Here is a 57,671-nt window from a genome sequence, read left to right as displayed (position 1 = left end):
GGTGCGCAGGAACGAAGAGCGGAGCGACTACGACGAGCACGCGGAACGGGGCCGGCGCCTGGACATCCTGCAACGCGCCGAGAACGAGTTCGACCCCATCCGCTTCGACACCGAAGCCGCGCGCATCTACGGCCGGGTCTGCGCAGCCGTGATCGGGGCTGGACGCAAGCCACGACGCCGGGTCGCCGGGTCGCCGGGTCGCCGGGTCGCCGGGTCGCCGAACTCATGATCGCCGCCATCGCCGTCACCGAAGAACTCCCCCTCTTCACCACCAACCCCGGCGACTACAAGGGCCTCGACGGCCTCCTCACCGTCGTACCCGTCACCCGACCCACCGTCCTCCATGATCGGTAAGCCACGGCCATCGCGCCGTTCCCGCACCAGGCAGAGCGGTACAGGCCGATCGCGGCCCACCGACGCAGGACCGCGGTACAAGTGCACCGCTCCCCCACTACTTCACGCGGCGCCCCAGGGGCAGTCACGGATCACCGCGGATGTCTCCTGCTCAGCAGCAGGCTCAGAGCGCCGGTTCGATTCCCGTCATCCGCTCCGTAAAGAAAGAGCCCCGGGTCAATGGCCTGGGGCTTTGTTGTTGCGTAGACCATTTCGCGAGCCGCGTGCCATGGGCGTGTCGCAAGGCGAGGAAAACGGCTGCGGAGAAGCGCTGTTGGGGGGGCTTTTCCACGCCGCCCGATGTCTTTGGGCGGATCGACCTCGTCGCTACTGGTCTGCCGCGACGTGCGGCGGATTGCCGGCCGCCAACCGTTCCAAGAGGACACCGGAGCCGTCATCCGCCATAGCTTCGTGAAGATTCCGGCGGCACGAAGACGGGACGGGCCCGCGGCCCGCGGCATACGCGGACGACCGGAACATCCGCGCGCGGACCGAAACCGGGCCGTACGCGAGGGTGGATGCCCCGGCGGGCGGCGTGGGCCGCGGGCCGGGGCATCCACGGGCACGGTGGCCGCTGTCACGGTCAGACGTACGCGACGGGCCGGGACTGCTCGGCCGAGACGGCCGAGCCGTCCCGCTTCGCACGGCCGAGCAGCAGCTGCCCGCGGACCACGATGGTGCCCAGCCGGACCACGACCTCACCGAACGCCATCAGGATGAGCGCCACCACCCACGCCTGACCGCTGGTGATGTCGTGCGCCGCCGAGAAGTGGGCGACGTGGACCGCGCCGGAAGGGTGCGAGGACCACACGGCGAACCCGAGCCGGAACCCCATGCTGACCACCCACAAGGCGGCCGCACCCACCGAAGCACGAATCCGCACGTGACCGTCGGCCAGCCGGACACGGGTGAGCAGACCGCCGAGAAGACCGAAGACGACACCCACGCCGGCGAACACACCCGCCAGTAGCAGGTCGTTCCCCGCCGTGGGGATGTGGTGCAGGTAGGTGGACGCCGCCCAGCCGATGATGCCCAGCGGCAACAGCACGGTCCGCACCGTCAGCCGCTCCTCCCGCATCTGCCGGAAGACGATCAGAACCAGAACGATGTCGATGACCCAGTCAGTGGTTGTCATGGCACCGAGCATCCGCTCCGACGGCCCCCGCGCCCTCAACCCACGGGTGGAACCCCGGGTGGACATCGCCTCTCCACCCCCTGCCACCCCTCGACACGGGCAGCGGCCACAACCGGCCGATCCGGGCGGCACATGGCAGCCTCCGCGGGGCTCCGACCCGGGTGCGTCCGCGGACACACCTTCACGCGCGCACCGCGCCGGAATGGGCCGCGATCAATGGTCGAGGACGTGGTTTTCCACAACCTCCACCATTCACGACCAGTATCTCCACCGACTCTCGGCGGCCTATCACGAAAGATGGTGAATTCTGCGGCGGACCTGTTCCCGAAAGGCCGCACACCCCGATCTGGCAAAACTAATTATGCAACTTTGTTGAAGGGTTGACCGGCCCACTCGCCGCCCGTACAAGTTGGTCTTGACCAATCTGCTCGACGGTCAGGACCGGACCACTCCGCAAGAGCGCCTCTCACTCCTGGAGGATTCCATGCGAGTCGGAAGACAGCTTCTACGCATTGCACTCATCACCGGCTCGGCACTCGGGCTGACTGTCGGCGGCACGGCCTTCGCGGTGGCCGCGGCGCCCTTGGCCCAGGCACCCGCCGCGCAGGCAGCCGCCGCACAGGCACCCGCCGCGCAGGCAGCCACCACCTGCGCCGCGGCGTGGAGTTCCGGCACCGCCTACACCGCCGGCCAGCAGGTGAGCGAGAACGGGGCCAATTACACCGCCAATTACTGGACCCAGGGCAATGACCCGGCGACCAGCAACGGCGGAAGCGGCAGCGGACAACCGTGGACGTCCAACGGCGCGTGTACCGGCGGATCGTCAGGAGGCGGGGGAGGTACCGGCCCCGGAACCGGATCGGGTTCGGTCAGCGGGCTGCTCTTCAGCCCGTACAAGGACGTCACCATCAACATGAACTGGAACACCTACCAGATGCAGTCGGCCGTGACCGGGTCCGACCTGCCGGTGGTGGGCTCCGGCAGCCTGGTGTCGCAGTACCTTCCGAAGCTGCCCGCGCTCACGGTCGCGTTCGCCACCGGCGCGTGCGGCAGCGAGAACTGGGGCGGTGTCTCGGGCGCCGACTGGGCCGCCGAGAACGTGCCGCAACTCCAGTCCGCCAACCTGGACTACGTCCTGTCCACCGGCGGTGCGGGCGGAACCTTCACGTGCGACTCGACGGCGGGCATGGAGTCGTTCATCGCCCGCTACGCCGGCCCGAACCTGGTCGGCGTCGACTTCGACATCGAAAGCGGCCAGAGCGCGTCGGACATCCAGAACCTGGTCGCCGCGGCGGCCGGAGCGCAGGCGCAGTACCCGAACCTCCAGTTCTCGTTCACCCTCGCCACGCTGGGCGCGTCCGACGGCAGCTACAGCGGCGTGAACTCGCTCGGCGACGAGGTCGTCAAGGCGGTGCTCGGCTCCAGCCTGCAGAAGTACGTCATCAACCTGATGACCATGGACTACGGCAACGCGTCCAGCAGCGTGTGTGTCGTCTCCTCCGGCAGCTGCGAGATGGCGCAGTCGGCGATCCAGGCGGTGCAGAACCTCGAGCACACCTACGGGGTCCCGGCGAGCAAGATCGCCGTCACCCCGATGATCGGCATGAACGACGCCACCAGCGAGATCTTCACCCCCGCGGACGCGGACACGCTGTCGTCGTACGTGGTCAGCAACGGCCTGGCCGGGCTGCACTACTGGTCACTGGACCGGGACACGCCCTGTTCGGACACGTACGCGTCTCCCACCTGCAACTCCGTCTCCAGCACGACACCGCTCGAGTACACCGACAAGTTCCTGAGCGACCTCGGGGACTGACGAAGGACCCCGGACGGGCCGCGCACGGACCACCGTGCGCGGCCCGCCTGCTTCCGGGGCGCGGGCGACCCCCGTGATTCCCCGGCACGGAGCGGGGACCTGTTGGGGCTCGTGCGCACGGTCGGACGGCACTGTGCCCCGCTGCCGGTGGCAGCGGGGCACAGGTTCCGGTGGTGCTCCGGGGCCGGATGTCCCCCCTCCGGGCGTCCTGCCCCGGAGCGTCCGGTCAGGCCGTCTGTACGGGGGCGGCCTGACCGGAGGTCACTTCAGGGCGGCGAGTGCGGTGTCCACTCCGGCCAGGGGGGAGCCGAGGCCGGTGACGGTGTCGTACCCGGGGCCCGCGGTGCACTCGGTGCCGCACAGGCCGTTGGAGCCCGAGGTGACGTCGTTGAGCTTGGGGCCCAGGGCGTACACGTCGGTGTGGGCGGTGTCACCGTGCGGGCCGGCGGCGGCCAGCGGTGCCTTGCCGGCCTGGGCCCGGAGCTGGTCGGCCGCGCTGATCAGGGCGGCCCAGGACGGGGCGGACAGGCTGGTACCCCCGACCTCCATCCACACGGGGCTCTTTCCGGCGGAGGTGTAGACGGCCACGCCGGTGTTGGGGTCGGCGACGAAGCTGACGTCCGGGGTGGCACGGAACTTCGAGCTCTGCACGCCCTTCTGGTAGGCGGGGCGCTTCTCGAAGTAGCTCAGGCCGCCACCGGTCGAGGACCAGGCGGTCTCGCCCAACGTGGTCCCGGAGGCGTCCAGTCGGAGGCTGGTGCCGCCGATGGCGAGCGCGTTCGGGTTGGTGCTGGAGTAGCCGGCCGGGTAGCCGGCGTCACCGGTGGACTGCACGCAGACCGAGTCGGCGAGGGCGCAGTGGCCGTCGTAGAAGGACTCCTCGGAGAACTCCGGCATGCCCCAGCTGTTGCTGACGGCGGCCGGGTGCAGCGAGGCGGCCTTGTCCACGCCCTGGTAGAGGCCGGCGGCGGAGGCGTCGGCCGCCTCGACCAGCACGATCTTCGCGTGCGGGGCGACGGAGTGCGCCCACTCGATGTCGAGGGCCTCCTCCTCGTTCCAGTTGGCGTCGACGGGAGGCTTGGTGCCGTCGGCGTAGACCTGCTGGAAGTCGAAGCAGTCCGTGCCGGCCGGGACGCTGTCGCAGGTCTGCGGCAGGCCGAAGTGGTCGGCGAAGTGGTTCAGGTCGTCCTTCGCGGTCGGGTAGTCGTAGGCGTCGACGATGGCGACGGTCTGGCCGGTGCCGTCCCCGGTCAGGCCCAGGCGGGCCTGGATCTGCTGCGGGGTGTAGCCGCGGGTGGGCTGGTCGGTGTCGTCGGCGGTGGCCGCGACGGTCGACTTGATCTTCACCTGCGGGGCGATGGTGCCCGTGGTCGGCAGGGTCGCGCCGGTGAACGGCGCGAGGGTCGAGGCGCCGGTGCTCCGCTCGCCCTTCTGCTTCGCGGCCAGGTCCTTCGCGGCCTGGCCCTCGGGGGCCTGGTCGCTTCGCGGCTGGACGGAACGGGTGGCGGCGGTCGCCGGCTGCGGGGTGTCGGTGACCTGCTGGACCGTCACGCCGTGCGGGTAGTTGTCCACCGCGACCATGTTGGCGCCGTACCCGCCGGTGTTCTCGTTGAGGTCGAAGGCGGCGTCGTCGTACGGCAGGCCGACGATGTCGGTGGCCTTGCCGCCGGTCAGGTCCACCGCGACGGCGGTGCCGGCGTAGAGCGAGAAGGCCTCACTGGTGCTGGTGAGGTATTCGTCGGTCCTCGAGAACGGCTGGTCGTACTGCTCCAGTCCGCCGACGGCACCGACGAAGGTCTCCTTGCCGCCGGTGGTGGTGGCGAAGATGCCCTGCTGGTTGTTGGGGAGCGTGCCGATGTTGAACGGGTCGCCGCCGTCCGCGGGGTAGACGGTCATCTGGAAGGCGTGCAACTCGATCAGGCCGTACTTCTGCGAGGCGGCGAAGCCCTGGAAGGTGTTGGCGCCTACGGTGTCGTGCTCGGCGAGCACCTTGCCCGTGGCTCCGTCCACGAACTGCGTGCGGTGCTCGCCGGTCGAGGGCTGGTCGCCGCCGAAGGCGAAGGCGACTCCGTCGCTGCCGGCGCCGGGGATCGCCGTACTGGCGAAGGCGCCGGCCTGCTGCTCGATCCAGGCGGCGGAGGCGACGTCGGCGTTGCTGGGCTGCTCGCTCCACATCTGCGTACCGGTGGTGGCGTTCAGGGCGACGCCGGTCGGGGCGGGGTCGGTGGCGCCGGTGGTCAGGTTGGTTCGGGCGCCGCCGTATTCCAGGAACAGCCGGCCCTGGCCGTCGGTGACGGGCGTGGAGTAGAAGACCTGCTTGCTGCCGACGCCGGCCGGGCGGTAGTCCCACATCCGGGAACCGTCCGCGGTGTAGGCGGCCACGTCGCTCGCACCGGTGGCGACGATCTCGCCCTTGGTGACGGCCAGGCCGTACTGGAAGGCGCCGGTGGTGACGTCGGCACCGACCTTGCCGGTGGCCGGGTCGAGCACGGCGAAGCCGTGGGAGGTGGCGGCGAGCACGCGCGGCGCGGTCCTGCCGTGCTTGTCGACGACGTTCGCGACCTGGATCTGGTGGACGGCCGCGCTGACGGCGGAGTGCCACAGGACGGTCGGGGCGGTGTTCTTCAACGAGCGGCCGTCCAGGGCGAAGACGCCGTGGCTCTGGCCGCCGACTATCAGGTCCTTCACCCCGTCGCCGTTGACGTCGACGGACGCGGCCGAGTAGTTCTCGCTGAACAGCGGCAGGTCGGTGGCCTTGCCGTTGCTCTTCTTCAGCGTCCAGGCGTTGAGGTCCAGGCCGACGCTGAGCAGGCCGCCCTGGTAGGGGGTGACCTGGTCGCCGGTCACGTCGCCGTCGCGGCGCCATGCCAGGGAGCCGTTGCGCGCGTCCAGGGCGAGCAGTTGGGTGTTGTAGACGCCCTCCGGCTCGGTGGCGCTGTCGGCAACGTTGTCGGCGACCGCGGCGTAGACCTGGCCGTGGCCGGACGGGTCGTACGTCAGTGACAGCGTGGGCGCGTTGGGGTTGCCGACGGTGCTGCTGGTCTGGTGGGTCCAGACGGTGTCGCCGTTGCCGTCCCAGCCGGAGATCGTGCTCTGCCCGTCGGACAGGTCGGCGTTGATGCCGAGTTCCGCCACCGCGTAGCGCGCCTGCTTGCCGTGCGCCTGGCCGTTGACGACGAAGTCCTCGGGGATGGTGTTCTCCCGCGAGGCCAGCACGGTCCGCGCGCCGGTCTGCGCGTCGACCGCCGTCAGGTCCCAACGCACCGCGTCATAGGGGTCGTTCTGCTCGGCGACCAGCACCCGGTCAGAACCCGGGTCCTGCTGGAGGATACGGGGGTAGCCGGGGGTCTTGGTGTCGACCAGGGCCTTGCCGGCGGCGGTGCTCAGGACCAGGACGTGGCCGGCGGCCGGCCGGGGGCTGCCGAGGCCGAAGGGCGTGTCCGTCCAACCGACCGTGATCCGGCCGTCGTTGAGCGGTTCGACGTCCGTCCATTCGGCCCACGGCGCGCCGGTGCTGTACGTCCATGCCTTCTTGGCGGTGACGTCGCCGCTCTTCTTCGCCGTGAAGGAGTAGGCGAGCAGCGAGCTGCGGCTGTCGCCCTGGGTGGCCACCGGGTCGTCGCCCCAGTCGGGGCCCGTGGTGTCGGCGACGACCAGCTTGCCGTCCTGTACCAGGAGCGAGCCGACGTAGCCCGGCAGGAGCTGGTGCCACAGCATCCGGCCGGTCCGGCCGTCGAGCACGTTGACGAACGTGCCGGACGGCAGGTCGGAGCCGGGCGAGGTGAACGGCCGTGACGGGTACTGGCCCACGGAGTAGGCGACCGCGATGTCCGCCACGCCGTCACCGTTGAAGTCCGCCTGGGCGAAGGGGTGCCGGCCGGAGGACCCCGGCGAGTAGGGGTTGTAGCCCTCGGACATCACCGCGTTGAACACCTGGGGCTGGTAGGCGTTGACCGGCTTCACCTGCCAGTCGTCGTACAGCGAGCTGGTGCTCTTCTGCCAGACGGGGTCGCCCTGGGCGTCGTACCGGGTGATGGAGCCGCCGGAGGACAGGGCGACCCAGTCCTGGGTGCCCTGGAGCGCCAGCGTGGAGACGGAGCCGCGCGCGCTCTCCCACGTCGTGGACTGGTCGATGCCCGTCGTGGAGGGCGCGGCCGAGGTCGAGGGTGCTGACGTGGAGGGCGTCGACGTGGAGGGTGCTGACGTCGAGGGGGCGGCGGTCGTCCCGGTGGACGACGCGTCACCCGAAGCCGCCGCGGCGACGAACCCGGAGGTGCCGTCGGCGCGTTGGATGTACTTCGCGCTGAGCTTCGCCAGCTGCTTGGCGTTCAAACGCACGGGCTTGGGTGCGACCGGGGCGGCGTGTGCCGCCGGTGCGGACAGCAGCGCTGTGGCTACCGCCAGGACAGCGGCTGTCGCGCCGCCGCGTAGGGCTTGGCCTGCGGGTCTCATCGAGATCCGTCACTCCTTTGTCACCGCGAGAGGGGGTGGCTGTACCTTTCCAGCCATCAGCCGGTGGTGGGAGCGATCCGGGTGGCCTGCTGTGGCCGTTGGCCGCACAAGGCCAGATGCCGGCCGGGCTTTTCCGGGCAATGGGAAGAAAGGGGTCGCGATGTTGGAGCCGGTCGGGCTGGACGAGGTCACCGAGCGGGCCTACGGGGTGCTGCTGCACGAGGAGCAGCTCACCGCGGGTCATCTGGCCGGCATCCTCGATCTGGCACCGGCGCGTGCCCGCCAGGTGCTCGACGGCCTGGTGACGGCCGGGCTCGCCCAGTACCACCAAGGGCGGCCGGCACGCTACCGGCCGGTCGACCCCCGCACCGGACTGACCGGGCTGATCCGCTCGCGCCAGCGCGAACTGGAGCGGGTCGCCGCCTCGGTGGAGGCGTACGCCGCCGACTACCACGAACGCAACCTGCGCTCCGACCCGAGGCTCCTCGTGGAGGTCATCGAGGGACCCAACGAGGTCACCCGGCGGGTCGAACTCCTCGTCACCAGCGCGGAGCACGAGATCCTCGCCTTCGACGCGCCGCCCTACGTCTCCTCGAACGGCACCACGTCCCCGTCCGAACGGGACGCGCTCGCGCGCGGCGTGAGCGTACGGGCCGCCTACGCCACCGAAGTGCTCGCGATTCCCGCACGGGCGGAGACGCTGCGCGAGATGGTCCGGCTCGGCGAGCAGGCGCGGGTACTGCCCCGCGTACCGACCAAGTTGATCGTGGTGGACCGGCGCGAGGCGATCCTGCCCCTCACCGGCTCCGACGAGGGGCGGCGCACCACCGCGGCGTACGTCCGCCGCTCCGGACTCAGCGACGCGCTGGTGGAACTCTTCGAAGCGCACTGGGCCATGGCCACCCCTGTCTTCGCCGCCACCGAGCCGCCCGGGCCGACCGACCCGGCCGACCCGGCCGACCCGGCCGATCCGGAGATCTCCCCCGAGGACCGTGCGCTGCTGCAGTTGCTGAACGCCGGCTTGAAGGACGAGGCGATCGCCCGCCAACTCGACCTCAGCCAGCGCACCTTCCGGCGCCGGGTGGCCCATCTGATCCACCGGCTCGGCGCCACCAGCCGCTTCCAGGCCGGCACCCAGGCGATGCGCCGCGGCTGGCTGTGACCCGACCCGACCCGACCCGCCCCGGGCAGGCTCAGGCGGCGGCGGCGAGGTCGGGATCGGGTCAGGGCCGGGCGAAGAACGCGCGCATGGCGGTGTGCAACCGGTCCTGGACGGCCTGGTGGTCGGGGTGGTCGGGCCAGTGGCCGAACGGCATGACGTGCAACTCCTTGGGTCCTGCCAGGCAGTTGAAGACCGCGAACTGGCCGGGTGGCGGCACCGCCGGGTCCAGGAGCGCCGCGGCGACGTGCACCGGGATGCGCAGGCGGCGGGCGGCCGTGGCCGCGTCGAAGTAGCCGAGGACCTCCAGCACCGACGGGTCCGCCAGCCATCGCTCACGGACCTGCGCGCCGCTGCCCCGGCACTCCAGGCCGACCCGCAGGGGATGGTCGCCGAAGCTGGGCACGGTCAACTGCCCGGTGGCGAAACGCTCGTCCCACGGCAGCGCGAGCGCGCCGATGCCGCCGCCGAAGCTGGAGCCCTGGAAGTCCGTCCGCAGGCCGCGGAGGGCCGGGACCAGGTCGTGCAGCGCGGTCACCGCGCACCACACGTCGGCGGCGCACCCGCCGTGCACGTAGGTCTCGCGCGACGCGATGCCGTGCAGGACGTGCGGGGAGGTGACGGCGGGCGATGAGCTGAGCGCGGGCAGCCCCCGCAGGCACGGCTGGAGGGATGCCACGCCGTCCATCGGCAGCCGGGGGTCCGGCGCCGCCCGCCCGCCGTAGCCATGGGCGATCACCGCGCCGCGGCACGGCTCGCCCGTCGCGGGCACGGTGAGCCAGCCGCCCAGCCGCACCCCGCCGAGGCTGGTGTAGCTGACGCGGTACGCCTCCACGGCGGCGGCGCCGGCCTGGTGCCCTTCGAGCGCGGCTTCCTGCCACCCGTCGGGCAGCCGTTCCTCGATCCGCGCGTCGACCCGGACGTCCCGGGCCCGCCGGTACAGGTCGCGCCAGAACGCGTCGAAGTCGTCCGGCTCGTGCGCGGGGCCGGGAACGGCGCGGAGTGCGGCGAGGTCGTGGCCGTAGGTCGGGTCGAAGGGGAACGGGGCTGTGTGGGGTGGTGCGTCAGGGCGCGCCATGAACTCTCCTCGCGGTGGGGTCGGTTGACTGCCGCCGGGGGCGCGCGCCCCCGGACGGGGGCGCACACCCCCGGCCGCCGGCCGTCGCTCCTCGGCGGGCGACCGTCACCAGTTGGTGAACGCGCCGTCCGGGTTGCGCAGATGGGGGCGTTCGGCCGCGGTCGCGGTGTACCGGCGGGCGGCTTCGCGGTCGAGGGTGACGCCGATGCCGGGGAGGGCGGTGGAAAGGACGCGGCCGGGCCGGATGGTGGGGCGGGTGGCGAAGAGTGCGGCGATGGCCGGTTCGGGGTCGGTCTGGTGCTCCTGGATCGCGATGTTCGAGCAGGCCAGGTTGAGTTGGAGGGAGGAGGCGGCGGTGACCGGGCCGAGGGGGTTGTGGGTGGCGAGCTTGATGTGGTGGGCCTCCGCCATCGCCGCGATCTTCTTCGCCTCGGTGAGCCCCGCGGCGACCCCGACGTCCACGCGGGCGTAGTCGATCAGGTCCTCCTCGATCAGGGTCCTGAACTCCCATTTGGAGCCGTACTGTTCGCCCGCGGCCAGCGGAACTCCGGTGCGGGAGCGCAGCATCCGGTAGCTGTCGGGGTTCTCGCAGCGCAGCGGGTCCTCGACGAAGTACGGGCGGGCCGCCTCGATTTCGCGGCACAGCGTCACCGCCTCGGGCGGGTCGAGCCGGGTGTGCACGTCCAGGATCAGTTCGGTGTCGTCGCCGAGCGCGTCCCGCACCTGGTGGAAGAGGCTGACCGTGTCCCGCAGGCAGCGCCGGGCGTCCAGGATGTCGCCCGGGTCGTGCGGCGCGGAGAAGCGCAGATGGCCCCATCCCTCGGCGACCAGTGCGCGGCAGCGGTCCAGGAACCGCTCGCGGTCGTGGTAGTCGTCGCCGACGTGCACATACGCGGGGACGTAGTCCCGTACGGCGCCGCCGAGGAGTTCGTGCACCGGCACGCCCAGCGCCTTGCCGCGGATGTCCCACAGCGCGACGTCCACGGCCGCGATGGCGGCGCCGAGTATCCGGTCGGCCGGGAAGAAGCCCCGCCGGAACATGACCTGCCACAGACGCTCGATCCGCCGCGGGTCCTCGCCGACGATCAGCTCCGCGAGATGTTCCAGCCCGCCGGCCACCGCCTTCTGCCGGGATCTGATGCCGACCTCGCCCAGGCCGTGGATGCCCTCGTCGGTGTCGACCACGACCAGCATCATGCTGTCGCCGTGGTCGGGGAGGGTCAGCACTTCCAGGCCGGTGATCTTCATCCCGCTCCTCCGTGAGACTGCTATGAAAACGTTCCCGCAACACCATCAGGCGTGCTGAGAACGCATCATCCGCAATGACCGTGCCGTTCCGCAAGGCCCTACCGCCCTCAGGATTTTCCTTGTGGAAACACTCTTGACACCTCCGGGAACGTTCGCAAAGATCCACGGCATCCGGCAGCAGCGAGGCTCCGGGCGGCGATGATGCGAGGAGGCGGTCCGTGGCAACCACGATCCGGGAGGTGGCCAGTGCCGCGGGCGTCTCGGTCTCGACGGTCTCCCGCGCGTTCACGGCACCGGAGCAGGTCCAGCAGAAGACCCGGCAGCGCATTCTGGAGGCGGCGACCAAGCTCGGTTACGCGCCGAACCCGGCGGCGCGCAGTCTGCGCGGCGGCGGCACCGGCACGCTCGGGCTGATCATCCCCGACATCGCCAACCCGTTCTTCCCGCCGATCGTCAAGGCGATGCAGGCCCGCGCCCGCCGGCTCGGCTACACCGTGCTGGTCACCGACAGCGACGAGCGCGAGGCGGACGAGCTGGAGGCGATCGCCGCCGTCTCCAAGCGGGTGGACGGCCTGGTGCTGTGGGCCTCCACGCTCACCGAGGACCGGCTGCGCGAACTGGCCGACCAGATGCCACTGGTGGTCGTCAACCGCCATGTGCCCGGCATCCCCGAGGTGCGGATCTCGCTGTCGGCCGGCATCGCGCAGGCGGTGGAGCACCTGCGCGCGTACGGCCACCGGCGCTGCGTGTTCATCAACGCCTCACGGGACGAGCTGAGCCGCGGCAAGTCGATCCACGAGTCGTTCGAGGCGCAGGACATCTCCTTCGTCGAACTCGGCCCGTACGAGCCGCGGTTCGAGACCGGAGTGCTGGCGGCCACGCTGGTCGCCGCGCACGGGGCGACGGCGGTCCTCGCGCACAACGACCTGGTCGGCCTCGGCGTGCTGCACCAGATGGCGAGCCTGGGCGTCAGCGTGCCCGGCGACGTCAGCGTCATCGGCATCGACGACACCCTGCTCGCGTCGGTCTCCACCCCCAGCCTCACCACCATCAGGATCGATCCGGAGGAGGTCGCCACCCGGGCGGCGGACCTGCTCCTGGAGACGATCGCGGGCCACGCCGACCGCCGTACGGGCGGTGCCGGCAACGCCGAGGACACCCCCTTCGCGGAGATCGGCTCCCGGCTGGTCCCCCGCGCGTCCACCGGGCCCGCGCCCACGCGCTGACCCCCGCGTCCACCCGCCGTCCTCGCGGGGGCCCCACCGCCCCGCCGTACCAGCCGCCGACCCCCCGCGGCGCTCCCGCCGTTCACGCCGCCGACCCTCGCGCCGGCCCCGCCGTACAACCCGGTGGCCGCCTCCGAGACCCCCTGCGCGGCAAGGCACCCCGCCCCGACCTCACCCTGCCCTCCGTGGAGACGAAATGTCCAGACAATACCGTAATGCGGCCCTGCTCGGCAGTACCGCCATAGCCATGACCGTGACTCTCACGGCCTGTTCCGCGCTCACCCCGAGCAAGTCCGGCGGCGGCAGCGGCGGCGACGTCATCCTCCGCGTCCAGGGCATGCCCCCCGCCACCGACAAGGCCGAGCTGAAGCTCTTCAAGCAGCAGGTCGCCGACTTCGAGAAGGCCAATCCGGGCATCAAGGTCAAGGGCTCCACGACGGTCTTCGACCCGCTGACCTTCTCCGCCAAGCTGGCCGGCGGCAACGTCGAGGACGTCATCAAGGTCCCGCTCACCGAGCCGCAGCGGCTGATCCAGCAGAAGCAGGTGCAGTCGATCAGCAGCCAGCTCCGGTCCTGGGGCCACTTCAAGGAGTTCAACCCGCAGGTCCTCAAGCCGCTGAGCGACAGCGCGGGCCAGGTCTACGGCGTCCCGCAGAATCCGTACGCCCAGGGTCTGGTCTACAACCGGGCGCTGTTCAAGGCGGCCGGGCTCGACCCCGACAAGCCGCCGACGACCTGGCAGGAAGTCCGGGCGGACGCCAAGGCGATCAGCGCCAAGACCGGCAAGGCCGGATTCGTCCAGGAGTCCAAGGACAGCCAGGGCGGCTGGCAACTGGCCATCCTCTCCTACGCGTTCGGCGGCGATCTCGAAGCGCAGCAGGGCGGGAAGTACACCGCCACCCTCACCGGCGAGGCGACGAAGAACGCGCTCGGCCTGCTCAAGGACATGCGCTGGAGCGACGACTCCCTCGGCCGGAATCTGCTGAACAACCAGAACGACGCCATCCGGCAGTTCGCGGCCGGCCAGGCGGGGATGTTCATCGGCAGCCCCGGCACCTTCCGGCTGGCCAAGACGCAGTTCGGCATGGAGCACACCGACGACTTCGCCGTCGCCTCGATGCCGCAGTCCGGCGGCAACGCCACCCTCACCGGCGGCGACATCTACATGGTGCCGAAGTCGGCCGACACCAAGCACGCGGCGGCCGCCGTCAAGTGGCTGATCTTCGCCTACGCCGAGCCGCAGTACAGCACGGCCACCGCCGTGAGCCAGGCCAAGTCGCTGGCCGCCGACCCCAAGTCCGCGGTGGGCGTACCGACGCTGCCGGTCTTCGACGCCGCGCGGCAGACCGCGATCAACGCGGCGATCAAGCCGTACGTCAACGTCAAGCTCGACAACTTCGCGCCGTACACGAAGGGCCTGGGCAAGCTCGAACTCAAGCCGGAGCCGCCGTACGAGGCGCAGACGCTCTACGCCGCGCTCGACCCGGTGGTGCAGGCGGTGCTCACCCAGCGCGACGCCGACATCGACGCGCTGCTCGCGAAGGCCGAGAAGGACGTCAACGCCAAGCTCGCCACTGACCAGTCGAACCAGAAGTAGCCGGTCATGAGCCTGCTCACGCACTCCCAGCGCGGCGCGAAGGCGCCCCACAACCCCGCCGAGGGGGCCGCGGGACGGCCGGCCCGACGGCGCGGCGGCACCGCCGCCCGCAGGCAGTTCACGGCCTGGCTGTTCCTGCTCCCCGCCGTGCTGGTCTTCGGACTGTTCGCCTGGTGGCCGATCGTCCGCAGCCTGCTGCTCAGCTTCCAGCGGACCAACCTCGTCGACCCCGCGGTCTGGGTCGGCTTCGACAACTTCCGTGCCGTCTTCGCCGATCCGCTGCTGTCCACCGCCGTCACCAACACGCTGTTCTTCGTGGGCCTCGGCCTGCTGATCGGCTTCCCGGCCCCGCTGATCCTGGCCGCGGTGATGTCGACGGTACGGCGCGGCGCGGGGGTGTACCGCTTCCTGGTCTACCTGCCGGTGGTCATCCCGCCGGTGGTGGCGATCCTGCTGTGGAAGTGGTTCTACGACCCGGGCAGCGGTCTGTTCAACACCGCGCTCGGCAAGGTCGGCCTCGGTCCGTACACCTGGCTGGAGTCCTCCGACACCGCGATGCTCTCGCTGGTCCTGGAGGCCACCTGGGCCGGGATGGGCGGCGCCGTGCTGATCTACCTGGCCGCGATGGTCGGCATCCCGGGCGAGCTGTACGAGGCCGCCGAGGTGGACGGGGCCGGCATCTGGCGCCGGATCTGGCACATCATGCTTCCCCAACTGCGTTCCGTGATCGGCCTGTTGCTGCTGGTGCAGCTCATCAACACCGTGCAGGTCTTCACCGAGCCGTACGTCTTCACCGGCGGCGGCCCGGACAACGCGACGCTGACCGTGCTGCTGCTGATCTTCCGCTACGCCTTCCAGGACGGCGCGTACGGGCAGGCCGCCGCGCTGTCCTTCCTGATGGTGCTCGCCCTGGGCCTGCTGTCCGCGGTCTATCTGCGGGCCACCCGCGGTTGGAGCAAGTCATGACCACCCCGCTGACCACCTTCGTCTCCGCCCACGACCGGCAACGGCCCGGTGTGCGCGCGGCCGTGCGCTCCATCCAGGTGCTGACGCTGCTGCTTCTGCTGCTCATCGGCATCGGGCCGCTGTACTGGATGCTCAAGGGCGCGGTCTCCCCGCCCACCGAACTCACCAACCACCCGCTGGCGTTGTGGCCCGACCGGCCGCGCCTCGGCAACTTCCGTACGGCGTACACCGATCTGAGCGTCGGCCGCTATCTGATGAACACCTTCCTGGTGGTCGGCGGATCATGGTTCGTGCAGCTCTTCGTCTCCGCCACGGCCGGCTTCGCGCTGTCGGTGCTGAAACCGCGCTTCGGCAAGGCCGTCTACGGCGCGATCCTCGCCACGATGTTCGTGCCGTACACGGTGAACATGGTCAGCCTCTTCATGACGGTCATCGACGTGCCGCTGCTGCACCTCAACCTCGGTGACACGTACTGGGCGATCTGGCTGCCGGCCGGCACCAACGGCTTCACGGTGCTGCTCGCCAAGCAGTTCTTCGACGCGCTGCCCAGGGAGCTCTTCGACGCGGCACGGGTCGACGGGGCGAACACCTGGCAGCTGCTGACGAGGATCGTGCTGCCGATGAGCAGGCCGGTGCTCGCCGTGATCAGCCTGCTGGCGGTCATGCACAGCTGGAAGGACTTCATCTGGCCGCTGGTCGCGCTCACCGATCCGGACAAGCAGCCGATCAGCGTCGCGCTCTCCCAACTCGCCACCCAGGCACCGCAGGACCAGCTCATCGCGGCCATGGTGCTCGCGGTCGCGCCACCGGTCCTGGTCTTCGCCGTCGGCCAGAAGTACATCGTCGCCGGGCTCGGCTTCACCGGCGTCAAGGGCTGAGCACACCCGGCCCCCCGGACCCCCGCCCGACCGCTTCATCCCCGCACCTTCTCTTCGGGACAAGAGAGAGGCACCTCCATGTCCGTCGCACGCCGCAGATTCCTCCAGGGCACGGCCGTCGCCACCGGCGCCGCGCTGCTTCCCGCGATCCCCGCGCACGCCGCCGACCCGGTCACCGTCACCGCCGACGGCATCACGCTCGCCGCTCAGAGCGACGGCAGCGTCCTCATCAGCGACGGATCGGCCGGTTCGGGCACCGACCGGGTCCTGATCAGCCACTTCATGTTCAAGGACAGCGTGCTCGGCCAGCAGCGCACCTACGGCGGGACGCCCGCCCTGATCACGCTGGCGGACGGCCGCCCCGCCGTCCGGATCACCTACACCATGGGCAGCGGCGCAGGCGGTGTCACCGTGCTCGGCACCTTCGACGTCAGCGCGCACAAGGCCCACATGTCCTGGGAGGTCAGCGGCTCGGACACGTTGACGCCCACCGGGTTCATGGTCGCCCGCACCGTGCAGTCGCCCAGCGCGCCCGAGTCCTACGAGGCGTTGACCGCGTGGACGAAGGACCCGCGCGGCGGCATCCCGTACGAGGTCAACGCGGGCTGCGCGTACGCCGAGACGTGGGCGGACACCAAGGGCTTCTTCTGCCTGGCCGCCAGCAACTCCGCCTACACCACCGCCACCTGGCTGCACACGCCCGGCGCCTCGACCGGTACGGGCGCCGCCACGACGACCGTGGATCTCGTCTTCGGCGACCTGCGGCCGCGCGGCGCCGGGGTGCTGGCGGCGGGCAGCCCGCTGGGCGTGGAGGTGTGGACCGACCAGCCGTTCAACCTCTACAAGAGCGCCGGGCAGACCATGACCCTCAAGGCGCAGGTGGCCAACGGCGGTTCGGCCGCGAAGCCGGTCACCCTGACCTGGTGGGCGCGGGACTTCGCCGGGAACCGGATCGCGGGCGGCACCGACTCCCGAACGCTCGCCGCGGGTGCCGGCTGGGACGCCTCCTTCCCGATCACCGCACCCGGCCAGGGCATCGTCTTCACCGAGGTGAGCGTCCAGAGCGGCAGCGACACGGCACTGGCCCGCACGAATCTCTCGGTGCTGCCCGACTTCGCCTACCAGGCGGGCAGCGAGTCGATGTTCGGCCTCGCCAACTACCCCTGGCTGCTCAAGCCGACCGAGGCCGATGTGCTCGGGCTGCTGAAGCTGATCGGTGTGCGGCGCATCCGGATCGCCTACGCGGGCGCGCCCGGCATCGACATCGCGACCCTCGACGCCAACGGCATCCACCACAACGTGGAGTTGAGCGGCATCCCGACCGGCGGCAGCGCGGACCAGATCGCCGCCTGGGCCGACACCAACACCGCGACGGCCATCGCCGCCGACGCCGAGTACTTCGAGGTCAGCAACGAGGTGAACGCCCCCTGGATGCAGGGCCGGGGCGCCGACGCCTACGTCAGTGACGGGCTGCGCCAGGTCACCGACCGGCTGACGGCGGCCGGGTCGACGATGAAGGTCATGAACGCGGGCCTCGGCGGCATGGACTACGTGTGGACCGCCAACTTCAAGGCCGCGGGCGGATGGGACCTCATCGACGCGTTCGCCTTCCACCCCGGCCGCGGCAACTTCACCGCCGACTACGCCCCCACGCCTGATCAGTGGGTGCTGGGCGACACCGGCACGTACTGGAACTTCCTCGGCGCACTGCGCAAGGCCAAGGAGGTCATCGCCGAGTACGGCACCAAGGAGTTGTGGATGTCCGAGGCGTACGCCCCGACCAAGCCGAACTCCTGGTGGAACGACACCTACCGGCACGCCGCGGAGAACGTGCTGCTCAGCCTGGCGCTCGCGAAGTCCGAGGGTGTGCGGGGCGTCAACTGGTACCAGTTGCACGACTCGACGGTGCACCATCCGCAGGAGGCGAACCCGGACGACGTCGAGTTCCACAGCGGCATGATGAACCGCGACACCAGCGCCAAGCCGACGCTGCTGGCGTACGCGACGGCCGCGCGCGTCCTGGACCAGGCGGAGTACGTCCGCCCGTTGGTCTTCGGCGACCCGGACGTCAAGGGCCTGCTGTTCACCAGCCCCGCCGGGCCGATCTCGATCCTGTGGACCCGCAAGGACGGCTACGTCCTCAACGCCGACCACGGCACCGACTCCTGGTGGGCCTCGCCCGAACCCTGGACCGACACCTGGACCACGAAGACGCAGGTCGTCGCCCACTCCGGAACCGTCGCCGGGACGGTGCGCGAGCTGAACTGCATCGGCCAGGAGAGCACGTTGACCGCGGCGGGCGGCAAGGTCACGCTCACCCTGGACGGCGCGCCCCGCGTCTACTACGGCCTCGCCGCCGACCCCGACTGGAAGTAAGCACGCCATGAGGAACGAAACCGTACGGCACGACATCACCGTCGTCGGCGGCGGCCTGGCCGGGGTCTGCGCGGCGATCGCCGCCGCCAGGCTGGGCCGGTCCGTCGCCCTGATCAACAACAGGCCCATGCTCGGCGGCAATTCGAGCAGCGAGGTCCGGGTGTGGGTGTGCGGCGCCACCGGGCACGGCAAGAACCACCACGCCCGCGAGGGCGGCGTCATGGGCGAACTGTTCGTGGAGAACCAGTTCCGCAACCCCGAGGGGAATCCGTACTACTGGGACACCGTGGTGCTCGACGCCGTGCGGGCCGAGCCCAACATCACGCTGCACCTCAACACCGACGTACGCGAGGTCGACGCCGAAGGGCCCGACGACGCGCGCCGGATCACCGCCGTGACCGGCTGGACGATGGGCTCGGAGCGGCTGATCCGCTTCGAGAGCGAGGTGTTCCTCGACTGCACCGGCGACGGCCTGATCGGCTACCTCGCCGGCGCCCGGCACCGCATCGGCCGCGAGGCCCGCGCGGAGTACGGGGAGCCGTGGGCGCCGGAGACCGCCGACGACATCACGCTCGGCTCGACGCTGCTGTTCTACACCAAGGACGCGGGGCGGCCGGTGAAGTACGTGCCGCCGGACTTCGCCAAGGACATCAGCACCACGTCCATCCCGCAGCGCCGCATCATCAAGGCGGGCGACAACGGCTGCGCGTACTGGTGGATCGAGTTCGGCGGCGAGCTGGACACCGTGCACGACAACGAGCAGATCCGCGACGAGCTGTGGTCGGTGATCTACGGCATCTGGGACCACATCAAGAACTCCGGGCAGTTCGACGCCGACACCATGACCCTGGAGTGGGTCGGCTCGCTGCCCGGCAAGCGCGAGTACCGGCGCTTCCTCGGCGACTACGTCCTGCACCAGGGCGACATCCTCGGCCAGACCGAGTTCGCCGACCGCGTCGCCTTCGGCGGCTGGTCCATCGACCTGCACCCGCCGCAGGGCATGTACTCGACGGCGGCCGGCGCCAAGCAGCGCTACGCGGACGGCGTTTACCACATCCCGTACCGCAGCCTGTACTCGGTGAACACCGCCAACCTGCTCTTTGCGGGGCGCGACATCTCCGCCAGCCATGTGGCGTTCGGCTCGACGCGGGTGATGGCGACCTGCGCGACGATCGGCCAGGCGGCGGGCACGGCGGCGGCGCTCTGCGCGGAGCGCGGGATCGCCCCGCGCGAGCTCGACGTGACCTTGCTGCAAAGGGCGTTGCTGCGCGAGGACGCCTCGGTGATCGGGCTCGCCTCCGACGACCCGGCCGACCTCGCCCTTCGCGCCACCGCCACGGCCTCGACCACCATGCGCGACCTGACCGTCGACACCCCTGACGAGACCTGGCCGCTGACCGCCGACGCGGGGATCGTCCTGCCGGTCGACCCGGCGCTGACCGGCCTCGAACTGCTGGTGGACGCCGAGCACGACACCGTACTGACCGTCGACCTGTACGACCCGGAACTCGGCCAGAACTACGTGCCGCGCCGCCTGGTCGCCACAGTGTCCCTCGACGTCGCGGCCGGGCACGGGCAGTGGGTCAAGACCGGCCTGGAGTGGGCGCCGGACACCCCGCGCAACGCCTTCGCGGTCGTACGCGCCGCCCCGGGTCTCGCCCTGCGCGTCGCCGACCGGCCGACGCCCGGCGTGCTGTGCTTCACCCGGGTGCCGCTGCGGCCGCAGGACGAGTCGCCGCAGCCGCTGCGGGAGTGGGCCGACACCGGGCTGCTGCGGCGCACCTTCTGCCTGCGGGCCGGGGAGACAGCCGCCTTCGCACCCGGCAGGGCGGTGGACGGATACGCCCGGCCGTACGCGGGCCCGCACATGTGGGTGTCGCAGCCGCTGGGCGAATCCCGCGAAGCCTGGCTGGAGTTGGCCTGGCCCGAGCCGGTCGAGCTGGGCCGGATCGACATCGTCGCCGATGACGACGTCAACGAGGACCTGATCAACCTGCACCACCACAGGACCCCGTTCGACACGATCCCGACGCTGCTGCGCGACTACCGGGTGGAGGTGCCGGACGGCCCGGACTCCTGGCGGGTGCTGGCGCGGGTGACGGACAACCGGCGCCGCCGCAGGACGCTGGTCCTGGACGAGCCGGTCACCACCTCGGCGGTACGGATCGTGGCCGAGTCGACCAACGGGGCCGCGTCGGCGCACATCGTCGCCGTACGGGCCTACGCGTAAGGGGGGTTGGCGGTGACCGCCGAGATCCGGGTCAGAAGAGTGCTGGTCACCGGGGCCGCCGGGCGGATCGGGCGGGCGGTGCTCGCGCTGCTCGCGGCGCGCGGCATCGAGGCGAACGCGCTGGTCCTGGATGATCCGGGCGACCTCGGCGGTCTCGGCGACCTTGGCCGTCCCGGCGGTCTCGGCGGTCTCGGTGCGCGGCTGGTGGTGACCGGTGACGCGGCCGACCCCGCGACCGTACGCGCGGCCCTGGACGGCGCCGACGCGGTGATCCACCTGGCGGCGATCCCGACCCCCGAACGCAACACCCCACAGGAGGTCTTCGCCGGCAACACGGTCGCGACCTTCACCGTGTTGGAGGAGGCCGGGCGCGCCGGGGTGCGGCAGGTCGCGCTGGCCAGTTCATGGGGCACCACCGGGCTGCCGTGGACCACCGACCCGGACCCGCACCCGCCGTACGTCCCGGTGGACGCGGACATGCCCGGCCAGGTCGAGGACCCGTACGGGCTGTCCAAGCAGGTCGACGAACTCACCGCCGCGATGATGGCGCGGCGGCACGCGATGAGCGTGGTCTGCCTGCGCTATCCGTACGTCGGCGGCTTCGAGGAGCGGCTGCTCGCGCACGCGGCCCGGCTCGCCGAGCAACCGGACCTCGGCGCAAGGGACTTGTGGACCTATCTGGAGGTCGACGACGCGGCCCGCGCCGCGCTGCTGGCACTCGGCGTACCAGGCCCCGGCGCACACACCGTCCACGTCTGCGCGCCCGAGGTCATCGTCCCGTTCCCCACGGAGGAGTTGCTGCGCCGCTTCCACCCCACCACCCGGCTGCTGCGGCCCCTGCCCGGCCGCACCGCACCGGTCGACACGGCGCCCGCGCGACGGCTGTTCGGATTCACGGCGGAACGGCTGATCGAGTTCTGAGCGGGTCCCGAACGGGTCCTGCACGGGTTCCACGCGGGTTCCACGCGGGGGCGGTCGCCGTCCGCCCCCGGGGCCCCGCGGCCCCGCCACCTCGGCCGGAACGCACCGGGTGGCGGCAGGGCGAGGCCCGCGCCGCCGGGTGCGTCGGCGGGGGTGGGACGGCCGGTCCGGGGTGCCCGTCAAGGTCGCGTCAGTGCGGTGGTCGTGGGCGTCAAGCATGCGTCAGTGGACGGGGCGGCCCGCCATCCGCGGGAATAGCGTCGTCCCCGGGCATTCCGGTTCGTCGTCGCCGTAGTGCCGTCCGCGTGCTGTTGTCAGGAGGGACACCGTGGCTGCGACCGATCATGTCGGGGACCCCGACCAGTCCGGCCCCTTCCCGGCCGGGCTGCCGTTCTTTCGTACCCGGCCACGGCCGCTGGGTCGCTGGACGCGACCCGAGCTCCATCGCAAGCCCGGCGGTTGGCCGACGGCACTGTGGCCGCCGTTCGGCGAGTTCGGGAGTGACGATCCTGAGACGTGGCTGCTCCAGCGCCCTGACCCGGCAAAGGAGACAGGCCGCCCGGACACGGGCTGGTAGGGCTCGCGGGATGCCGTCGCCCGGCTCCAGGGCTTCGGTCCGGCGGCGGGCGGACCGCGGGGGCGGACCGTGGGGGTGGGCGGCGGAGGGCCGCCGCCACGCGTCGCGAACGGGTCGGAGGCAGGCTTCCGGTCATGGGAGGAAGGGCGTCGGAATGTCGCAGGGCGGGCGGGTCCTGGTCGGACTCAGCGGTTCGCTGCACAGCCTGTGCGCGCTGCACCGGGCGGTGGAGGAGGCCCGGCGCAGAGAAGGCGAACTCGTCGCGGTGACGGCGTGGGCACCGCCCGGCGGCGAACTCGCCTACCGCCGGACACCCTGGCCGCCACTGCTGGCAGCCGGGGAGAAGGCGGCAGCCAGATGCCTGGAGCGGGCCTTCACGGACGCGTTCGGCGGGTATCCCGAGGACCTCGACCTGAGCCTGGTCACGGCACGGGGCGAGCCGGGGACCGCTCTGACGGAACTGGCCGATCGGCCGGACGACCTTTTGGTGATCAGCACGGGCCGGCGAGGGAGGACGCGCCTCTTCCACGGCGGGGTGCGCCGCTACTGCCTGGCGCACGCGCGATGCGACATCCTCGCCGTCCCGCCGCCCGACCTGATGCGCGAGGTGGGCCACGCCGCCCGCGTCCTCGACGAGTTGCCGCTGCCGGCGGCCGGCACGGCCCGGGGCGACGCTCGGCTCGTACGCCACCCGCGCCGCTGGGTCGCCGCGGCGGCGCGCTGCGGCGGGTGGCGCGGCGCGCGCCGTCCCGAGCCGCCGGAACCCGGCCCGGGCCCGCACCGGTTGAGCGGGCGCCGGGACTGCGTATGCACGGCGTCAATACCGGCGGTCGGAGCGTCAGCGCCGCGTCAACGGGACTGCCGGGCAGGCGACTTCGGGGTGAGGCTGAACGTCCTGACGGGGGGCGGACGGGGCCTTCGACCGAGTGAGTCTGGAGGCGCCGATGTCCGGGGCCACGGTGACCGGTGCGGCGGCGCCCGACGGAGCGGGCGATCCACCGACGTCGCCCGCGCGGCACGGGGAGGGCTCAGGCGGTTCGTCGGGGCGCCCCCTTTTCCGGCGACGGCCCCCTTCGGTATCCCCGCCCCCTACGGAATCCCTGCCGCGCCCGCCGAGATGGCGGAGCCGCCCCGGTGCGTCCACCCCCGTACGGTTGCGGCTGCTGCGGGCGGCGGTGATCGTCCTTTCGGTCGCGGTCGCCGTGCTGCTGCTCGTGGTCCGGCTCGCGGCATCCGGCGCGTGGGACCGTATCGACCACCGGGCCGCCCCGCGCGTGACCGGCGCGGACAACCTGTACTTCGCGCTCAACGACATGGACGCACAGGCGGCGAACCTGCTGCTGTCCAGTGGCGGACGCGGCGGCCTGGCCCCGATGCCGGCCCAACACGCCGCGGCCCAGCGGATGTACACCGCCTCCCGGCACACCATCAGCGCCAGCCTCCAGACCCTGGCCGCGTCCGCGCAGGGCGACCGGCAGGCGACGGCCACCGTCGTCGGCTTCGACGACGACTTCGCCCGCTACCAGGAACTCGTCGGCCGCGCGCTGGAGAACGACCTCCACCCGGCGGAGAAGAGCGCCGCCCTCGGCGACTACCGCACCGCCACCGACCTGCTGCGCCAGTCGCTGCTGCCCGCCGCGCAGCGCCTCGGCCAGAACAACGACGGCGCGTTCGAGGACACCTACCGCGGCGCCAGGTCCGCCGCCGACCTCCAACGGGTCCTCCTCCTGGTGCTGGGCGGTTGCCTGCTCGCCACGCTTCTGCTCACCCAGTTCCACCTGACCCGCCGGTTCCGCCGCCTGCTCAGCCCCGCGCTCGCGGCCGCCACCACGTGCGCGGTCGTGGCGTGCGCTCTCGGCTGGTCGGTACTGGCCGCGCAGTCGCACGACCTGAAGGTGGCCCGCCGGGACGCCTTCGACTCGGTGGTCGCGCTGTCCCAGGCCCGGGCGATGTCGTACGACGCGAACGCCGACGAGTCCCGCTACCTGCTCGACCCGGGCCGGCGCGGCACGTACGAGCAGTCCTTCGAGGACACCTCCCAGCAACTGCTCACCCTGCCGCAGGCGACCCTCGGCACGTACGACGCCCGGCTGGCCGCCGCCTTGACCGCCTACCGCGCGCACCACGCCGACCTGCGCTTCACCGGCTACTACGGCGACGAGTTCCGCAACATCACCTTCCCCGGGGAACGTGCCGCGGCGGAGGCGACCGTCGACGCCTACGCCGTCTACGAACAGGACGACCGCAAGGTCCGCACGCTGGTGCGCCAGGGACAGTTCCAGCAGGCCGTCGCGTTCTGCGTCGGCTGGGACAAGGACGCCTCGAACTACGACTTCGGGCAGTACGACACGGCTCTGCGGAAGCTGATCGGCATCAACGCGGACGCTTACACCGGCGCGGTGGCCGCCGGACGGGGCGAGTTGACCGGCCGCCTCGCGGGCGCGGGGGCCGCGGTGCTGGCGGCCGCCGGGCTGACGGTGCTCGCGATCCGTCCCCGACTGGCCGAGTTCCGCTGACACCTCCCCGCGCCGCGCCGCCTCGCAGCGGTCGGCCGCGCACCGGAACGAGAGCTCGGGGCTCGACGTCGCGTCCGACATCGCGTCCGGCACCGCGTTTCCGGCTCGGTTCCCGACGACATGGCGAGCTGAGGCCTGGAACTGGCACTCCAGCCGGTTCCCACTGACCGACCCGCGGGATTCGTCGGGGTCCTGAAGTCCTGGGCGTCGGAGGCCACCCCGCGTGAACAAGTCGGCCACGGACACCAACGACGCTGGTCCAGCGGGCACTTCGGAAGCCCGCGCGTCGCTCACCGGCGCGGCCGCGACATACGAGCGACGGCTGGCCTCCCGCGCGGGTTCCGGTCCTTCGCCCGCCCCGGTTCGCTGGTGCTCACTCGGGGGTGAGAGTCGGTCGCGCTTGCGGGGCCACCGAGCCGACGGCCGTCGCGGCCAGCAGCGTCGCGACGGCGAGGGAGCCCCAGAGAGTGGCGGCGCTGTGGGCGGCGAGGGAGGTCATGACGGCCGGGGAGATCGCAAGGCCGAGGCCGCTGGAGAGCTGGAGCCGGGCCAGCGCCCGGCCCAGCGCGTGCGGAGGTGCGGTGGCTGCGACGAGCGCGGTGGCGCTGCCCGCGTAGAGGACCTCGCCGAGGGTGCACAGGACGGACACCGCGGTGATCACGGGTGCGGCCAGCCCGTGGCGCAGCGGAGTCGCCAGGAGAAAGCCGAGGTAGGACAGGGTGAGGACCATCCCGGCCGTCATCAGGGTGATATGGCGGGGGAAGCGGGACATCCTGACGGTCACACCGACTTGCAGGGCGACCACCAGCACCGTGTTGATGACGAAGATTCCCGCCGACCAGACCGGGGAGGCGCGCACCTGGGTCGCCAGGACCAGGGGAAGGGCGACTTCGGGGACGTTGAGGCAGAAGGCGAGGACGACGTTGGCCAGGAGAACCGTGCTCATGGACGGAGCGGGCGCGGCCGGCGCAGAGGAGGCCGGGCGGGTGGGCGGAGCGGCGGAGACATGGACCGACCACGCCAGCGCCGCCGCCGTCGCGTAACCGACCGCGGTGGCCGCGGCCAGCGCTTTGAGGGCCGGAGTGCCACCGGCCAGGCAGGCGGTGGCGACCAGCGCGCCGACGCCCATCCCCGCGTTGCGCACTGACCGCGCGGCGGCCAGGGCGGCGTCGCGGGTACGGCCGCTGGAGACGGTGGTCACGAGTGCGGCGTGCGCCGCGGGCCACGCCTGGTTGCCGATGCCGAGGAAGAGCGCGGCGGCCGCGAACATCCCCGGGCTTCCGCTGGGGGCGGCCAGCAACAGCACCACGCCGAGGACGCGTACCAGCATGGCCGCGGCCACGGCGTCGCTGCGCGCGCCCCGGTCCAGCCAGCGGCCGAGTGCGGGCGTGCAGGCCAGACCGGTGACGATGCCCGCCGTCATGGCGATGCCGGTGGTCGTGGCGGACAGCCCCAGCACCTTGATCCCGTAGAGCAGCAGGAACGGCCGCAGCAGGCCGGTGCCGAGCGCGTCGACGGCCAGGGCGACGGTGTAGCGGGGACCCCCGGATGCCTGAACGAGTCCGCGGGGCATGGTGATCGTCATGCCGTCACCGTGCGCGGCCGCGCCCCGGCCGGTCACGCCGGTTGACGGTTCGCGTCAACCGGGACCGCGCCGACCTCGTCGACCGGCGATGATGGGCGGGTGACTCTGCGCATCGACATCGCCGGAGTACCGCCGGAACGGCTGTGCTTCGCCGCCTCGCCGCTCGCCGAGCTGACGGCGATGCTGCATGTGCTCGCCGCTCCGGAGCATCACCCGCATCTGGCGGCGTGGTCCGCGGGTGTCCGAGCCGCGCTGCGTCCGGAGCTGGCGGAGCGGCTGCGGGAGGCCGAGTTCCTGTGGCGGTCGTCGCGCGCGGATTTCCTGCTGCCGGCCCGGCCGCGGGCGACCCTCGTCGAGGAACTCGACGACGTCGACCACCTCGATGACGACGCCTACGTGACCTCCGCGCTGATCACGACCTGCGGCAGCAGCCGCCTGTTCTTCGCCGGGCCGTCCCCGCTCGCCGACGCCGGGGCCCGTGCGCGTGCCCTGGACCGGGCGCAGGCACGGGGCACACTCCAGGAGGCGTTCGCCGAACGTCTCCTGGCGGACCCGACCGGCGTCCGGGCCCGGGTGCGCGAGACGCTCGAGCAATGCGGCGAGGCGTTCTTCGATGCCGCCTGGCCCGGCGTCGCCACCCAACTGGCGGCGGACATACGCCTCAAGGCCGATCTCAGGGCCCGGCAGGGACTCGGCTCCGCCCTGGCCTCGGTATCGGCGGCCGTCACCCTGGACCGCGACGGCGAGCGCATCCTCGTGGACAAGTTGCAGGACAACGCGAGCAGCGCGCGCGGATCGGGCGTCACGTTCATCCCCAGCGTGTTCGGGCATCCGCACCTCGTCGCGGTGCACACCGCCGGCCGCCGACCCACCCTGCAGTATCCGGTCGCGGAACGCGGCACGTCCGGGGCGGTGCCGCTGGAGACGGTCCGGCTGCGGCTGGAGGCACTGGCCCACCCGGTCCGGCTGCGGCTGGTACGCACCCTCGCCCGCGGCCCCCACACCACCGGCGAACTGGCGGACGCCTGGGGCCTGACCCCGCCCGAGGTCTCCCGCCACCTGGCCCTGCTGCGCCGGGCCGGCCTGCTCACCTCCCGACGCCGCGGCCGCTACGTCCACTACGCACTCGATCTCACCGCCGCGACAACGCTGGGCGCGGACCTCGTGGCGGCGGTGCTGCGCTGACCCCGCGTACCGAGCGAGGCGGGTCAGCCGGGGAGGGTCGTGGCCACCTCGTGGAGGAAGCGCACCGGGCGCAGCAGGTCGTCGTAGGACAGCGGCGGTGTGCCCGTGCGGGCCATGCGCAGGAACGTCTGGAGGCCGGGGAGCAGGTAGTGGTCGTCGAGGGGCAGGGTGCGCTGGGCGATGGCCTCGCGTGAGACGACCATGGCGTGGAAGGGGATCTGCGCGGTCTCGGTGGGGCGCACCAGGTTGACCACGACGCGGGTGGCGCCCGCGACGGCCGTCGCCGTGATGGCCGTCGCGGAGCGTTCGACGCGGATGTCGCCGAGCGCGCCGGGAGCCAGCCGCAGCGCCACGTCCACCGCGTGGACGCCGTAGAAGAAGACCCCGCCGTACGGGCTGTCCGGGTCGGCCGGGCCGGATGCGACGACGACCTGCGCCGCGCCCTGGGCCGCCGCCTCGGCGGCGAGGGCGTCGGTGTCGGGCAGCCAGCGCAGCGCCGAGTACGAGGTGAGCGGGGCGTCGTGCGCGCGGGCGGCCGCGATGATCGCCTCCGCGTCCGCCACGTCGCAGGCAAGCGGCTTGTCCACGAAGACCGGCAGGCCCTGCTGGAGGAACGGCACGGCGTGGGCGCGGTGCAGGCCGCCGTCCCGGTCGGTGACCATCACCGCGTCGACCAGGCCCAGCAGGTCGGTGGGCTCGTCGACGATCCGCTCCACCGCGCCCTTGGCCCGCAGGAGTTCGTTGCGCCGCGAGGCGCCGCCGCTCAGCGCCACCACGCGGGCGCCGTCGCCCAGGGCCTTGACGTTGAGGTGGTCGACGATGTGGTCGACGTGGCTGCTCTCCGTGCCGATGATGCCGATGCGCATGGCTCCATCATCCGGGAAGCGGCTCGGGGCGTTCCGCGGGCACCGACCGAGGCACCGTTCCGCGCGCTGCTGCGCGCGTCGTTCCGGGTGTCGTTCCGGGTGTCGTTCCGCGCGCTGTTCCGCGTGTTGTTCCGCGCACCGCCGTGCGATCGGCTCCTCGGCCGCGCCGCCGGGCGGACGGTCATCGCCCCAACGCGGCCGCCTTGCCCAGCAGTACGGACCGCTCGCGGGCGTTGCGGCACAGCCGGGCGGCGAGTTCCAGCTCGGCCCGGGCCTCGGCGGTCCGGCCGAGCCGGGTGAGCAGTTCACCCCGCACGCTCGGGAGCAGGTGCGACCCCGACAGGGCGCCGGAGGAGGCCAGTTCGTCCACCACGCGCAGCGCCCGCCGCGGTCCGCTCGCCATCGCGACGGCCACGGCCCGGTTGAGCTCGACCACGGGTGAGGGGGCCACCCGGCCGAGCGCCTCGTAGAGGAGCACGACGCGCTCCCAGTCGGTCTCCCGCACCGAGGGCGCCGTGTCGTGGCAGACCGCGATGGCCGCCTGGAGGCCGTACGGTCCGAGGCCCCGCCCGGCGCTCGTGGCCCGGCCGAGCGCGGCCAGACCGCGGCGGACCGCCGACCGGTCCCACAGGCGCCGGTCCTGGTCCTCCAGGAGCACCGCCTGCCCGTCGGGCCCGGTACGCGCCGGAAAGCGCGCGGCGGTGAGCTCGAACAGCGCGAGCAGGCCGTACACCTCCGGCTCGGCGGGGAGCAGCGCGGCCAGCGTCCGGGCCAACCGGACGGCCTCGTACGCCAGGTCGGGGCGCAGCAGGCGGTCGCCGGCCGTCGCCGTCGAGCCCTCCGTGAAGATCACGTACAGGACGCTGAGGACGGCGCCGAGCCGCTCGCGCCGCTCCTCGGGCGGCGGCAGCGCGAACGGTACGCGCGCCGCGGCGATCGTCTTCTTCGCCCGGGTGATCCGGGCCTGGACGGTCGGGGTGGGCACGAGGAACGCGCGGGCGATCTCCTCGCTGGACAGGCCGCCCACCACCCGCAGGGTGAGCGCCACCCGGGCCTCGGGCGAGAGCACCGGGTGGCAGGCGGTGAACATCAGCGCGAGGACGTCGTCGTCGATCCGGTCGGGGTCCCACGGCAGGTCGTCCGGCCGGCCGGGCGCGGCCCGCCCGCCCGAACTGAACTGGCCCTCGCCCAGTTGGCCCGCGAGCAGGGCGTACCGCTCGTCCAGCGCCGACCTGCGGCGGAACGCGTCGATGGCCCGCCGCCGCGCGGTCGCCAGCAACCAGCCCACCGGCTCGGCCGGCGCGCCGTCGCGCGACCAGGTGACGAGGGCCTCCGCCAGCGCCTCCTGCGCGACGTCCTCGGCGAGCGCGAAGTCCCCGGTGAAACGGGACAGCGCACCGACGATCCGCGCGGACTCGATCCGCCAGACGGCCGAGGCGGCCCGCCGCGCCGCCTCGGCGCGCCGCGTGCCGTCGAGACCAGGTGTGCCGGCGACGCCAGGTGTGCCGCCGACACCAGGTGTCCCGCCGACACCCGGTGTGCCGGCGACACCCGGTGTGCCGCCGACTCCCGACGCGCCACCGACGCCTGGCGTCCCGCTGGCCCCCGGAGTGCCACCGACGACTGGCGTCCCGCCGGCCCCCGGAGTGCCACCGACGCCCGCGGGCATCAGATCTGCCCGGTCCGCTCCCGCCACGCCCGCTCCCTGATGATCCACTCGTTGTCCTGCGGAAACTCGTCGATGCCCGGCACCCGGCGGACCTCGCACTTCGAGCCGGCCACCGCCGGGAGGCGCTTGGCCCACTCGACGGCTTCCTCCTTGGAAGCGACGTCGATCAGGTAGAAGCCGCCGAACAGCTCCTTCGTCTCGCCGTACGGACCGTCGGTGACCACCGGGGCCGGTCCGCCGAAGTCGACCACCACACCCTGCGACGGGTCGTCCAGCCCCTCGGCGGCCACGAGTACGCCCGCCCGGATCAGCTCCTCGTTGAAGCTCCCCACGGTCGAGAGCATCTCCTCGAAGGGTGTGGACATCATCGTCGCGACGGACTCGTCGGTACCGCGCATGATCAGCATGTACTTCGCCATCGTCGGTCTCCTTGCTCGGGGGTCGCCGATCGGCCCTCTCTCTCCCAGGTCGAACGGCGACGTCGCGGATCGACACGGCAGCGCATCGAGAAGGCAGCGGATCGAGAGGGCAGCCGAACACGAACGGTCCGCTTCGGGCAAGCGCCTTCGTCCCGCAGCGGGGCGAGCACGTCCGCGACCGCGCCCCCGGAGCCCCGTGAGGCCGCCGCGGGCCGGCCTTCCGGCGCACCTCAACAGACGGCGCCGAAGCGGACGTTGCCTGCACGACACACGTACAGGAGGTCCTCCGTAACAGCCGGCTGCCAGAGTCCGCTGCGGCCAGCGAAGGAAAGGGGACATGACAGTGACCCAGTTCAACCGACGTGCGTTCTTGCGTGCGGTGGGTGCCACCGGCGGAGCGGGTGCCATGCTCGCCACCATGGGAGCGCTCGGCCTGACCCAGACGGCCGAGGCGGCCGGGCAGGAGGCCGCGAACTACCGTGCGCCGCGCAAGGGCGACTTCACGCTCTCCGGGCGGGCCGCCGCGAAGGTCGTCGTGCTCGGCGGCGGCATCGCCGGGCTCGCCACCGCGTACGAACTCGGCAAGGCCGGATACGACTGCACGATCCTCGAAGCCCAAAACCGCCCCGGCGGCCGCAACTTCACCATCCGCGGCGGCACCACCACCACCGACCTGTACGGCAACAAGCAGACCGCCCGATTCTCCGACGGCCAGTACATGAATGCCGGCCCGGCCCGCCTCGCGCAGTGGATGGTCACCCTCGACTACTGCCGCGAACTGGGCGTGCCCATCGAGGTGTTCACGAACGTCAACGCGGACGCCTTCCTCTACAACGAGTCCGCCGGCATGACCGCCCCGATGCGCTACCGCGTGGCGAAGGCGGACGTGTTCGGCTACACCACCGAACTCCTGGCCAAACTCACCGACCAGGGCGCGCTCGACCAGCAGTTGACCGGGTCGGACAAAGAGCGCCTGATGGACTTCCTCAAGGACTACGGCGACCTCGGCGACACCCTGGACTACAGCGGCAGCACCCGGCGCGGATACAGCGTGTGGCCCGGTGCCGCGGGCCAACCCGGCGTGGTGGCCGGCGACGTGCCGTCGGCGTCGGACGTCTTCGCCACCGGCGTCGGCCGCTACTTCTCCTTCGAGTTCGAGTTCGACCAGGCCATGCTGATGTTCCAGCCGGTCGGCGGCATGGACCGAATACCGTACGCGCTCGCTCGTGCCGTCGGCGGGCACCGCATCCAGTACGGCAGCGCCGTCACGCGGATCACCGACACCGAGCACGGCGTCACCGTCGCCTACGAGCGCGACGGCCGTGCCCGCAGCCTCACCGCGGACTTCTGCGTGTCCGCGATGCCGCCCAACATCCTGGCCAAGGTCCCGCACAACCTCGGCTCCGGCGTGCAGTCCGCGCTGGAGGCGATCAAGCCGTCGTCCGCGGCCAAGATCGGCCTGGAGTACAAGTCCCGCTGGTGGGAGACCGATTACCGCATCTACGGCGGCATCACCGAGACCGACCTCGACGTCACCCACATCTGGCACCCCTCCTACGGCTTCCACGGCGAGCGGGGCCTGATGATCGGCTACTACAACACCGGTTCGAACGCGGACTCCTACGCTCCGCTCACCCCGGCCCAGCGTGAAGCCCGTGCGGTGGCGGCCGGCGTGAAGATCTACGGCGCCAAGTACCGTTCCGAGCTGGCCAGTTCGTTCTCGCATCACTGGCGCCAGTTCCCCTACCAGGAAGCCGCCTGGCACAGCACCCCCGGCGGCCCGGACGACCCCCGGTACAAGCCGCTCACCCAGCCCACCGGCCGGGTCTACTTCGCCGGCGACTGGCTGAGCTACATGGACGCGTGGCAGCACGGCGCGTTCACCTCGGCCCGCAACGCGGTCACCGCGCTGCACCAGCGCGTCCTCGCCTGATCGCCGGAGCCGCGCCGCCTTCCCGGAGAAGGCCACGCGCGGCGCCGGGCGGATACCCCGCTGGGTATCCGCCCGGTCCCCGCCGCTACTTCGGGTCGCGGTCGAACAGCGCCGACGACCAGCGGTAGCCGAGTGCGGTCAGGCCGACGCACCAGATCAGCGCGATCCACCAGTTGTCGCCGATCCCGGTGCCCAGCAGGAGCCCGCGCAGGGTCTCGATGGCCGGGGTGAACGGCTGGTACTCGGCGATCGGCCGGAACCAGCCGGGCATCGTGTCGGCCGGGATGAAGGCGCTGGAGATGAGCGGGAGGAGGACCAGCGGCGTGGCGCTGTTGCCGGCCGCCTCGGCGTTCGGGCTGGCCATGCCCATCCCGACCGCGATCCAGGTGAGCGCCAGGGCGAAGAGCGCGAGCAGGCCGAACGCCGCCAGCCACTCAAGGGCCGTGGCGTCCTTGGACCGGAAGCCGATCGCCACGGCGACGGCACCGACGAGGACCGCGCTGGCCAGCGACTGGAGCACGCTCCCGACGACATGTCCGATGATCACGGAGCCGCGGTGGATCGCCATCGTACGGAAGCGGGCGACGACTCCCTCGGACATGTCCATGGCGATGGAGACCGCCGCTCCGACCACGGTGCTGCCGACGGTCATCATCAGGATGCCCGGCACGATGTAGGCGATGTACGCGGAGCGGTCGGCGCCGCCACCGATCCCCGCGCTCATCACGTCGCCGAAGACGTAGACGAACAGCAGCAGGAGCATCAGCGGCGTGAGCAGCAGGTTCAGGGTCAGGGACGGGTAGCGCCGCACGTGCAGCAGGTTGCGGCGCAGCATCGTGTTCGAGTCGCGCACGGCGAGGGAGAGCGAGCTCATCGGGCTTCCTCCTGGGGGTGGTCGGACCCGCCCGTCGCGGCGCCGCCGGTCAGGGCGAAGAACACGTCGTCGAGGTCGGGGGTGTGCACGGACAGTTCGTCCGCCTCGACGCCGGCCGAGTCCAGCCGGTCGAGGAGGGCGCGCAGCGCGCGCTGGCCGCCGTCGTGCGGGATCTGCAGTGACAGCGCCGCGTCGTCCCTGGCGGCGTCGCGCAGGGCGACAGCGGCGGACTGGTAGGCGGAGGGGTCGGTGAACCGCAGCCGTACGTGCCCGCCCGGGACGAGCCGCTTCAACTCGTCGGGGCTGCCCTCGGCGGCGATCGTGCCGTCGCTCAACACCGCGATGCGGTCGGCGAGTTCGTCGGCCTCGTCCAGGTACTGGGTGGTGAGGAAGACGGTCACGCCGCCGGCGACCAGCTCGCGGATGATCCCCCACATGGTGTGGCGGCTGCGCGGGTCGAGGCCGGTGGTCGGCTCGTCGAGGAAGATGATCCGCGGGGCGCCGACCAGGGTCATGGCGATGTCCAGACGGCGCTTCATGCCGCCGGAGTAGGTGGAGGCGGGCTTCTTCGCGGCCTCCACCAGGTCGAAGCGCTCCAGCAGTTCGGCGGTGGTGCGGCGGCCCTCGCGGCGGGGGAGGTGGTGCAGGTCCGCCATGAGGAGCATGTTCTCCTCGCCGGTGACCAGGTTGTCGACGGCGGAGAACTGGCCGGTGACGCCGATCGCGCCGCGCACCCCGTGCGGCGCCGCGTTCACGTCGTGGCCCGCGACCTGGGCCTGGCCGGCGTCGGCGGTGATGAGGGTGGAGAGGATGTTGACGACGGTGGTCTTGCCGGCGCCGTTCGGCCCGAGCAGGGCGAAGACGGAGCCGGCCGGGATGCGCAGGTCGATGCCGTCGAGGACGAGCTTGTCCCCGTAGGACTTGCGCAGGCCGAGTGCGGAGATGGCGGTGGGTGGATGGGGGTCGGCATGCCTGGGCGTGGGCATGACAGAGGAAGCCATGGGGCTCTCCCGTTCGAGTCGAGGCGAGGCAAGGCGTGGCGGGGCGGGGGTGTGAGCGTGAAGTCTGAAGGGTGCGGGGGCGTGAGGGGCTAACCGCGGTGCGGAGCGGGCGGGTTGGCGGGGCCGGTGCTCAGGGTCGGCGGGCAGCGGCGGCGGTGCTCAGGGGTGGCGGAGCCGGCACGCTGGGTCGCGGGGCGGGCGCTCAGAGCCGGCTGCGGCGCACGTCGATGTTGCCCCACCGGGTCCGGGCGCGGACTTCGACGGTGTCCTCCGTCTCCTGCGGGACTCCGGCCTCGGCGAGTGCGTTGCGCACCTGCCCGTGCTCGGAGCTGACGTCGAGCCAGGCGGCGGTGCCCTCGCGGACGCCGACCTCGATGGCCCCGTAGGACGTGTCCAACTGGACTTTTCCGCGCGCGACTTCGGCGATACCCAAAGCCCCGTGGGCGGTGGTGGCGGTGACCGATCCCTCGGCGCGCGCGATGTCGATGTTGCCGTGCGCACCGCTCACCCGCAGGTCGCCGATCGCGGCGCCTACGGTCGTGGCGCCGTGCGAGTTCTTCAGGACGGCCGGGCCGTCGATGGTGCCGACGCGCAGGCTGCCGAAGCTGGCGGTGATCTCGGCCGTGCCCTCGATCCGGTCGATGGTGACCGCGCCGTAGGAGGCGGTCAACTGGACGGGCCCGGTCGTGTCGAAGCGGACGTCACCGCCCGAGGTCTTCACCCGGACCTCGCCGAACCGGCCCTCGCCGAGCACACGGGTCCAGGAGCCGGTCACCTCCACGCCCGAGCCGGTGGGCAGGTCGACCATCACGTCGACGGAGCCGGTGGGCCCGACGAGATAGCGCTGCTTCGTCCTGACGGTCAGGACGCCGCTCGCGTACGTGACTTCGGTCTGCTCGGCGGCCCGCACGTCCCGGTCCCGCTTCGGGTCGCGCGGCCGTACCTCGACGACCGTGTCGGTGCGGTCGGCCGCGGTGAACTGGATGGAGCCGGCGCCCACGTGGGCGATGACCGAGATCGGTTCGGGGGTGTCGAAAGAAGGCATGGCTGTACCGTCCTCGCGAGTCGTTTCGGCGTCCGCGCTGGTGGGACGCGGTAAGGGTGTGTGCGGGTGAGTGCGCGTGCGGGTGGTGCGCGTTGGCGTGGGCGCGGTCAGCGCACCCAGCCGGTGAAGCTCTGTCCGATGGTGCGGGTCTTCTCCGTCCTGCGCGGCTGCGTGCCACCGCCGACCGCGGCCGACACGGCCCGGACCAGCCACGCGTTGACCGACAGGCCCTCGCGGCTCGCGGCCTCCTCGGCACGCGCCTTGAGGTGCGCCGGCAGGCGCAGGTTCACGCGGGCGGTGCCGCCCTCGTCCCCGTCGTCGGGCGCCTGCCCCTTGAGCGGTTCCACGGGCGCGGCCGGCTCCGCGGGACCGCTGTCGGAGGGCGGCAGCGTCACCACGAAGTCCGGGTCGAGCCCGCGCAGCCGTACGTCGACGGAGCCCGGGGCGAGCTCGCGGGTGACCTCGTCCATCGCGGCGGAGAGCACGTTGAGCATGGCCAGCCGGGTCGCCGACTCCAGCGGAGCGGTGAGCCGCTCGGCCAACTCGCGGGCGTCCTCGCCGCCGGCCTCGGCGGCCACGGCAAGTTCGCGACGAAGGGCGTCGACATACGGGTTCAGATCCATGACGCCATCATGGCACCACATTGGCGCCACGCGCAACCCCTTCACCCCACCACGACACCACCCCTCCCGAACCACCCCTCCCACCTGCAAAAACGAGCAGCACCATCCTGAGCCAGCGCGACACCACCCCACTCCCCGCCGCCATGACGGCACACGAATGGCACCAGCTGGCACCACCTCGCACCCCGTGACACCACACCACTCCCCCACCACCACCCGCCCGCGCTCGCGCGTCCACCGCCGGGTGGTGTGGGCGAGGCTGAGGCGCCGCCGCAAGAGGGCGGCGCCGGGAGGGCTCAGGTGGTGCGGTCGCGGGGGCGGATCAGGATCGCGACGGTGATCGTGAGCGCCGCGCAGAGGGCGCTGACGCCCAGTTGGGTGAGGCGCCAGGACCAGGTGAGCGCGGACAGTTCCGCCGTGGCGTGGAGACGGTCGGCGCTGAGGTGGCCGGAGCTGACGGCGGCGGCGTGGGGGCGGTCGCTGAGCCGGTGGGTGAGCAGCCCGAGGAGGGAGGCGCTGAAGCCGGCGATGACCAGCGCTTCGGCCGCCCCCCGGAGCGTGTTGAGGAATCCCGCGGCCATGCCGACCGACTCCGGGGGGACCAGGCTCATGGCCTGCCCGTCGGTGATGCCGAAGGACGCGCCCATCCCGGTACCGATCATCAGCAGCGGTACGGCGATCACGGCGACCGTGTGCTGGCCCCGCAGCGCGGTGAGCCAGAGGTTCCCCGCGACGACGAGGACCAGGGCGCCGAGGATGAGCAGCCGGGGCGAGCGGCCCTTGCCGATCAGGGCGGCGGCGACCAGGGGCATGAAGAGGACCGGCGCGGTCAGGAGCAGCATCGTGACACCGGCGAGCGCCGGAGACATGCCGGTGGCGGTCTGGAGGTAGGTCGGCAGGAAGACCAGCACGCCGAGAAACCCGACGGACGTGGTCAGCGTGGCCAGGCTCCACCCCAGGAACCCGCGGTTCGCCACGAGCGAGGGCGCCAGTACGGGCATCGCGCTGCGCCGCTGCACGAGCGCGAACAGGATCAGGACCAGCAGGGCCGCGGCCAGTGCGGACACGATGAGCGGGTTACCCCACCCGGCCGTGGGGCCTTGCAGGACCGCGGACATCACGAGGGTCAGCGCCGTGATGAACAGGACGCTTCCCACCGGGTCGCCGGCCCCTCCCGGGGCGCGGGACTCGCGAAGGCGCAGGGCGCCCAGGGCGACGGCGAGGCCGACGAGCGCGAACACGACGAAGCCGCCGCGCCATCCGGTGACGGCGATCAGCAGTCCGGCGAGCGTCGGGCCGACCGCGATGCCGACCCCGGCCATGGTGCCCATCAGCGCGAACGCGCGGTTACGGGCCGCGCCGTCGTAGGTGTGGGCGAGGATCGCGCCTCCCGCGGCCATGACGCCCGCGCCGCCGGCGCCGGAGACGACCCGGGCGAGGTCGGTGACGACGATCGAAGGGCTCGCGGCGGTCACGACGAACCCCACGGCGAAGACCAGGGCGGACATGACGAAGACCCGTCTGCGGCCGATACGGTCCGCGGTCGACCCGGCGACCAGGGTGGTCGCCGCGAAGGCCAGGTTGTAGCCGCCGACCACCCAGTTCAGGGCCGACCCCGACGCGTCCAGGTCGGCGCCGATGTCCGGCAGTGCCACCGCCGTACCGGAGATCGACATCGCCACCAGCACGACGCCGACCAGGACCACCGGGAGGGTCCGGTTCGCTGGTTCCACCGCAGGGCCGGACCCCCTGGCACCGGTGCCCTGGGCCGCGGTTTCCGTATTCATGGGACTCGCCTTCGCCGAGGGGATGAGCGTGTTTCCGGCGCCAGCCCACCGCCTCGACCGCGGTTGAGGTCAACCCCCCTCGACTGCGGTCAACCCCTCGATCCCGCCGGACCGCCGGTCCCCCGGCGTCGTGACCCGCCCACGCCCGGGGCGCGCTCCCCCTACCGGGGCTTCCGGCGCGGTGGCTCCTGCAACCGGACCGGGCCCGGGCCCTTGTGCTGAAGTGCGTCGTCGGGGTTGAGCAGGACGCAGGCCCGCATCGACAGGCAGCCGCACCCGATGCAGCCGGTGAGTTCGTGTTCGAGTTGCTCCAGGACCCGCCGGCGCTCCTGCAACTGGCGCTTCCAGCGCCGCGACATCCGCTGCCAGTCCGCATCCGTCGGCGCACGGTCCTGCGGGAGGGCGGCGAAGACCGTCGCGAGGTCGGAGAGGGGGATGCCGAGGCGCCGGGCGACGATGATGAGCGAGACGCGCCGCAGCATATGGCGCGGGTAGAGACGCTGGTTGCCGCTGTTGCGGGTGGAGAAGATCAGGCCCTTGCGTTCGTAGAAGTGGAGCGCGGAAGCGGACACTCCGGTTCGTCTCGTCACCTCGCCGACCGCGAGGGGAACGTCCGGGTCGACGTGCCTGTCCTGCGTCATGGCCGGTCCGGGCCCGGCATCCGTGGCTCCCCCGCCGTGCAACGGCCCGAGCCCGACACCCGCCGCTCCCCCGCCATGCAACGGCCCGAGCCCGACACCCGGGGCTCCCCCACCCCGCGCCGGCCGGGCGAAGCGGCGGACGGTCCACGGGCGGCACGGGTCGCCGTACACGTGGCAGCGCCGGCCGATGCGTGCGCGATCGCGATCACGGCAGAGATGTCCTTTCCCGCGGTGGCTGCCTCGACGCTACGACCTCAACCGAGGTTGAGCTCAAGCCGCACCGGACGGCCGCGGATGGTGGGGGTAACCCCCGTTCGAGGACGCCGGGTTGCCGCAGTGCACAGACACCTGTGCACGGACGACTGTGGAGCCATGCCCCAGCAACCCGGCTCCGGTGAACTCCCCGCGGCACGAGGCGCCTTCGCGACGCCCGTCGAACTCGGCGACCTCGCCACGCTCAAAGCCCTCGCCCACCCTCGCAGGCAGGCCGTCTTCCAGCACCTGACCCTGCACGGCCCGGCCACGTCGGCGATGCTCGCCCGAGCCCTCGGGCTGAACACCGGCGCGACCAGCTACCACCTGCGCGAACTGGCCAGATACGGCTTCGTCGAGGAGACGGACGGCGGTCCGAGCGCGCACCGCGAGCGGTGGTGGCGGATGGTTCCCGGGGACCGCCGCTTCCCGCCGCGCAGCCGCCAGAGTCCCGAGATGCGGCAGGTCATGGATGAGCTCAACCACCATGCGTACGCCGGGGACCTGGAGCTCTTCGAACGGCTGCAACGGGACGCCGAGGACGGTCCCTGGGCGGACGCGTTCCTCTACTCGCGCGGCAGTGTCCGGCTCACGCTGCCCGAACTCAGGTCCTTCTTCGAGGAGTACATCGCCCTCCTCAACCGCTACAAGCGGCCCGAGTCCGAAACGCCGCCCGACGCACGGACGTTGCTGACCCGCTTCCTCGGATTCCCGGCGCCCGAGCCGACAGGCGAGCCGACTCCCGAGACGGTGAACGAGACGGTGAACGACTCGACGGCCGAACCGGTGAACGAGCCCGCTGACCACGGCAGTTCGGAAGCCGGCCCGAAAAACGAGACCGCACACGACAGCAGGAAGGCCGACCACTCATGATGCTGCGCTACGCCCTGAAGACCGTCCGCGCGCGCAAGGCGGGCTTCCTCGGTGCCTTCGTCGCCCTGATGTGCGCGGCCGCCCTGATGACCGCGTGCGGCACGCTCCTGGACACGGGGCTGCGCGGCAGCGTCAGAACCGAGCGCTACGCCGCGGCCCCGATCGTGGTCTCCGCCGACCAGAACGTCCACCAGACCACCGTGAAGCACAAGAAGGGCAAGACCAAGGTCAAACACAAGGCCAAACCTGTCGCCGAACGCGCCTGGCTCCCGGCCGGCATCGCGGGCACCCTGTCCGCGACTCCGGGCGTCACCCGCGTCATCCCCGAACTCACCTTCCTGGCAGAGCCGTTGACCGCGAACGGCACCGGCGGGAGGAGCGCCTACGGACACGCCTGGGAATCCGCCGCGCTGACGCCGTACCGGCTCACCGCGGGCACCGCTCCCACGGCCGACTCCGACGTCGTGGTCGACGGCTACCTCGCCGGGCGCGCGCACCTCGAACCCGGTGACCGCCTCACCGTCCAGTCGACGCGGGCTCCGCGCACCTACCGCGTCAGCGGTGTCGCCACCCCCGCCACGAGCGTGACCCACCAGACGTCCCTCTTCTTCTCCGCCGCCGAGGCGAGCCGGCTGGCCGCCCGCCCCGGGCAGGTCACCGCGTTCGGCGTGATCCCGGCGGCGGGCACCGATCCGGGCCGGCTGCGCGATGCCGTGGCTGCGGCGCTGCACGGCACCGGTGCCCAGGTCAGCACCGGAGGCGCCCGCGGTCCGGTGGAGTTCCTGGACGCCGCCGCGGCCCGCGTCAAGCTGGTCAGCATCGGCGGCGCGATGGGAGGCACCTCGCTGCTCGTGGCGGTGCTCGTGGTCGTGGGGACGTTCGCGCTCTCCGTCCAGCAACGCCTCCGCGAACTCGCCCTGCTCCGCGCCATCGCCGCCACCTCCGGGCAGATCCGCAAGCTCCTGGGACGGGAGGCCCTGATCGTCGGAGCGACCGCGGGGACGGCCGGCGCCCTGCTCGGGCTCCCCCTGGGCGACTGGCTGTACGCCCGGTTCACCGCTGCGGGCGCGGTGCCGACCACCCTCCAGCACACCTCCGGCTTCGTTCCCCCGCTCGCCGGCCTCGCCGTGACCCTGCTGGGCGCGTGGGCCGCCGCGCGCATCGCCTCGCGCCGCGTCGCCCGTATCCACCCGGCCGAGGCACTCACCGAAGCCCGGACCGAAACCACCCGGCTCTCCTACGGACGCCTCCTCGCCGGCCTCCTGCTGCTCGCCGGCGGCGGCGTCCTGGTCGCGCTGCTCAGCAGCCTGCACACCGAACCCGCCTCCACACCGGTGACGTTCCTCGCCGTCGTCGTCCTGTCCACCGCCGTCGCGCTGCTCGGGCCGCTCCTGGTCAAAGCGGCCGCCCTTCTGCTGGCCGGACCGCTGCGCTGGTCCGGTCCCGGTGGCAGGCTCGCCACCGCCAACCTCCGCGGCAACGCCACCCGTATGGCCTCCGTCGTCACCCCCCTCACCCTGCTCGTCGCGATGACCTGCACGGTGCTCTTCGTGCAGTCCACCCTCGGCGACGCGGCTCGCGCCCAGGCCCGTGCGGGTGTCCTGGCCGACTGGGTGGTCGCCTCCCAGGGGCCCGGCGTCCCGTCCGAGGCGGCACGTCAACTGCGCACCCGGCACGACGTCGTCACCGAAGTGGTCCGTACGACCGTCCGGATCGGCCTCGACAAGTACCCGGCCCAGGGCGTCACGCCGGCCGGGCTCGCCCGCACCTGGGACCCGCACGTCACCGCCGGCTCCCTCAGCGGGCTCACCGAGCACAGCGTCGCGGTCAGCGAACTGGCCGCGCGCCAGCACCACGTGAAGCCCGGAAGCACCCTGAGACTCACCCTCGGCGACGGCACCCCCGCCACGCTCACCGTCGCCGCCGTCTACGCCAGGGGGCTCGGCTTCGGAGACCTCACCTTCGCGCACGACCTGCTCGCCCGGCACGTCGACAACCCGCTCGCCGCCTCCCTCCTCGTCAGCACGGACCGCACCCGCTCACAACTCGCCGCGAATCTGCGCGACTTCCCGGGCCTTCGGGTGCTCTCCCCCGCCGCCGCGGACTCCCTCCAGGCGCGGCGGCAGCAGACCGACGCGGAGGTCAACCTCATCGCCATGGGGCTCGTCCTGGCCTTCACGGCGATCGCGGTGGTCAACACCCTCGCCATGTCCGTCTCCGAGCGGGTCCGGGAGTTCGCGCTGCTGCGGCTGGCCGGTGCGACCCGCCGCCAGGTGCTGGGCATGCTGCGGACCGAGGCGCTGTCGGTCCTCCTGCTCGGCACCCTCCTCGGCAGCGGCATCGCCCTGGCCGTCCTGACCTCGTTCAGCATCGGCATGACGGGCCGCACGGCACCCGCCGTCACCCCGCACCTGTACGTGACGGTGGTCGCCGCGGCCGGACTCCTCGCGCTCGTCGCGACCACGCTGCCCGGACGCGTGGCACTGAGGGTGCGGGCGGTGACGGTGGCGACGGCCCAGGAATGACGCGCGCGATCGGCCCGGCGCGGTCCGTCCCGGCAGATGGGCCCGCGAACGTACAGGGAGCGTCAAGGATCTCGCGGCGAACGGGCGTGCGGCGGGCTCGGGTGCGTTAATGGAAGCGGCGGCGCCGACCGGCGCCATGAAGTCCACGGGGGGACGCCATGGGGGAGTTCTCGGGTATCGACCCGACCGCGCTGAAGCAGATGATCTCGTCGTTCGACGGTGACCGGCAGCATCTGCGGGACCTGGTGTCGCGCTACATGGGGCAGTTCACGGCGAAGGGGCTCGACACCCAGGACCTGAGCAGTCTCCTGACGATCTGCGGCTGGCTGGACGACGAGTCGCCGAAGCTCAAACGGCGGGAGACCCTGGCCGCCGCGGCGGCCGCGGGCAACGGGCCGGACATGCACATGGTGCAGATCCCGGAGCCGGTCACCGAGTCGTCCGCGCAGGCGCAGGCGGACGGCAAGAAGCTGGCCCAGCAGTTCAACGCCAACAACGGCGGCGACAGCAAGGCCGGCGACCAATACCACACGCTCGCCCAGGAGTTGCTGGCACACCAGGACGACCCGGACTACTGCGCGGCCTTCTACGCCAACCTCACCCCGTCGGAGGCCACCTCACTGCCCACGCTGCTCGCCTCGACCCACAGCAGCACCGCCGGCAGCGACCTGACGGTCTTCAGCCACGCCCTCGGCACGGCGACCGACGCCGCCTACCCGGTGCCGGGCTTCGACAAGGTCGTCTCGTACTACACCTCGCCCCTGCCCAAGGGCTCCAACAGCGCGGCCTGGAACCGGGCCGCGATGCTCCAGTACGGCAACTTCTCCACGGACTTCCTGGTCAAGACCACCCGGGCGGCCGGGATGGACCAGTTCGCCAAGGACCCCAAGCAGAACTTCAGCAGCGACCCGTTCGACGCCGCCGACGTGCTCGGGCTGCCGAAGGACGTCGTGGCACTCGACCTCCACGCGCTGTCCCCGAACGAGGCCGCCACCCAGCAGGTCTTCGCCAACATGGGCCAGGACCCGGGCAAGACCGACCTGAACGGCAACCTCAAGTCCCTTGCCTCATACGTCGGTTCACAGCACGACGCGGACATGACCGCCGCGTTCCAGGCCACCCTCATGGCAGGCTCCGGCGACCACTCGACCCAGGGGCCGTACGGCTCGTACTACGCCCCGGTCCTGCACTCCGGAACCGAGACCGACTTCGCCACCGCCGCGATGAGCGCGCTCAGCGGCAGCAACGCCAAGCAGAGCGACTACCAGGACTTCATCGCCACCACCTTCGAGATGTTCGGCACGCCCGCCGGCGCCACCCCGCAGCAGACCGGCACCCAGACCGCGACACTGCTGAAGCTGACCCAGAGCGCCGACCCGAAGTGGCCCGCCACCCGCACCGCGATCCACTCCGCCGCCGACCAGGCCGAAGCGGGCAAGAACGACACCGGCTTCATGCAGGGCTACTACGGCAACGGCGGCGCCGACCTCGAATCGAACCTGGCGCTCGAACTCCACGCCATGGACGGCACCCACGGCGGCACCGTGCTCAGCCCGGACTCGACCAAGATCCTCGGCGAGTTCGGCGACAACCTGGCGGCGGCGACCCAGCTCAGCAAGGCCGGCAACCTCCCGCAGTTCGACGCGAAGACCTTCACCTCCCCCCACGACATGTGGTCGGCGAGCATGCTCGTCAAGTACGGCCCGTCCGGCGACAAGTGGGAACCCACGTTCCTGACGAACATGGGCGACGCCGCCCTGCACTGGCGAGCCGACCAGAAGGACAACCTGCGCCCGAGCTACTCCCCCGGGGACATGAGCCTCGCGCTGGTCGACAGCTGGGTCGACCCGGACAAGGACCCCTGGTACAAGGAACTCGGCCTGCACGAGGACAACGTCGACCAGAACATCGAGCAGCAGACGGCGATCGCGCAGGGCATCTCCGCCAACGACCCCAGCCTCGCGGTGCTGTCCAAGCTCGGCGAGAACCAGCAGGCGTCCCGCGACCTGCTCTCGGGCGGGGACGGCAAGTTCGCCGCCGAGCAGCTCGTCAACGCCAACTGGCAGACACCCGGAATCAGCGACGACTCCGAGTTCCCCTCCCAGGTCCTCCTGCAGGCGACCAAGCGCGGCAGCGGCAACAAGGACATCGACACCGACGCCACGAAGGCCGCCGCGAACGTCTTCCAGGCCGGCGCGAGCCACTACAAGTCCGGCGGGCAGCAGTTGCCGCCGAAGCTGGGGGTCGCCCTCGCCGACGTCGCCGGAGCCTACGTGCCGGACTTCACGAGCGCGCAGACCCACATGGGCTCGGCGGGATTCGAGGTCGACCACGACGCGAGCGGCCGGCCGCAGATCAACGCCAACCCCACGGACCTGAACCTCTTCATGCACGAGTTCATGAACGGCAACCCCGCGGCCGCCGGCGACTTCCGGGCCGCCGTGCACGCCAACATCACCACCGAGAGCGCCCGTTACCAGGGCGACAGCTCCTCGAAGGACGCCAGCACGGTCCTCACCAACCTGGGCCGGCTCGACGGCAGCATCGACAACGTCATGAGCGACCTGAAGTACCAGCCGGCGGCGAAGGCCGACGCGCAGGCGCAGAACGACGCGATGTACGCGTGGATCGCGGGCGGCCTGATCGGTCCGCTCATCCCGGAGGAGGCGCCCGCGATCGTGGCCATGGCCAACGGTGGCGGCAGCGCCTGGCTCTCCTACCAGTTCTCCACTACCCACGCCGCCGACGTCACCAACGCGGCGCAGAAGGCCGACTTCCAGGAGGAGCAGTCCCTCCAGATACCGGCGGCCAACGGCCTCATCCACGCGGGCACGATCAACCCGCCGCCGTACGCCTGGTACCACGACGGGAACTTCGACATGACCAAGTTCAACGGGACCGAGTACGACCGGTGGTTCGACGGGCTGCCCACCTCCCAGCAGAACACCATCAACCAGCTCTCCAACTACGCGAAGGAGGGCCACTCGCAGACCACCTCCGAGCACACAGGGAGCTCGAACAATGTCAACTGACGGAGCTGAGCGGGTGGCCGGAACGGTCGCGGGCGGGTCTGGGGCGCGCGGGTCTGGGGTGGGCGGATCTGGCGCGGGCGGATCTGGGGCGGGTCGGCGGGTACGGCCGGCGCGCGGACGCGGTACGGCCGCGTCCACCGTCGCCGTCTCGGTCGCGGTCGCTCTGGTCGGGCTGGTCGCGGTGGCCGGCTGCGGCGGCAAGGGGAAGCCGCACGCGCCGAAGCCGGGGCAGGCCGCGCTGCTCGGGACGTACGACGGCAGCACCACCGTCGGCCAGGCGCTGGGCTCCCTTCATCCGAACGGGGCGGCCACCGACGCCGCCGGCACCACCTATCTGCTCAACTCCCCGGCCCTGACCGGGCTGAGCGCCACCGGCAAGGGGAAGACCTTCCCCACGACCGGGAACCTCTTCGACGCGACCCCGCCGGAGGGCCTTGTGGCGATGCCGGACGGTTCGGTCGTGTTCGGGCACGGCGCCGAAGTGGTGCGGCTCGACCCGAAGAGCGGGAACACCTCGGTCCTGGCCGGCGACGCCGACCGGACACGTCCCTACAACACCTCGGCTCCCGCCACCGCGACGGCCGGCGACGTCCGCTTCACCCAAGCGGTCACCCCGGTCGGGGTGACCCGTGCGGGCGCGGTCGTGCTCGTCGACGACCGCGCGCTGTGGTCGCTGTCGTCCGGCCGGCTCACCCGCGTCGCACAGCAACCGGTCGGCCACGGCAAGGACACCACCTTCCTCAACGTGGGCGACGCCGTGGCCCCCGACGGCACGACGTACCTGCGAGGGACGAAGAGCAGTTCCACCACCCTCGCCGACGTCCGCGTGGTCTCCCCCCAGGGCGGGACGACCGCGTTGTCGCTGCCCGCATCCGTCCCCGGCGTCAACGGCCGCCCCGCCGACCTCACCACCACCTGGCTCGCCTCCGACGGCGCCGACGGCCTCTACGTCCACGCGGTACAACTCACCCACGGCAACGGCGACTACGTCCTCCACCTCCACGACGGCAGCGCCACCCTGCTGCTGTCCGCGAAGCCCTCCACGAGCGCCGCCAAGAGCGGAACCTGCGACGTCCACCACCCCGTCGACGCCACCCGCTTCCCCTGCGCCCTCCCCCGCACCCTGACCTACCACGCCGGCCAACTGACCCTCGCCGGCGAGAAGTCCTACGTCGTCCGCCTCCCGGCGACCCAGGCATGAACCCCCGCACCCGTCCCGCCGCCACGGCTCTGGCCGGCGCACTGCTCGCACTGCTCGCACTGGCCGCGTGCGGCGGGGGCGGCACCGGGTCAGGCCCGGCTGCTGACGGGCCCGACCCGGCGGACGGGGGCTACCGGCGCCGCTCCCCGCGCGGCGCGGGCCCTCAGCTCGCGGTGGCGGCGGTGTAGCGGGCGCTGACGTCGGTCCAGTTCACCAGGTCCCACAGCTTGGTGACGTAGTCCGGGCGGACGTTCTTGTACTGGAGGTAGTAGGCGTGCTCCCAGGCGTCGAAGACCAGCAGCGGGGTGGTGCCCTGGCCGACGTTGCCGTGGTGGTCGTAGACCTGCTCGATGATCAGCCGCTTGCCCAGCGGCTCCCAGCCGAGCACGCCCCAACCGGAGCCCTGCACGGACGCGGTGGCGGTGGTGAGCTGCTTCTTGAACGCCTCGAAACCACCGAGGTGCTCGTCGATCGCGGTGGCCAGCGCGCCGTCGGGGCGGTCCCCGCCGTCGGGCGAGAGGTTCTGCCAGAAGATGGAGTGCAGGACGTGCCCGGAGAGGTTGAACGCGAAGGTCTTCTCCAGCCCGACCAGCCCGGTCGGGGTGATCGCGTCCTTGTCGCGGGCCTCGGCGATCTGCTCCAGCGTGTCGTTCGCGCCCTTGACGTAAGCGGCGTGGTGCTTCGCGTGGTGCAGCTCCAGGATCTCCCCGGTGATCGCCGGCGCGAGCGCGGAGTAGTCGTACGGCAGGTCCGGAAGAGCGTAGGTGCCCATCAGGCACGGCCCCTTTCCACGATGGTCGTCAACATGCCACGACCCACCCTAGACCCCTATTGCGAAGAGCTTGCAACAGCTTCTCTATTGCAGGAGCATGGTGTCGGGCGGGGCCCGCCCGACAGCTTCCGGAAGCCCGCTTCCTCGCTGATCGTCTTTCACCCGGCACCCGCCGGCCGGCCGGCCCCGCCCACTGAGCACCCGTACGGCGACCGGCCTGGTGGCGCGGAAACCGCAGGTCACGGGCGTGAAGGACCTGCTGAGCCCTGGACCGGCAGTACACCCCTCATGGCCCGGACCCGTCGTGGCCTCGAAGGCACGAAGACCACGGCGAGGTCCGGGAGCGCCGCGACGGTGGAGGAGCCACCGACCCTGCCGCAGTTCCGGACTCCCGCCGCAGCCGCCTGAAGGTCGTGTACGTTTGCTGCTGGTGTGCCGGGAAGTCTGGTCGGCGAATACGAGAGAACTCTCTTCGCTGATCGGGGTCTTCCATGGTGCTCGTCGTCGTCTTCGGGGCGGCGCCGCTGGTCGCGGTGCCGCGGTCGGGTGTTGTCCCCCGGCCGGTGCGGCCGGCCTCCCCGCCCTTCCCGGTCGGCGGCGCGCTCGTCGGTGACGGCGGGCTCGGGCGCGTACGCAGCCCGCCAGGCAGCCCGATCGTCGCGGCCACCGCCGATCTCGGCCCGTTCACCGCCCTGTTCACCGTGCCGTTCACCGTGCTGTTCACCGGTGGCCGGCACCTCTCCTTCCGCGCGAGCCCGTGTCCGGCCGCGTTCGAGTCGCCCGGCGAGTCGCCCGGCGTCGCGCCCGGCGACGAACCAGGGCCGCCGCCCACGGCCCCTACCCAGGAGGCAGGACATGCGCGCTCGTGAACTCGCCCGGTCCTACCCGACCGTGACCCTCGGCAGCCCCGCGCTCGACGCGGCCCGGCTGCTGGCGGGCCGCGGACTGCCCGGGGTGCTGGTGGTGGACGCGGACGGCGCCCCGTACGCGATCGTGCCGGCCTCGCGGTTCGTACGGCTCCTGGTGCCGTCGTACGTGGTCGAGGACCCGACGCTGGCCGCCGTCGTCGACGAGCAGCACGCGGACCGGCTCTGCGCCGCGCTGGCGGACCGGGCGGTCGCCGACATCCTGCCGAGGGAGCGGATGGCGGCGCCCGTGGTCGCCGGTGACGCCACCGTGCTGGAGGTGGCGGCGCTGATGGCCCGCGAACGCAGCCCGCTGGTCGCCGTGATGGCGAAGGAACCCGACGGCACCCGCCTGCTCGGCGTGATCACCGCCTCCCATCTGCTGGACCGACTGCTCGGAGTGGCATGAACGACTGGCACGGCTGGGCGGCGCTGGCCGTCTTCATCGGCACCTACGCCCTGATCATCAGCGAGCGAATACACCGCGTCGCCGCGGCGATGGGCGGCGCGTCGCTGATGCTGCTGGTCGGGGCGACCGACGGCAACGCCGCCTTCTACTCCGAGCGCGCCGGCATCGACTGGAACGTCATCTTCCTGCTGATGGGCATGATGATGATCGTCGGAGTGCTCAAACGCACCGGCCTGTTCGAGTACCTCGCGATCTGGTCGGTGCGGAAGGCCCGGGCCCGGCCCTTCCGGGTGATGGTGATGCTCATCGCCATCACCGCGATCGCCTCGGCGCTGCTGGACAACGTCACCACCGTGCTGCTCGTCGCCCCCGTCACGCTGCTGATCTGCGAGCGTCTCGCGCTGCCGATCGCCCCGTTCCTGATCGTCGAGGTCTTCGCGTCGAACATCGGCGGCATCGCCACCCTCGTCGGCGACCCGCCGAACATCATCATCGGCAGCCGGGCCGGGCTGACCTTCAACGACTTCCTGGTGCACCTCGCGCCGCTGGCCGTGCTGCTGGTGCTGGTGCTGATCGGCCTGGCCCGGCTCATGTTCCGCTCCGCCTTCGTCTACGACGCCGACCGCGCCGCCGAAGTGCTCGCGCTGGACGGGCGCGAGGCGATCCGGGACGCGCGGCTGCTCGTCCAGGGGCTGACGGTGCTGGGCCTGGTGATCGCCGGGTTCGTGCTGCACCCGCTGATCGGGTTCGAGCCGAGCATCGTGGCGCTGCTCGGCGCGGGTCTGCTGGTGGCGGTCTCCACCGTGGAGACCGGCGAGGTGCTCGCCGAGGTGGAGTGGCCGACGCTGGCGTTCTTCGCCGGGCTGTTCGTGATGATCGGCGGGCTGATCGAGACCGGGGTCGTCGCACACGTCTCCGACGCGCTCGCCGGCGCCGTCGGCGACAAGGAGTTCGGCGGCTCCATGCTGATGCTCGGCGCCTCGGGCGTGCTGTCCGGCGTCATCGACAACATCCCCTACGTCGCGACCATGGCGCCGGTCACCGCCGACCTCGTCCACCACCTCGGCGGTGCGAGCGACCACGTGATGTGGTGGGCGCTGGCGGCCGGTGCCGACCTGGGCGGCAACGCCACCGCGATCGGCGCGTCCGCCAACGTCGTCGTGCTCGGCATCGCCGAACGCTCCGGACGCCCCATCTCCTTCTGGCAGTTCACCCGCTACGGGCTCGTCGTCACCGCCGCGACGGTCGGCACGTCAGCGGTCTACCTGTGGCTGCGCTACTTCGCGCTGGCCTAGCGCCTGCCGCGACGACGTGCCGGCCCGCACGGTGCGCTCGTCCCTGCGCGGGCCGCGTATCGCGCGAGCCGGGCCGAGCAGATCCAGCGCCTCGTCCCGGCGAAAGCCGCCCGCTCCCCCCTTCACGTCAGCGCCGCGCCCGTGACGCCCGTACGTTTCAGAGCATCCGCTCGGCCGCCGCCGCCCGTGCGCGCAGCGCGTCGGCCTCCTCGTGCCGGCCTCGGGCAGCCAAGATCCGCGCCCGGTACTCCATCGCGTACCCGTCGCCCAACTCCTCGGCGCGCACGAACGCCTGCACGGCCCGCTCCAGGTCCCCCCGGTCCCGGAAGAGCACGCCCAGCGCCGTGATCGGGAACGCCTGCTACTGGGCCAAGGAGCCCCAGCGGGTCGCCGTGGCCGGCGCGGGTGCCCCACCCGTGCAACCGGATTGAGCGGACGGTGGGCTGTCCACCGGGGGCGGCGGGCAGGGTGCCCCCGAACCCCGTTCCGCACACCCGCCGTCGGGCCGCCGGGATGTCGGGCCGTCGGCTGATCACGGCGGCCAAATGAGGCGGCGGTGCGCGGCCTCCGCCGGCAGCCCGTCGAACGGCAGCGGGGAGCCCTGGCCGGAGCGCGGCGAGGCGGCCGTGTCCGTCACGGCGAGCAGGGACTCCCGGATGTCACGAACGGTCCGGGGCGAAAGCCCAACGCCGGGCTCACGCCGCGCTTGACGGGGTGGCGTCGACGGCGGTGGTCTGCTGGTCGATGGTGTAGACGGAGGTGCGGCCGGAAGGGGAGATGACTCCGAGCTGGGACTGCATGTCGTGCTCCACCACCTGGTCCATGGGCACGGAGCCGTTCTTCACGAACGGTTGCAGGCTCGGGCCGAGGTTGACGGCGGAGGTGAGGTCCTTCGCTAGGACGGTCTCGTCGACGGCGCTGTCGCTGAGGACGAGGGCGCCGCCGTCCTTGGTGCGGAGGGCGAAGGTCGCGCCGGCCGGCGGGCGGGCGGCCTTGTAGTCGGCGTAGGCGTGGCCGTCCATGCTGTTGCCGCGATCGGTGTAGACGGATATGGCGGCGTCGCGCTCCTTGGTCTTCGCCAGGTCGGACTTCTCGCCGCCGGTGGCGTAGAGGTCGGCGACCATGCCGGCCAGGTCCTTCGGCGCGTGGGTGCCGATCTTGGCCGCGGGGTCGACGACGGTCGCCAGGCCGTTCCCGTCGAGGGCGAGCGCCGGGACGGCCTTCTGCTCGGCCCCGGAGAAGCCGGCCGCGGCCACCGCGCGCCAACCACCGCTCAGGTGCTGGAAGACGAGGAAGCGAATGTACGTGGTCGCCGGCGTGCCCGCCTTGCCGGCCTTGAGCTCCGCGATCCTGGCCTTCATCACGAACCAGTTCGCCTTCGCGGAGGCCGGCGGTATGAAGAAGGAGCGCTGGACGTACACGAACGGCGCCAGGTTCGCCGCGACCTCCTTCTTGTCCAGCTTGGGCAGTTGCGTGAAGTACCCGTTGTCGGAGGCGAGCATCGCGCCGGCCTCGACCTTGGCCATCAGCGTCGGGCTGTGCTGGGCGTTGGCCTGGTTGTTGACGCTCTGGTAGGTGTCGACGACCTTGTCCGCCTCGCTCGCGGGGAGCAGCGGCTGCTCGGCGGCGGCTCTCGTCGCCGTCGAGTCGGAGGGCGAGGGGGAGCCGGATGAGGAGGAGCAGCCCGCGGCGAGGGCGAGCGAGGCGGTGGCGGCGGCGAGCAGAGTGGTGGTGGACGCGGTGCGTCGAGTGCGATGCGGCATGACGGCGCTGATTCCCCGTGGAGTTGTGGAGTTGTCGGTTGTCCGCGCCGGCACCATCGCCGGCAACGGTGGTATCGGGCAACGGTATCGGCCGGACCGAACCGGCCGGGCGTCGCTTGGTCTCCCGGGGGCCGCTTGCTGTCAGCGACGGTGCGCGAGGGCGCGGCGCAGGTCGTCGAGGCCGTCGGCGAGGTGGCGGCGCAGGGAGGGGGTCAGGTCGGTCCTGGCCAGGCACGCCTCCGCCGCGCGGATGGTGTCCGGGTGGGCCGCGCCCACCGGGAAGAGCCCGTGGCCGAGTGCGCCCGCGACCGCGCCACCACGCTGCCCGGCCGCCGGGACCTCCTCGAAGTACCGCAGCGCGTAGTCCTGTTGGCCGCGAGGCGAGCCGGAACGCCAGAAGCCCTCCGCGGTCGCGGTGAGCAGGGGGCCGGCGAGCGCGTCGGGGGTGAACAGCCGCTGCCAGGCCCGTTCCTTCGCGGCGTCGTCCGGGAGCGCGGCGCGGGCCCGGGCCGCGCCCAGCTCACCGGTGTCGCTGGGGTCGGCCGCTAGCTCGGCGGCGATCCGTGCCTCGTCGGCCGCCCCGGTCGCGGCGAGCCGGGTCAGCGCGGCCCAGCGAAGGCTCGCGTCGAAGTCGACGCCGTCCGGCAGGTCGCGGCCGTCCAGCCAGCCGTCGAGCTCCGCTCGCCGGCCCTCCCCCGACGCTGTGTCGATCACGCCGCGCAGGGCGGCGATCCGCAGTCCGCGTCCGGCGTCCGGGCGGGCGAGCACGGCGCGTGCGGCGTCGCCGAGCAGGAGGAGCGCGGCGGGCCGTTGGTCCGGGTCGAGGTAGCGGGCGACGACATGGTCGCGGGCGAAGGTCAGCACCGCCCCGACGATGCTGTCCGAGCTCTCGGCCGGGAGGTGGGCGGCGACCAGGCGCAGGTAGTCGGCGGCGGGCAGTTCGGCGCCGCGGGTCAGGTCCCGGAGGTGCTCCCAGAGCACGGCGCGGCCCAACTCGTCCTCGACGGCGGACAGCGAGGCGGTCACGGTGGCCGCGGAGTGCTCGTCGAGCCGGACCCGCGCCCAGGTCAGGTCGCCGTCGTTGGGCAGCAGCAGGGCGGCGCGCGGCGCACCGACCAGTTCGGGCAGCGGGGTACGTCCCCCGGGCGCGACCTCGGCGTCCAGCCGCCGGCGGGCCACGAGCGCGGCACCGTCCCGCTCGCGTACGCCGTCCCGCCCGGCCCCGCCGTGCCCCTCACGCCCGCCGGCCCACTCGTACACACCGATCCGCACCCGGTGCGGGCGGCTGCCGTCGTTGACCAGCACGGCGGAGGTGACGGCCCCGCCGGTCGCCCCGGCCCCGGCCTCGGCCTCGACCCCGGCCTCGACCTCGACCTCGATCCGCAGCGTGTCGACGCCCGTGGTGCGCAGCCACCGGTCGGCCCAGCCCGGCACGTCCGGGCCGTCTGCGGAAGTCAGCGCGGCGAGGAAGTCGGCCAGGCCGGCGTTGCCCCGGCGGTGCTCGGCGAAGTAGGCGTTGACCCCGGCGAAGAACGCCTGGTCACCGAGGAGGTACATCAGCTGGTGCAGCGCCGAGGCGCCCTTGGCGTACGAGATCCCGTCGAAGTTGGACAGCGCCTCGGCGGCGGAGTCCGCCCCGGTGGCGGCGACGCGGTGCGTGGTGGGGCGCTGGTCGGCGTCGTAGCCCCACCCCTTGTGGCCCGCGGCGAACAGCGCCCAGGCGCCGGTGTAGCGGGTGGCCTCGGCCGCGATCCGGTAGCCGAGCACCTCGGCAAAGGACTCGTTCAGCCAGATGTCGTCCCACCAGGCCAGGGTGACCAGGTTGCCGAACCACATGTGGGCCATCTCGTGGCACACGACCACCGCCCGGTTCACGCGCTGCGCGTCGGTCGGCGCGGAGCGGAAGAGCATCGTGTCCTGGAAGGTGACGCAGCCCGGGCTCTCCATCGCCGCCCAGTTCAGCTCGGGCAGGAACACCTGGTCGTACCCGCCGAACGGGTAGCGCTCCTCGAAGAGTTCGTGCAGCCGGTCGAACGACGCCCGGGTCAGCTCGAACAACTCCCCTGCCTCCCGGTCGAGTTCGGCGGCGAGCGAGCGACGGGCGTACAGGCCGAGCGGGATGCCGTCGTGCTCGGCGCGCACGGCGTGCAGCGGACCGGCGACCACGGTCGTCAGGTAGGTGGAGATCGCGCCGATCGGGTCGATCCGCCAACGGCCGTCGGGCAGGCGGCCGTTGGCGCCGTTGCCGATCACCGTCCAGCCCTCGGGCGCGGCGACGGTGAAGGAGAACGGCGCCTTCAGGTCCGGCTGGTCGAAGCAGGCGAAGACCTTCGGCGTGAGGTCGGGAGCGCACGCCGCGTACACGTAGACCTCGCCATCGGCCGGGTCGGTGAAGCGGTGCAGGCCCTCGGCGGTGCGCGAGTACGGCATGTCGGCCTCGACCAGCAACTCGTTCCCTGCGGCCAGCGCGGGCAGCGGCAGGCGGTTGCCGTCGAGGGTGCCGGGGTCGAGCGGCCGGCCGTTCAACTCGACGCGCAGCAAAGCCCCGGGCTCGATGTCCACGAAGGACGCCGCACCGGGCTCCACGCACCCGAAGCGGATCACCGCCGTGCTGCGGAAGCCCTCCTCGCCACGGGTGAGGTCCAAGGTGACGGAGTAGGAGAGGACGTCGAGCAGGTGCGCGCGCACCTCGGCTTCGTTGCGCAGAAGGGCTGGCATCCCCGCATGCTGCCCCAGCCCCCACACGTCGGACAACCCGATAGAGACGACCGCAGCGGCCGCGAACCGGCCTTCGAGGAGGCGGCGGCCCCGGGAAAAGCCGGCCCGATTGTCATGGTCACCCCCTAGAATCCGGCTGCCCGCACGACGGCTTCCCGCTGATCGTGACGCAGGGCGTATCCCAGGGGGGATCATGAGAGAACCGAAAGGCGCCGCCACGTCGCGGCGCAGGTCGTGGACGAGACGGCGGAGGGCCGGGGCGGTGCGCGGGACGACCGCGCTGACCGCCGCGCTCGCCACGGCGGCGACCCTGTGGCTCGCGCCGGCCGCCGCGGCGACCGGCGGCACGAGTGTGGCACCGGCCGGTGCCGGGACCTCCTCGACCGCCCGTGCCGGCGGGCACGCACCAGCCGACGCGGCGGCCGCGAAGCCCGCGCCGGGCTCGGCGGCAGCGAAGGCCGCGAGTTCCAGGACCGCGGCGAAGTCCCTCGCGAAGTCCCCGGCCGAATCCGCCGGAAGGTCGGCCGCGAAGTCCACCGCGCCGCCGCGGGCATGGACCAAGTCCGACGCCGAGAAGGCGCACGCCCAGGCGGTGCGGCAGACCACCGCCGCCGACTCACCCGACGCCTGCTCCGGCGCCTTGGCACCGCACACCGTCTACTCCTGCGCCGATCCGGAGAACGGCGACCCCGTCTACACGCTCGACCTGCCGCGGTCGAAGGACGTGCTCTTCGTCCAGGTCGTCGCACGGGACCCCTTCGCGCCGACCCCGGTGGTCACCGCGCCCGACGGCACCATCCTCACCTGCGACCGTCCGGACGACCCGCAGCAGCAGAGCTACGGCACCCTGCGCTGCCCGACCGCGCAGGCCGGCACGTACACGCTGACGGTCCCCGGCGCCGGCTTCACCGTCGCCTGGAACGCCCTGCTGTCGGACGCCGCCTGCACCACGCTGTCCGCCCAGGACACCGCGCTGGGCGCGCCCGTCGCCCTGGCCGGCTCCCTGGACGCCGGCTCCCCCGGCGACTGCTACAGCCTTCCGCTGGCGGCCGGGGACGTCCTGCGCTCCCGGGTGTCGGACTGGACCGACAACGCGTGGGTCTACGACGCCGACGGCACCCAGGTGTGCGCCAAGGGCGACGGCTCCTTCGAGATGGACTGCACCCTCACCGGTTCCGCGCCCTACCGGGTCCAACTCGACCAGCGCGAAGCCGAACAGAGCAGCTACACCCTCTCCTTCGCCCGCCTGTCCACTCCGACCGGCTGCCCGGCCTTGGACCCGCAGGCTTACGGCACCGTCCCGGACGCGTCGTCCACCGCGCGCTGCCGCACCCTGCACGTCACAGCCGCCGGGCCGTACGTCTTCGGTACCGCGGCCGCCGACCACGGCGTCACCGGCGCCCTGTACCGGGCCGACGGCACCGAGGTCTGCACCGAGGACCAGAGCACGGCGTGTGCGCTGACCGCGGGTGACTACACCTGGGCCCGCGACTTCCAGGACAGCGGACCCGCCGCCTACGGCGTGTGGTTCCGCGCCGCGGCGAGCACCGACGGCTGCACGGCCGGCCGCGACGACGAGTTCGCCTCCGGGTCTCTGACCGGGGCCTTCGCCGGCCAGGGCGAGGAGCTGTGCTGGACGCTGCCGACCGCGACCGGCCAGGGCCTCTACCTGCTCGACCAGCAGGAGGGTCGCGGGGCGCAACTGGAGGAGGCCGTCTACGACTCCGCGGGCGCCCGGCAGTGCGCCGACGACACCGTCCGCCTGGTGTGCAAGCTCACCGGCACCGCGCCCTTCCACCTGGCGCTCGGGAACACCGCGACCGGCAGCGACTCCGGTGCTGACACGGGCAGTTACGTCTACACCGTGCAGCGCACCGGCTCCACCAGCGGTTGCACCGCCTGGCCGCAGTCCGCGTTCGGCGGCTCCTACGGCGCGGAGGTCTCCCTCACGGCCGCGCAGCAGATGCGCTGCCTCGCCCTCCCGGCGGACAGCCACTCCACCGCGGAGATGCTCGACTTCACCAACACCTCCAACCGGCTCGACGCCTCCTACCAGGTCTACGACGCGGCGGGCGAGAAGGTCTGTGCCAGTTCGGGCAGTTCGCTGACCACCTGCCGCTTCGCCACCGGCACCGCCTACCAGGTGCTGCTGGTGGGCACCGGCTATGACGACACCTACGACGTGGTCCGGCGCGACATCTCCTCCACCGCGTCCTGCAAGGCGCCCGCGTCCCTCACCGTCGGCGGCGCCGCGACCGCCTACTCCTTCGGCTCCGCCCTGGACAGCGGCTGCCTGCACGTGTCCGCCGCGGCCACCGACAAGCTGTGGCTGTCGGTCCGCACGCCGAACCCGGAGTACAAAACGGGAGCCGACCTGTTCGTCGCGGACGCCGACGGCACCGTCGTGTGCTGGCAGCAGGGCACCGCATGCCGCGTCACCGGCTCGACGTCCTACGTGATCGGCGCGGTGGCCTCCGGCTACGACGGCGACCCCATCGCCGCACGGGTGGACACCTGGAAGGTGGGCACAGCCGCCGGCTGGGTGCCGCAGTGCACGGCCAACCAGCTTTCGCCGGACGGCTTCCCGGTCCAGAGCGGTAGCTTCACCGAGTCCGCGTCCGGCTACTGCGCGGTGATGGACCTCAAGCCCTCGCAGCGGTTCGACGTCTACGGCACCGACAGCGACATCGCCGGCTACGCGCTCTCGGTGGACCTCCTGGGCACCACGGGCTTCGCCGGGACCTCGATCAACACCGCCTACCAGTGCGCCATGTACAGCCCCGGCTTCCACTCCTCCTGCCTGACCGACTCCTCCGCTCCGGCCGGGCAGTACATCCTGGTGATCTCGGCGGACCACACCACGGCCCCGGTGGAGTACTCGGTCCAGGGGGTGTGCAGCCAGGGTTGCTCCACCCAGCACCCCCACGCCGATGTCACCTCCCTGAGTCCGGCGACCGGCAAGGCCGGCACCGCCACCCAGGTCGTCGTGCACGGCTCGGACCTCACCCTCGGAACGGACGTCGAACTGGCGAGCAACGGCGTCCCCCCGTCGTCCGGCTCGTGGAGCAGCCCCGTCTCGGTGAGCGCCGACGGCACGTCGTTGACGGTGCTTCTGAACCCGGGGTCCGCCGATCCGGGCGACTACGACGTCGTCGTCGACCAACCCGGCTACAGCGTCGGCACCAAGTCGACCGGCTACCTGCCGGACGGCTTCACCGTCACCCCCGCCGCCACGGCCTCGCACGGCCGGTTCGTCCCGGTCACGCCGACGCGCTTCCTGGACACCCGCAACGGAACCGGGGCACCGAAGGCACAGGTCGGAGCCGGCAAGACCGTGCGGCTGACCGTCGCCGGAGCACACGGCGTCCCTGCCTCCGGCGTCACCGCGGTGACCATGAACGTGACCGCCGTACAACCCACCACGACCGGCCACATCACCGTCTACCCCGACGGACAGCAACTGCCCTCCGTCTCCAGCGTCAGCTACCAGGCCGGCCACACCATCGCCAACCTGGTGACCGTACCGGTGCACAACGGCGTCGTGGACCTCGAGAACAGCGCCGGCACGGTCGACCTCCTCGCCGACGTCACCGGCTACTACACCGACGGCGGCAACGGATCGGCCCTGACGACGATCACGCCGACGCGCTTCCTGGACACCCGCAACGGAACCGGGGCACCGAAGGCACAGGTCGGAGCCGGCAAGACCGTGCGGCTGACCGTCGCCGGA

The 57,671-nt window shown here is 72.1% G+C and carries 37 protein-coding genes and 3 pseudogenes (1 of these 40 only partly in view); 22 read left to right on the top strand and 18 right to left on the bottom strand.

Annotated features, from left to right (window positions below):
• Positions 1 to 354, top strand: a pseudogene (locus ACIPAE_RS02990) (type II toxin-antitoxin system VapC family toxin); it begins 137 nt to the left of the window's first position.
• A 622-nt stretch (positions 355 to 976) separates the two neighbouring features.
• Here ACIPAE_RS02990 and ACIPAE_RS02985 read toward each other — a convergent pair.
• Positions 977 to 1,528, bottom strand: a complete 552-nt coding sequence (locus tag ACIPAE_RS02985) for a hypothetical protein (protein ID WP_329366456.1) — start codon at positions 1,526 to 1,528, stop codon at positions 977 to 979.
• Positions 1,529 to 2,012: 484 nt separating this feature from the next.
• Between ACIPAE_RS02985 and ACIPAE_RS02980 the strand changes: the two genes are divergently transcribed.
• Complete coding sequence (locus tag ACIPAE_RS02980; RefSeq protein WP_402442484.1) at positions 2,013 to 3,344, top strand: carbohydrate-binding protein; 1,332 nt, start codon at positions 2,013 to 2,015, stop codon at positions 3,342 to 3,344.
• A gap of 261 nt (positions 3,345 to 3,605) precedes the next feature.
• On the opposite strand, the gene ACIPAE_RS02975 is transcribed toward ACIPAE_RS02980, so the two are convergent.
• Positions 3,606 to 7,676, bottom strand: coding sequence for a hypothetical protein (locus ACIPAE_RS02975; protein ID WP_402442482.1), 4,071 nt, complete (start codon positions 7,674 to 7,676; stop codon positions 3,606 to 3,608).
• A 280-nt stretch (positions 7,677 to 7,956) separates the two neighbouring features.
• Between ACIPAE_RS02975 and ACIPAE_RS02970 the strand changes: the two genes are divergently transcribed.
• The gene (locus ACIPAE_RS02970; RefSeq protein WP_402442480.1) at positions 7,957 to 8,958 is read left to right on the top strand and encodes a helix-turn-helix domain-containing protein; all 1,002 of its coding nucleotides are present in this window, start codon (positions 7,957 to 7,959) and stop codon (positions 8,956 to 8,958) included.
• Positions 8,959 to 9,019: 61 nt separating this feature from the next.
• Here ACIPAE_RS02970 and ACIPAE_RS02965 read toward each other — a convergent pair whose 3' ends face one another.
• Together ACIPAE_RS02965 and ACIPAE_RS02960 are read right to left on the bottom strand one after the other, a co-directional pair.
• Positions 9,020 to 10,033, bottom strand: coding sequence for an acetylxylan esterase (locus ACIPAE_RS02965; RefSeq protein ID WP_402442479.1), 1,014 nt, complete (start codon positions 10,031 to 10,033; stop codon positions 9,020 to 9,022).
• Positions 10,034 to 10,138: 105 nt separating this feature from the next.
• Entirely contained in the window at positions 10,139 to 11,281 is a 1,143-nt protein-coding gene (locus ACIPAE_RS02960) for a mandelate racemase/muconate lactonizing enzyme family protein (RefSeq protein WP_329366466.1), read from the bottom strand.
• Positions 11,282 to 11,499: 218 nt separating this feature from the next.
• Here ACIPAE_RS02960 and ACIPAE_RS02955 point away from each other — a divergent pair, with 218 nt between their 5' ends.
• The 9 genes and pseudogenes from ACIPAE_RS02955 to ACIPAE_RS02915 all read left to right on the top strand — a co-directional run bounded on the left by ACIPAE_RS02955 (position 11,500) and on the right by ACIPAE_RS02915 (position 24,568).
• On the top strand, positions 11,500 to 12,507 hold the full coding sequence (locus ACIPAE_RS02955) for a LacI family DNA-binding transcriptional regulator (RefSeq protein ID WP_328467240.1): 1,008 nt from the start codon (positions 11,500 to 11,502) through the stop codon (positions 12,505 to 12,507).
• Between the two features lie 247 nt (positions 12,508 to 12,754).
• Positions 12,755 to 14,104, top strand: a complete 1,350-nt coding sequence (locus tag ACIPAE_RS02950) for an ABC transporter substrate-binding protein (protein ID WP_402442475.1) — start codon at positions 12,755 to 12,757, stop codon at positions 14,102 to 14,104.
• A gap of 6 nt (positions 14,105 to 14,110) precedes the next feature.
• The gene (locus ACIPAE_RS02945) at positions 14,111 to 15,070 is read left to right on the top strand and encodes a carbohydrate ABC transporter permease (protein WP_402442473.1); all 960 of its coding nucleotides are present in this window, start codon (positions 14,111 to 14,113) and stop codon (positions 15,068 to 15,070) included.
• Complete coding sequence (locus ACIPAE_RS02940) at positions 15,067 to 15,948, top strand: carbohydrate ABC transporter permease (protein WP_328467234.1); 882 nt, start codon at positions 15,067 to 15,069, stop codon at positions 15,946 to 15,948. The genes ACIPAE_RS02945 and ACIPAE_RS02940 overlap by 4 nt, the downstream gene beginning before the upstream one ends.
• 78 nt (positions 15,949 to 16,026) lie before the next feature.
• Positions 16,027 to 18,324 carry a hypothetical protein gene (locus ACIPAE_RS02935; RefSeq protein WP_366409751.1) on the top strand — a complete coding sequence of 766 codons (2,298 nt, stop codon included), beginning with the start codon at positions 16,027 to 16,029 and terminating at the stop codon, positions 18,322 to 18,324.
• Between the two features lie 7 nt (positions 18,325 to 18,331).
• Positions 18,332 to 20,554, top strand: a complete 2,223-nt coding sequence (locus tag ACIPAE_RS02930) for an FAD-dependent oxidoreductase (protein WP_402442470.1) — start codon at positions 18,332 to 18,334, stop codon at positions 20,552 to 20,554.
• 12 nt (positions 20,555 to 20,566) lie between these two features.
• Positions 20,567 to 21,475, top strand: coding sequence for an NAD-dependent epimerase/dehydratase family protein (locus tag ACIPAE_RS02925; protein WP_402442468.1), 909 nt, complete (start codon positions 20,567 to 20,569; stop codon positions 21,473 to 21,475).
• A gap of 344 nt (positions 21,476 to 21,819) precedes the next feature.
• A pseudogene (locus ACIPAE_RS02920) lies at positions 21,820 to 22,626 on the top strand (universal stress protein); the annotation flags it as partial.
• A gap of 580 nt (positions 22,627 to 23,206) precedes the next feature.
• A complete protein-coding gene (locus ACIPAE_RS02915) occupies positions 23,207 to 24,568 on the top strand; it encodes a hypothetical protein (protein ID WP_402442467.1) in 1,362 nt (453 codons plus the stop codon).
• Between the two features lie 373 nt (positions 24,569 to 24,941).
• Here the strand turns inward: ACIPAE_RS02915 and ACIPAE_RS02910 are convergent, their stop codons facing one another.
• Positions 24,942 to 26,153, bottom strand: coding sequence for an MFS transporter (locus ACIPAE_RS02910; RefSeq protein ID WP_402442465.1), 1,212 nt, complete (start codon positions 26,151 to 26,153; stop codon positions 24,942 to 24,944).
• 99 nt (positions 26,154 to 26,252) lie between these two features.
• Between ACIPAE_RS02910 and ACIPAE_RS02905 the strand changes: the two genes are divergently transcribed.
• Positions 26,253 to 27,338: a DUF5937 family protein gene (locus ACIPAE_RS02905; RefSeq protein WP_329366484.1), complete on the top strand. Its 1,086-nt coding sequence runs from the start codon at positions 26,253 to 26,255 to the stop codon at positions 27,336 to 27,338.
• 23 nt (positions 27,339 to 27,361) lie between these two features.
• Here ACIPAE_RS02905 and ACIPAE_RS02900 read toward each other — a convergent pair whose 3' ends face one another.
• From ACIPAE_RS02900 to ACIPAE_RS02890, 3 genes are all read right to left on the bottom strand, one after another.
• Positions 27,362 to 28,204 (bottom strand): Gfo/Idh/MocA family oxidoreductase, encoded by an 843-nt coding sequence (locus ACIPAE_RS02900; RefSeq protein ID WP_402442463.1) that lies wholly within the window; start codon positions 28,202 to 28,204, stop codon positions 27,362 to 27,364.
• A 181-nt stretch (positions 28,205 to 28,385) separates the two neighbouring features.
• On the bottom strand, positions 28,386 to 29,900 hold the full coding sequence (locus tag ACIPAE_RS02895) for an RNA polymerase sigma factor (protein WP_402442461.1): 1,515 nt from the start codon (positions 29,898 to 29,900) through the stop codon (positions 28,386 to 28,388).
• Positions 29,873 to 30,292: a YciI family protein gene (locus ACIPAE_RS02890; protein WP_329366489.1), complete on the bottom strand. Its 420-nt coding sequence runs from the start codon at positions 30,290 to 30,292 to the stop codon at positions 29,873 to 29,875. Before ACIPAE_RS02890 ends, ACIPAE_RS02895 begins: the two co-directional genes overlap by 28 nt.
• Before the next feature lie 406 nt (positions 30,293 to 30,698).
• On the opposite strand from ACIPAE_RS02890, the gene ACIPAE_RS02885 reads away from it, so the two are divergent.
• Positions 30,699 to 32,225, top strand: coding sequence for a flavin monoamine oxidase family protein (locus tag ACIPAE_RS02885; protein ID WP_402442657.1), 1,527 nt, complete (start codon positions 30,699 to 30,701; stop codon positions 32,223 to 32,225).
• Between the two features lie 85 nt (positions 32,226 to 32,310).
• Here ACIPAE_RS02885 and ACIPAE_RS02880 read toward each other — a convergent pair whose 3' ends face one another.
• From ACIPAE_RS02880 to soxR, 6 genes are all read right to left on the bottom strand, one after another.
• Positions 32,311 to 33,099, bottom strand: coding sequence for an ABC transporter permease (locus tag ACIPAE_RS02880; protein WP_366409741.1), 789 nt, complete (start codon positions 33,097 to 33,099; stop codon positions 32,311 to 32,313).
• Positions 33,096 to 34,085 carry an ATP-binding cassette domain-containing protein gene (locus ACIPAE_RS02875; RefSeq protein ID WP_402442655.1) on the bottom strand — a complete coding sequence of 330 codons (990 nt, stop codon included), beginning with the start codon at positions 34,083 to 34,085 and terminating at the stop codon, positions 33,096 to 33,098. Before ACIPAE_RS02875 ends, ACIPAE_RS02880 begins: the two co-directional genes overlap by 4 nt.
• A gap of 217 nt (positions 34,086 to 34,302) precedes the next feature.
• On the bottom strand, positions 34,303 to 35,145 hold the full coding sequence (locus ACIPAE_RS02870) for a DUF4097 family beta strand repeat-containing protein (RefSeq protein WP_329366495.1): 843 nt from the start codon (positions 35,143 to 35,145) through the stop codon (positions 34,303 to 34,305).
• Positions 35,146 to 35,252: 107 nt separating this feature from the next.
• Positions 35,253 to 35,768, bottom strand: coding sequence for a toxin-antitoxin system HicB family antitoxin (locus ACIPAE_RS02865; protein ID WP_328467209.1), 516 nt, complete (start codon positions 35,766 to 35,768; stop codon positions 35,253 to 35,255).
• A gap of 296 nt (positions 35,769 to 36,064) precedes the next feature.
• Positions 36,065 to 37,555, bottom strand: a complete 1,491-nt coding sequence (locus ACIPAE_RS02860) for an MFS transporter (protein WP_402442457.1) — start codon at positions 37,553 to 37,555, stop codon at positions 36,065 to 36,067.
• A gap of 161 nt (positions 37,556 to 37,716) precedes the next feature.
• Positions 37,717 to 38,196 carry a redox-sensitive transcriptional activator SoxR gene (soxR, locus tag ACIPAE_RS02855; protein WP_366409738.1) on the bottom strand — a complete coding sequence of 160 codons (480 nt, stop codon included), beginning with the start codon at positions 38,194 to 38,196 and terminating at the stop codon, positions 37,717 to 37,719.
• Positions 38,197 to 38,568: 372 nt separating this feature from the next.
• Here soxR and ACIPAE_RS02850 point away from each other — a divergent pair, with 372 nt between their 5' ends.
• The 4 genes from ACIPAE_RS02850 to ACIPAE_RS02835 all read left to right on the top strand — a co-directional run bounded on the left by ACIPAE_RS02850 (position 38,569) and on the right by ACIPAE_RS02835 (position 46,079).
• A complete protein-coding gene (locus ACIPAE_RS02850; protein ID WP_402442455.1) occupies positions 38,569 to 39,321 on the top strand; it encodes an ArsR/SmtB family transcription factor in 753 nt (250 codons plus the stop codon).
• Positions 39,318 to 41,846, top strand: coding sequence for an ABC transporter permease (locus ACIPAE_RS02845; protein WP_402442453.1), 2,529 nt, complete (start codon positions 39,318 to 39,320; stop codon positions 41,844 to 41,846). The genes ACIPAE_RS02850 and ACIPAE_RS02845 overlap by 4 nt, the downstream gene beginning before the upstream one ends.
• Positions 41,847 to 42,004: 158 nt before the next feature.
• Positions 42,005 to 44,878: a DUF6571 family protein gene (locus ACIPAE_RS02840; RefSeq protein WP_402442451.1), complete on the top strand. Its 2,874-nt coding sequence runs from the start codon at positions 42,005 to 42,007 to the stop codon at positions 44,876 to 44,878.
• 58 nt (positions 44,879 to 44,936) lie between these two features.
• Positions 44,937 to 46,079 carry a hypothetical protein gene (locus ACIPAE_RS02835; RefSeq protein WP_402442449.1) on the top strand — a complete coding sequence of 381 codons (1,143 nt, stop codon included), beginning with the start codon at positions 44,937 to 44,939 and terminating at the stop codon, positions 46,077 to 46,079.
• A gap of 163 nt (positions 46,080 to 46,242) precedes the next feature.
• Here the strand turns inward: ACIPAE_RS02835 and ACIPAE_RS02830 are convergent, their stop codons facing one another.
• The gene (locus ACIPAE_RS02830; RefSeq protein ID WP_329366509.1) at positions 46,243 to 46,851 is read right to left on the bottom strand and encodes a superoxide dismutase; all 609 of its coding nucleotides are present in this window, start codon (positions 46,849 to 46,851) and stop codon (positions 46,243 to 46,245) included.
• Positions 46,852 to 47,342: 491 nt separating this feature from the next.
• On the opposite strand from ACIPAE_RS02830, the gene ACIPAE_RS02825 reads away from it, so the two are divergent.
• From ACIPAE_RS02825 to ACIPAE_RS02815, 3 genes are read left to right on the top strand one after another with little or no spacing between them, the layout of a single operon-like run.
• Positions 47,343 to 47,720 (top strand): hypothetical protein, encoded by a 378-nt coding sequence (locus ACIPAE_RS02825; RefSeq protein ID WP_402442447.1) that lies wholly within the window; start codon positions 47,343 to 47,345, stop codon positions 47,718 to 47,720.
• Positions 47,707 to 48,165, top strand: a complete 459-nt coding sequence (locus ACIPAE_RS02820) for a CBS domain-containing protein (protein WP_402442446.1) — start codon at positions 47,707 to 47,709, stop codon at positions 48,163 to 48,165. Before ACIPAE_RS02825 ends, ACIPAE_RS02820 begins: the two co-directional genes overlap by 14 nt.
• Complete coding sequence (locus ACIPAE_RS02815; RefSeq protein ID WP_402442444.1) at positions 48,162 to 49,460, top strand: SLC13 family permease; 1,299 nt, start codon at positions 48,162 to 48,164, stop codon at positions 49,458 to 49,460. The genes ACIPAE_RS02820 and ACIPAE_RS02815 overlap by 4 nt, the downstream gene beginning before the upstream one ends.
• 157 nt (positions 49,461 to 49,617) lie before the next feature.
• On the opposite strand, the gene ACIPAE_RS02810 is transcribed toward ACIPAE_RS02815, so the two are convergent.
• The 3 genes from ACIPAE_RS02810 to pepN all read right to left on the bottom strand — a co-directional run bounded on the left by ACIPAE_RS02810 (position 49,618) and on the right by pepN (position 53,941).
• Positions 49,618 to 49,794, bottom strand: a complete 177-nt coding sequence (locus ACIPAE_RS02810; protein WP_402442442.1) for a hypothetical protein — start codon at positions 49,792 to 49,794, stop codon at positions 49,618 to 49,620.
• Between the two features lie 361 nt (positions 49,795 to 50,155).
• The gene (locus tag ACIPAE_RS02805; protein WP_402442441.1) at positions 50,156 to 51,223 is read right to left on the bottom strand and encodes a hypothetical protein; all 1,068 of its coding nucleotides are present in this window, start codon (positions 51,221 to 51,223) and stop codon (positions 50,156 to 50,158) included.
• A gap of 141 nt (positions 51,224 to 51,364) precedes the next feature.
• Entirely contained in the window at positions 51,365 to 53,941 is a 2,577-nt protein-coding gene (gene pepN / locus ACIPAE_RS02800) for an aminopeptidase N (RefSeq protein ID WP_402442439.1), read from the bottom strand.
• Positions 53,942 to 54,203: 262 nt separating this feature from the next.
• Here pepN and ACIPAE_RS02795 point away from each other — a divergent pair.
• Positions 54,204 to 57,671, top strand: a pseudogene (locus tag ACIPAE_RS02795) (hypothetical protein); the annotation flags it as partial.

It is taken from the genome of Streptomyces sp. NPDC087270 (assembly GCF_044744625.1).
Lineage (GTDB): Bacteria > Actinomycetota > Actinomycetes > Streptomycetales > Streptomycetaceae > Actinacidiphila.
The sequence above is the reverse complement of the archived record's forward strand: the minus strand, read 5'-3'. Positions and strand labels throughout refer to the sequence as shown.

Excerpts from the sequence above, each read along its gene's own strand:
- ACIPAE_RS02935 (WP_366409751.1), top strand. The coding sequence starts at position 16,027 with ATGTCCGTCGCACGCCGCAGATTCCTCCAGGGCACGGCCGTCGCCACC.
- ACIPAE_RS02980 (WP_402442484.1), top strand. The coding sequence starts at position 2,013 with ATGCGAGTCGGAAGACAGCTTCTACGCATTGCACTCATCACCGGCTCG.
- ACIPAE_RS02840 (WP_402442451.1), top strand. The coding sequence starts at position 42,005 with ATGGGGGAGTTCTCGGGTATCGACCCGACCGCGCTGAAGCAGATGATC.
- soxR (WP_366409738.1), bottom strand. The coding sequence starts at position 38,196 with ATGACGCAGGACAGGCACGTCGACCCGGACGTTCCCCTCGCGGTCGGC.
- ACIPAE_RS02880 (WP_366409741.1), bottom strand. The coding sequence starts at position 33,099 with ATGAGCTCGCTCTCCCTCGCCGTGCGCGACTCGAACACGATGCTGCGC.
- ACIPAE_RS02965 (WP_402442479.1), bottom strand. The coding sequence starts at position 10,033 with ATGGCGCGCCCTGACGCACCACCCCACACAGCCCCGTTCCCCTTCGAC.
- ACIPAE_RS02890 (WP_329366489.1), bottom strand. The coding sequence starts at position 30,292 with ATGGCGAAGTACATGCTGATCATGCGCGGTACCGACGAGTCCGTCGCG.
- ACIPAE_RS02900 (WP_402442463.1), bottom strand. The coding sequence starts at position 28,204 with ATGCGCATCGGCATCATCGGCACGGAGAGCAGCCACGTCGACCACATC.
- ACIPAE_RS02945 (WP_402442473.1), top strand. The coding sequence starts at position 14,111 with ATGAGCCTGCTCACGCACTCCCAGCGCGGCGCGAAGGCGCCCCACAAC.
- ACIPAE_RS02850 (WP_402442455.1), top strand. The coding sequence starts at position 38,569 with ATGCCCCAGCAACCCGGCTCCGGTGAACTCCCCGCGGCACGAGGCGCC.
- ACIPAE_RS02950 (WP_402442475.1), top strand. The coding sequence starts at position 12,755 with ATGACCGTGACTCTCACGGCCTGTTCCGCGCTCACCCCGAGCAAGTCC.
- ACIPAE_RS02870 (WP_329366495.1), bottom strand. The coding sequence starts at position 35,145 with ATGCCTTCTTTCGACACCCCCGAACCGATCTCGGTCATCGCCCACGTG.
- ACIPAE_RS02875 (WP_402442655.1), bottom strand. The coding sequence starts at position 34,085 with ATGCCCACGCCCAGGCATGCCGACCCCCATCCACCCACCGCCATCTCC.
- pepN (WP_402442439.1), bottom strand. The coding sequence starts at position 53,941 with ATGCCAGCCCTTCTGCGCAACGAAGCCGAGGTGCGCGCGCACCTGCTC.
- ACIPAE_RS02860 (WP_402442457.1), bottom strand. The coding sequence starts at position 37,555 with ATGAATACGGAAACCGCGGCCCAGGGCACCGGTGCCAGGGGGTCCGGC.
- ACIPAE_RS02805 (WP_402442441.1), bottom strand. The coding sequence starts at position 51,223 with ATGCCGCATCGCACTCGACGCACCGCGTCCACCACCACTCTGCTCGCC.
- ACIPAE_RS02930 (WP_402442470.1), top strand. The coding sequence starts at position 18,332 with ATGAGGAACGAAACCGTACGGCACGACATCACCGTCGTCGGCGGCGGC.
- ACIPAE_RS02815 (WP_402442444.1), top strand. The coding sequence starts at position 48,162 with ATGAACGACTGGCACGGCTGGGCGGCGCTGGCCGTCTTCATCGGCACC.
- ACIPAE_RS02970 (WP_402442480.1), top strand. The coding sequence starts at position 7,957 with ATGTTGGAGCCGGTCGGGCTGGACGAGGTCACCGAGCGGGCCTACGGG.
- ACIPAE_RS02960 (WP_329366466.1), bottom strand. The coding sequence starts at position 11,281 with ATGAAGATCACCGGCCTGGAAGTGCTGACCCTCCCCGACCACGGCGAC.
- ACIPAE_RS02885 (WP_402442657.1), top strand. The coding sequence starts at position 30,699 with ATGCTCGCCACCATGGGAGCGCTCGGCCTGACCCAGACGGCCGAGGCG.
- ACIPAE_RS02845 (WP_402442453.1), top strand. The coding sequence starts at position 39,318 with ATGATGCTGCGCTACGCCCTGAAGACCGTCCGCGCGCGCAAGGCGGGC.
- ACIPAE_RS02985 (WP_329366456.1), bottom strand. The coding sequence starts at position 1,528 with ATGACAACCACTGACTGGGTCATCGACATCGTTCTGGTTCTGATCGTC.
- ACIPAE_RS02820 (WP_402442446.1), top strand. The coding sequence starts at position 47,707 with ATGCGCGCTCGTGAACTCGCCCGGTCCTACCCGACCGTGACCCTCGGC.
- ACIPAE_RS02830 (WP_329366509.1), bottom strand. The coding sequence starts at position 46,851 with ATGGGCACCTACGCTCTTCCGGACCTGCCGTACGACTACTCCGCGCTC.
- ACIPAE_RS02825 (WP_402442447.1), top strand. The coding sequence starts at position 47,343 with ATGGTGCTCGTCGTCGTCTTCGGGGCGGCGCCGCTGGTCGCGGTGCCG.
- ACIPAE_RS02865 (WP_328467209.1), bottom strand. The coding sequence starts at position 35,768 with ATGGATCTGAACCCGTATGTCGACGCCCTTCGTCGCGAACTTGCCGTG.
- ACIPAE_RS02910 (WP_402442465.1), bottom strand. The coding sequence starts at position 26,153 with ATGACGATCACCATGCCCCGCGGACTCGTTCAGGCATCCGGGGGTCCC.
- ACIPAE_RS02940 (WP_328467234.1), top strand. The coding sequence starts at position 15,067 with ATGACCACCCCGCTGACCACCTTCGTCTCCGCCCACGACCGGCAACGG.